The following is a 55793-nucleotide window of genomic DNA, read 5'->3' on the forward strand; positions in this document are numbered from 1 at the left end:
CGCCGCTCGAGCCGCAGAAATCGCGCTTCCAGAGCGCATGGTCGGGATGGCTCGGCAGCGCCGGATGCAGCACCTGCGCCACGCTCGGCTGCTCCTCCAGCCAGCGCGCGATTTCGAGCGCGCTCTTCTGGTGCTGCTCCAGCCTCACCCCCATGGTGCGCAGGCCGCGCAGCGTCTGATAGATGTCGTCCGGGCCCGAACAGCAGCCCAGCGTGCAGAACCCTTCATAGAGCTGCTTCCAGCAAGCCTCATTGGCCGAGACCAGGCCGAGCAGCACGTCCGAATGGCCGGCCGGGTATTTGGTTGCCGCATGGATCGAGATGTCGACGCCGTGGTCGAGCGGCTTGAAGTAGAGCGGCGTCGCCCAGGTGTTGTCCATCATGAGGATGGCATTTGCCGCATGCGCCGCCTGGGCGATGGCCGGAATGTCCTGCACCTCATAGGTGTTCGATCCCGGCGACTCGGTGAACACCACCTTGGTGTTGGGCTTGATCAGCGAAGCAATCCCGGCGCCGATGCGCGGATCGTAATATTCGACTTCGATGCCGAGCCGCTTCAGCATCGTATCGGCGAAATTCCGCGTCGGGTGATAGACCGAATCGACGATCAAAACATGATCGCCGGCCGAGACGAAGGTGAGCAGGGGAATCGTCACCGCAGCCAGTCCCGACGGCACGGCGATCGTGCCGGCCGACCCTTCCAGCGCATCGACGGCGAGCGTGAGCGCATCCATCGTCGGCGTGCCGCGCGTCCCGTAGGTGTATTTCTGGCTGCGCGAGGCCATCGAGGCGGCGTCGGGGTAAAGCACCGTCGAGGCATGCACGACCGGCGGATTGACGAAGCCGAAATAGTCGCGCGGGTTGTTGCCGGAATGGGCAAGCAGCGTGTTGATGCCGATGTTGCTGCCGTCTGTCGCCATAGTTCGTCGCTCGTCGCCCATAGTTCGTCGCTCGTCGCCCATAGTTCGTCGCTCGTCGCAGTGTGTCAGGGGCTCAGCCATAGAGCGATGGAACTGGTCGCGCAACCGCTGCGAACCCGCCAAGCGATGGTGTTTGGCTGGGCCAAATGAGAGGTCGCCGGCTCATCTTTCGTGCTCTTTGCAGGCTTCCGGCGACGATGCGCCGGAGGCAGCCCGGCGCGCCTTTCTTCGCTACGAATCACGCCAGTCCTTCCATTGGCGCCAACAAGTAGTAAGAGGCGGGAGTTCAGGTAACGGCCAAAATTTCGATGGCGCCGGACTTGCCGGTCCCGGCTGCAGCTCTTGACCAATTTGCGAGCGCTTTTGGCTGCAATTCGGTGATTTGCGGCAATCGGTTTTCAAACGTGTCGCAATTCGGTCATTTCCCTTGACCTCACAGGAATAATCGCCTTCGATGCGTTTCGTGAATGGGAGGCAGTGCATCGGCGAAACGATGCGGGTCCGGGAGCGGGCCCAAGTGGGAGCTGCATTCACAAACGAAAAAAGATCAAGCGTCGCCTGCAATTAGGGGCGCCTGTAACAGAAAAGGGTCTGTGGGTCATGAAACACATTGCATTGGGCATGCTTGGCGCCGCCGCGCTCGGGCTCATGGCGTCCGCCGCTTCGGCCGGCACGCTCGACACCGTCAAGCAGAAGGGCTTCATCCAGTGCGGCGTCTCGACCGGCCTCGCCGGCTTCTCGGCGCCGGACGACAAGGGCGACTGGAAGGGCATCGATGCGGATTTCTGCCGCGCCGTCGCGGCCGCCGTCTTCGGTGACGGCTCCAAGGTCAAGTTCACGCCGCTCAGCGCCAAGGAGCGTTTCACCGCCCTGCAGTCGGGCGAGATCGATATCCTCTCGCGCAACACCACCTGGACGAGCAACCGCGACAGCGCGCTCGGCCTCGATTTTGTCGGCGTCACCTATTATGACGGCCAGGGCTTCATGATCAACGCCAAGAAGCTGCCGGGTGTGAACTCCGCGCTGCAGCTTTCGGGCGCCGCGGTCTGCGTGCAGAGCGGCACCACCACGGAGCTCAACCTCGCCGACTACTTCAAGAAGAACAAGATGGAGTACAACCCCGTCGTGTTCGAGAAGCTGGAAGAGGTCAACGCCGCCTATGATTCCGGCCGCTGCGACGCCTACACCACCGACCAGTCCGGCCTTTACGGCATCCGCCTGACGCTCTCCTCGCCCGCCGACCACGTGGTGCTGCCCGAGATCATCTCCAAGGAACCGCTCGGTCCGGCCGTGCGCCAGGGCGACGATCAATGGGCCCATATCGCGCGGTGGACGTATTTTGCGCTGCTCAATGCCGAGGAAGCCGGCATCACGCAGGCCAATGTCGAGGAGATGAAGTCGTCGACCGATCCGAACATCCAGCGCCTCCTTGGCACTGAGCCCGATGGCAAGTACGGCGCCGATCTCGGCCTCTCCAACGACTGGGTTGTCAACATCATCAAGGCGGTCGGCAACTACGGCGAAATGTTCGAGCGCAATGTCGGCTCGGGCAGCCCGCTCAAGATCGCGCGCGGCATCAACGCTCTGTGGACGAAGGGCGGCCTGCAATATGGTCCGCCGGTTCGCTGATGGAAATGTGATCCGGGAGGCAGGTCGTCTGCCTCCCGGTTTCTCTTTTCAGGGGATCGTCTATGGCTTCGCAGGAAATCCTTCGGCAGGAGCCGGGTCGCGGCTCCTTCATCAATGACCCGAAAATACGCGCCCTGTTCTTTCAGACGCTGGTCGTAATTCTTCTGTTCGTCTCGATCTGGTGGATCGTCAACAACGTCATCGAGAACCTCCAGCGCCTTCACATCGCCTCAGGCTTCCAGTTCCTCAGGAACAGGGCCGGTTTCGATATCTCCGACACGCCGATTGCCTATACGTCGGACGCAACCTATGGCCGTGCGCTCATCGTCGGCCTGCTCAACACAATCATCGTTGCCGCCGCCGGCATTGTCCTCGCCACCATAGTCGGCTTCATCATTGGCATCGGCCGGCTATCGCAAAATTGGCTGATCCGTAAGATCTGCACGGTCTATGTCGAGATCTTCCGCAATATCCCGCCGCTGCTGGTCATCTTCTTCTGGTATTCGGGCGTGCTCGCGGTGCTGCCGCCGCCGCGCGAGAGCTATCACCTGCCGTTCGGCTCCTTCCTCAACCAGCGCGGCTTCTATTTTCCGCGCGGCATCTGGGGCGACGGCTCCTGGCTGATCCTGGTTGCATTTGTCGTAGCGCTGGCCATGGCATGGTTTGTCGCGCACCGGGCGCGCCAGCGGCAGATGGCCACCGGCCAGCAATTCCCGGTGTTCTGGACCTCGGTCGGCCTGATCGTCGGACTGCCCGTGCTCGCCTTCCTGCTCGCCGGCATGCCGCTTACCTTCGACTTCCCGAAGCAGTCGACCTTCAATTTGACGGGCGGATTTCAGATCAAGCCTGAGTTCCTGTCGCTCCTGCTGGCGCTTTCCTTCTACACGGCCGCCTTCATCGCCGAGATCGTGCGCGCCGGCATCAAGGGCGTGAGCAAAGGCCAGAGCGAAGCGGCGGCTGCACTCGGCCTGCGTTCCGGGCCGATCCTGCGCCTGGTGGTGATTCCGCAGGCGATGCGCATCGTCATCCCGCCGCTCACCAGCCAGTATCTGAACCTGACCAAGAACTCGTCGCTGGCGATCGCCATCGGCTACCCCGATCTCACGGCCACCGCCGGCACGGTGCTCAACCAGACCGGCCAGGCGGTCGAAGGCGTGTTCCTTATGATGATCGCTTATCTAGTGCTGAGCCTCGTCACCTCTGCAGTGATGAACGTGGTGAACGCCAGAATGGCGCTGGTGGAAAGGTAGGGCCATGCAGGAACATGGTATGTCCTGGGTGCGCACGGAGATGGCGCTGGCGCAGTCGGCGCCTCCTGGCGAGCGCGGCGCCTATGCCTGGGTGCGCAAGAACCTGACCGCCTCGGTTGGCGACACTATCCTGACCATCCTCGGCATCGCCATAGTCGCCTGGATCCTGCCGCAGGTCATCAACTGGGCCTTCATAAACGCAGTGTGGACCGGGCCGGACCGCACGGTCTGCGCCACCGTGTCGCAAGGCGGCATCCAGCCCGACGGCTGGACCGGCGCCTGCTGGGCCTTCGTCAACGCCAAGTTCGGTCAGTTCATGTTCGGCACCTATCACATCGAGGAACGCTGGCGGCCTATCCTGGTCGCCATCCTGTTCGTGGTGTTGCTGGTGCCTATGCTGATCCCGCGCGTGCCGCGCAAGGGGCTGAACGCCATCCTGCTCTTCCTCGTGCTGCCGGTCGTCGCCCACTTCCTTTTGGTCGGCGGCGTGTTCGGCCTGCCGCATGTCGAGACCTCGCGCTGGGGTGGGCTGCTGGTGACGCTCAGTCTCTCCTTCGTTGGTATGGCCGTGTCGCTGCCGCTCGGCATCGCTCTGGCGCTCGGCCGTCGCTCCCAGATGCCGATCGTCAAATGGCTTTGCGTCGTCTTCATCGAGACGGTGCGCGGCATTCCGCTGATCACCGTGCTGTTCTTCGCCAGCGTCATGCTGCCGCTTTTCCTTCCCGAGGGCGTTACCTTCGACAAGTACCTCAGGGCGCTGATCGGCGTGTCGCTGTTTGCCGCCGCCTATATGGCGGAAGTGGTGCGCGGCGGCCTCCAGGCGATCCCGAAGGGCCAGTATGAGGGCGCCGATTCGCTCGGCCTCGGCTATTGGCAGAAGATGGGCTTGATCGTGCTGCCGCAGGCGCTGAAGCTGGTCATTCCCGGCATCGTCAACACCTTCATCGGCATGTTCAAGGACACCAGCCTGGTGCTCATCATCTCGATGTTCGACCTGCTCGGCGTGGTGAAGCAGAATTTCTCCGATCCCAACTGGGCGACGCCGCAGACCCCGAAGTCCGGCTTGATCTTCGCCGCCTTCGTGTTCTGGCTGTTCTGCTTCGGCATGTCGCGCTATTCAATGTATACCGAGCGCCGGCTGGACACCGGCTACAAACGATAAAAAGGGGAATTGGCCATGGCCACCGAAAACGCCGTCAGCGCGGAAGACCTCAAGGTCGACGCCAAGAAGATGCACATCTCGACGACAGATGTCGCCATCGACATCGTCGGCATGCACAAATGGTATGGCGAGTTCCATGTGCTGAAGGACATCAACCTCAAGGTGATGCGCGGCGAGCGCATTGTCATCTGCGGCCCGTCCGGCTCCGGCAAGTCCACCATGATCCGCTGCATCAACCGCCTGGAAGAGCACCAGAAGGGCAAGATCATCGTCGACGGCAAGGAACTCACCAACGATCTGAAGAAGATCGACGAGGTGCGCCGCGAGGTCGGCATGGTGTTCCAGCACTTCAACCTGTTCCCGCATCTGACAATCCTGGAGAACTGCACGCTGGCGCCGATCTGGGTGCGCAAGACGCCGAAGAAGCAGGCCGAGGAAATCGCCATGCATTTCCTGAAGCGCGTCAAGATCCCGGAGCAGGCCAACAAATATCCTGGACAGCTCTCCGGGGGCCAGCAGCAGCGCGTGGCGATCGCCCGCTCGCTCTGCATGAACCCGCGCATCATGCTGTTCGACGAGCCGACCTCGGCGCTCGACCCTGAAATGATCAAGGAAGTGCTGGAGACGATGGTTGGCCTTGCCGAAGAAGGCATGACGATGCTTTGCGTCACCCACGAGATGGGCTTTGCCCGCAAGGTCGCCAACCGGGTGATCTTCATGGATCAGGGCCAGATCGTCGAGCAGAACACGCCGGCCGAGTTCTTCGATAATCCGCGCCATGAGCGGACGAAACTGTTCTTGTCGCAGATCCTGCACTGAGCTTCTGACGCCAATTCGAGAAGCCCGGCCGCCAACGGCCGGGCTTTTGAGCGACCGGTTGGTGAAGCGCGCTGCCGGTCTCGCCTTCCATAGTTGTCGAGGCGCGGTAGCATTGGCGGTCGTGCAGGACACCGCTGCAGCGAACGCCTCACCGCCTGTTCCGCTCCTCCCAGCCATAGAGCCAGTCCAAATCTCCCGCGAGCTTCTCCGCCGGGCGCGTCGCCAGCACCAGGTTGCGCGCGATCGCAACCGGGCCCCAGGCGTGCCAGGCCATGCGGTTGAGCGCGCCGCGTCTGAGCACCTTCTCGATGCGCGGCCGCCTGCGATTTTCCCATGTGGAGAGGTTCTGCCGCCGATCGCCGGCGAAGTCGGCGACCAGATCGGCGAGCGTCGCGGCATCCTCGATCGCCATCGCCGCGCCCTGCGCCGCGAACGGGGTCATGGCGTGCGCCGCGTCTCCGATCAGGGCTACGCCCTGCGGCATCGTCCAGCGCGTCTGCTCGACGGTGTGGATTGGAAACGCCGTCCATGGCCCGGCGAGCGCGGCGAGTCTCGCCAGCGCGGGCGCCGTGCCGCGCATGGCGCTGGCGAGAATGGCGGGATCGGCATGGCCGGACCAGCCTTCGGCGATGCGCTCGCCCTTGGTGAAGGCGGCGAGGTTGAAGGCGCTGCCCTTGCTCACCGGATAGGCGACCATATGGAAGCCGGGATGCAGGAAGGCGGTGATGCAGTCGCCGGCGGCGATTGCTGCAAAAGCCTGGCCGGCGGCGCTTGTCGCTGCAACCGTTGCGCGCCAGGCCAGCTCGCCCGAGAAGCGGTTCTTCCCGAAGGCCGGCTCTCGACCCGCAAGCAGCCTGCGAACCGACGACCAGACGCCGTCCGCGCCGATCAGCAGGCCGCCGGCGGCCTCGATGCTGCCGCCATCCGTTTCGGCGGCGACGGCGATGTCTTGCGGGTGAACAGCGACGTCCGTTACCCGCGCGCCGGTGACGAGTTGGATTTCAGGATGCTCCGCCATCCGCGCCGTCAGCGCCGCCTGCAGGTCGGCGCGGTGCGCCACCAGATAGGGCGCGCCCCAACGCTCTTCGCCGGCCTGGCCGAGCGGCACGCGCGCCAGTTCGCGCAAGGTGGCAGCGCCCTTCAGCACCACCGCTTCCGGGCGGATCGCGCTCAGCCGCAACCGGTCGAGCGCGCCGAGCCGACTGAGCATACGGGTGGCGTTGGGGGAAAGCTGGATGCCCGCGCCCACCGCTTCGAGCTGGCTGGCCTGTTCCAGCACCGTGACGGCATGGCCGTGTTCGGCAAAGGCAAGAGCTGCCGTCAGTCCGGCGATACCGGCCCCGGCGATGACGACCTGCCGGGACCGCGCCTCCTCCATGGTCTAGCGGTCACCCAGATCCGCGATCAGGCGGCCTGGTCGATATAGAGGCAGCCGGCAGGCTCGGTTTCCGTCGCCTTCAGCTTCGGCGAATAGCGGTAGAGCGTCGAGCAGTAAGGGCAGACCTTTTCATTGTCGTCGCCCATGTCGAGGAATACATGCGGGTGGTCGAAAGGCGGGTTGGCGCCGGTGCACATGAATTCCTTGACGCCGATATCGATCGCCGGATGGCCCGCGTCGTTCTGGAAATGGGGAATGGTACCGCCTGCCATCGTCGTCTCCTTCAGTTCGGCCCGTTTGCATCTGGATCATAACCGGCCGGTTTGCAAGATCGATGAAATGAAACTGTCGCAAAAGGCTGGCAGAGGATAAGTTGAGCCGGTTAAGCGCATGAGGCCGGAAACGAAGCGATTCCGTGACATCATGCGTCATAAAAGCGTGTTAGAGCGTGCATAGCGCGTCCGGCGGCGTATGGCGCTCAAAGAACGACGTTGTGGCCAAGAGCAGGAACCATGAACGAACTGAAGCCGGTGCAGAGCGAGTTCATCACCGTCGAGGCGGCGAGCCCGGACGGCGGCAATCCAGACCGTTTCGTCAACCGCGAGTTTTCCTGGCTGCAGTTCAACCGCCGGGTGCTCGAGGAATCGCTGAACGAGCATCACCCGCTGCTCGAGCGCGTCCGCTTCCTGTCGATCTCGGCCGCAAACCTCGACGAGTTCTTCATGGTGCGCGTCGCCGGCCTCGCCGGTCAGGTGCGCGAGGGCATCGCGTTGAAGAGCCCGGACGGCCGCACGCCTGAGCAGCAGTTGGAGCAATTGCTGCGCGAGGTCGAGCGCCTGCAGGAAGACCAGCAGAAGAGCCTGTCGGCCCTGATGGAGCTGCTCAACAAGGAAGGCATCGAAAGCATCCCCCGCGACGGCCTGACCAAGGACGAGAAGGCCTGGCTGGAGGAGCATTTCCAGGGTCAGGTTTTCCCGGTGCTCACGCCGCTGTCGATCGACCCGGCGCACCCGTTTCCGTTCATCCCCAATCTCGGTTTCTCAATGGCGCTGCAGCTGCGCCACCGCAAGAACGGCGAGGAGATGAGCGCGCTCTTGCGCTTGCCGGTGGCGCTGCGGCGGTTCATCCGTCTGCCCGACCGCAAGCATCATGTCCGCTTCATCCCGCTGGAGGAGGCGGTCGGCCTCTATATCGGCAAGCTCTTCCCTGGATATGAGGTCAAGGGCTCGGGCACGTTCCGCATCATCCGCGACAGCGATATCGAGGTGGAGGAGGAATCGGAAGACCTCGTTCGCCTGTTCGAGACGGCGCTGAAGCGCCGCCGCCGCGGCTCCGTCATCCGCATCGAATTCGACACGCTGATGCCGGCCGAGTTGCGCGACTTCGTCGCCGGCGAGCTCGGAGTGTCGTCGAGCCGCATCAGCGTGCTCACCGGGCCGCTGGCGCTCAACCAGATCTCCGAGATCGTCGCCATCCCGCGCGACGACCTCAAATTCACGCCCTATAACCCGCGCTTTCCCGAGCGCATCCGCGAGCATGGTGGCGACTGCCTGGCCGCCATCCGCGAGAAGGACATCATCGTCCACCACCCCTACGAATCCTTCGACGTCGTGGTGCAGTTCCTGCGCCAGGCGGCGGCCGATCCGGAAGTCGTCGCCATCAAGCAGACGCTCTACCGCACCTCGAACGACAGCCCGATCGTGCGGGCGTTGATCGACGCGGCGGAGGCCGGCAAGTCGGTGACGGCGCTCGTCGAGCTCAAGGCGCGCTTCGATGAAGAGGCCAATATCCGCTGGGCGCGCGACCTCGAGCGCGCCGGCGTCCAGGTCGTGTTCGGCTTCCTGGAGTTGAAGACCCACGCCAAGATGTCGCTGGTGGTCCGCCGCGAGGAGGGCCGGCTGCGCAATTACGTACATCTCGGCACCGGCAACTACCATCCGGTCACCGCCCGCATCTACACCGACCTGTCCTTCTTCACCACCGACCCGACGATCGCGCGCGATGTCGCGCAGATCTTCAACTTCATCACCGGCTACGCCGAGCCTGCCGAGGAGATGCGTCTTGCGGTGTCGCCGTTCACGCTGCGCGACCGCATCCTGAGGCACATCGCCGAGGAGATCGCCCATGCGCTCGAGGGCAGGCCGGCCCGTATCTGGATGAAGATGAACGCGCTCGTCGATCCGACCGTCATCGACGCTCTCTATGACGCCAGCCGCGCCGGCGTCGAGATAGATCTCGTCGTGCGCGGCATCTGCTGCCTGAGGCCGCAGGTGCCGGGTCTTTCCGAGAACATCCGGGTGAAGTCGATTGTCGGCCGCTTCCTTGAGCACAGCCGCATCTACTGCTTCGGCAACGGCCACGGTCTGCCGTCCGACGAAGCGGTCGTCTACATCTCCTCGGCCGATATCATGCCGCGCAATCTCGACCGCCGCGTCGAGACCCTGGTGCCGATCACCAATCCGACTGTGCATGAACAGGTGCTTGGCCAGATCATGCTCGGCAACATCATGGACAATCAGCAAAGTTTCGACGTATTGGCTGATGGCACCTCCCGGCGCGCTGCGCTCGAGGAGGGCGAGGAACCGTTCAACGCGCAGGAATATTTCATGACCAATCCGAGTCTTTCCGGACGGGGTGACGCGCTGAAATCGCATGCGCCCAGGCGCATTGCACAGTTCAAGCGCCGCAAGAAGAACGCCGCCGCGTGATTTCAGTCTCGCAGGGCCGGCTCCAGGACCGGCGGCCGCTGTCGATCATCGACATCGGATCGAACTCGATCCGCCTCGTCGTCTATGAAGGGCTGGCGCGCTCGCCGACGATGCTGTTCAACGAAAAGATGCTGGCCGGCCTCGGCCGCGGCATCGTTTCGACGGGCAAGCTCGATCCCGAGGCGGTGACGCGCTCGATGGAGGAGTTCCGCCGTTTTCGCGCGCTTTCGGATCAGGCCGGCGCCGAGCACATCTATGTGCTGGCGACCGCGGCCGCGCGCGAGGCGGTCAACGGCCCGGACTTCATCCACCGCGCCGAGGATGTGCTGAAGACCGAGATCCGCGTGCTTTCCGGCCGCCAGGAAGCGCATTATTCGGCGCTCGGCATCATTTCCGGTTTCTATCCGGCCAACGGCATCGCCGGCGACCTTGGCGGCGGCAGCCTGGAACTCGTCGACATCAATGGCGAGGCGATCGGCGACGGTATCACGCTGCCGCTCGGCGGCCTGCGCCTGCAGGACATGGCGAAGAACTCGCTCGTCCAGGCGCAGAAGATCGCGCGCCAGGAGCTGGCGCGGGCGAAGCTTTTGAAGGGTGGGCAGGGCAGGGTGTTCTACGCCGTCGGCGGAACCTGGCGAAACCTCGCCCGGCTGCATATGGAGATGACCAACTACCCGCTCGGCGTCATGCATCATTACGAGATCGCCGCCGACAGCGCCCTGAACTTCCTTAGGCAGGTGGCCAAGGGCGAGGTCGAAAAGGTCAAGGGCATCGAAGGCGTCTCCAAGAACCGCCGCTCGCTGCTGCCTTACGGTGCGGTCGTGCTGCAGGAAATCATGGCGGCAATGCAGCCCTCGAAGATCGTCGTCTCGGCGCAGGGCGTGCGCGAAGGCTTCCTCTATTCGCTGCTCGACGCCGCCGAGCAGAAGGCCGATCCGCTGATCTCCGCGGCGGAGGAACTGGCGCTGCTGCGCTCGCGCTCGGTCCATCACGCGCATGACCTCGTCGACTGGACGGACAAGGCTTTCAAGGCCTTCGGCATCGACGAGACGGTGGATGAGGCGCGCTACCGCCACGCCGCCTGCCTGCTTGCCGATATCGGCTGGCGGGCGCATCCCGAATATCGCGGCCGGCAGTCGCTCAACATCATCGCGCATGCGTCCTTTATCGGCGTCGACCATCCTGGCCGCGCCTATCTGGCCCTGACCAACGCCTATCGCCATGACGGCATCTTCAACGATGCGATCGCGCCCGAGATCAAGACCCTGGCGCCGCCGCGGATGCTCGAGCGCGCCCGCGCGCTGGCGGCGATGATGCGCGTCGTCTACCTGCTGACGGCGGCGATGCCCGGGGTCATGCCGCGGCTGAAATGGGAAAGCCGCGGCAACGGTGCGCTTGCGCTGGTGCTGCCGGCGTCGCTTGCCGACCTCTATGGCGAACGACCTGCCGGGCGACTGGCGCAGCTGGCGCGCATCACCAACCGCCGGCTGGTGCTGGCGGTCGAGGGCGGGCCGAGCATTTCCGTCAAGTGACGGATCAGGTGATCTCGGCACCGACGCCAAAAGGGCGGCCGTCGGCCGACCATGCGCCGGCGCCGGCCATGGCGAGCGCCAGGAAGCCCCCGGCAATGGCAATGTCCTTCATCAGCATCTGCCGGTGCATGAAGGCTAAGGTCGCATCCTCGCCGCCCTGGCCGAAATGGCCGATGAAGCCGGCCACGATAGTGAAGGCGGCAAGCAGCAGCGCCGCGATCCGCGTCTGAAAACCGACCAGGATCAAAAGTCCGGCGATCAGCTCGAACAGGCCGGTGCCCCAGGCCGCCAGGGTCGGTAGCGGCAGGCCGAGGCCGGCGAAATAATTGATCGTGCCGGATATATTGGTCAGCACCTGGAAGCCCGAGGGCACGAACAGCGCGGCAAGCAGGAGCCGCGAGGCGAGAAGCAACGCGTTGCGGTTCATGGCCCACCTCCCTTGCCGGTACCCGGGAATGCACCGGCTCTCGGTGCAGTGTACGCCTGCACTCGAGAAAACGAAAAAGCGGCGCGGAAAATTACGCGCCGCCAAAGTTTCAGCTTGGGAGGGGAAGGAGATCAGCCGCGCTTGGCGTCGATCGAATAGGCGCCGGCGCCGGAGGAGGCGAGCAGGATGAAGCCGCCGGTGATGGCGAGGTTCTTGAGAAACTGGATCATCTGCATCTGGTCGGCCCAGCCGGTGTGAGCAACCAGGCCGGTAGCGATCGTGAAGATGGCGAGCAACCAGGCGGCGATCCGCGTCTGGAACCCGACAAGAATGGCAAGGCCGCCGAGCAGCTCGATGAGGCCGACCACGACGGCCGTCACGGTCGGAAGCGGCAGGCCGAGGGCGCCGAAATAGCCGGCGGTGCCGGAAATGGCGGTAAGCTTGCCGAAGCCGGAAAGCAGGAAGATGACGGCGAGCAGGATACGGCCGAGCAGGATGGTGGTGGCACTGTTGGACGCGATGCTGGTACCGGCGGCGGAAGTGTTGATGGACATTGGCGAGTCTCCGAATCGTGTTGGATGCCCAGTCAGATAGACGACGAAGACTGTTCACCAAAGCCGCCGATGCGGCGACACATTGTTCACAGGCAGTATGTTTCGGTGACCGGCGGATGCGCGCGAAAATCGTGTCGGCGGACTGGGATTAACGAGTAAATTGTGCCCCCGCAAAATAGCCAAGCCATCGGTGGGGCTGCAGTCGCAGACCTCGGAGGCTAGCCGAAACGCCCGATCGGGTCGTCTTCGCCCTGAAATGGCGACCTCTTGGGTCAGTCCGCGCCGCGAGAATTAGCCCGGATGCGTCATGTCCTCGGGCCGCACCAGCCGGTCGTAGTCGGCCTCGCTGACCAGCCCGGTGGCAAGAGCTTCCTCACGCAGCGTGGTGCCGTTCTTGTGCGCGGTCTTGGCGATCTTGGCGGCGTTGTCGTAGCCGATGGTGGGGGCGAGCGCCGTCACCAGCATCAGCGAGCGCTCCAGCGCCGCCTTGATGTTGTCTTCCCGCGCCTCGATGCCGACGACGCAATTGTCGGTGAAGGAGACGGAACCGTCGGCAAGCAGCTGCACCGACTGCAGGAAATTATAGGCCATCAGCGGGTTGTAGACGTTGAGCTCGAAATGGCCCTGGCTGCCGGCGAAGGTTAGCGCGGCATTGTTGCCGAACACCTGCACGCAGACCTGCGTCAGCGCCTCGCACTGCGTCGGGTTGACCTTGCCCGGCATGATCGACGAGCCCGGCTCGTTCTCCGGCAGCGACAGCTCGCCGAGGCCCGAGCGCGGGCCTGAACCGAGCAGGCGGATGTCGTTGGCGATCTTGAACAGCGCGGCGGCCGCCGCGCTGATCGCGCCATGCGAGAACACCATGGAATCGTGTGCTGCGAGCGCCTCGAACTTGTTCGGCGCCGTGACGAAGGCGATGCCGGTGATGGCGGCGATCCGGTCCGCCACCTTTTCCGCAAAGCCAACCGGCGCGTTGAGCCCAGTGCCGACCGCGGTGCCGCCCTGCGCCAGTTCCTGCAGGCCGGGCAGCGTCTGCTCGATGCGCTTGATCGACGACGCGACCTGCGCGGCGTAGCCGGAGAATTCCTGGCCGAGCGTAAGGGGTGTGGCGTCCTGCGTGTGGGTGCGGCCGATCTTGATGATGTGGTTGAAGGCGCGGGCCTTAGCGTCGAGCGCTTTGTGCAGATGGTGGAGCGCTGGGATCAGGTGATGCGCGACCCGCTCGGCGCAGGCGACATGCATGGCCGTCGGATAGGTGTCGTTTGACGACTGGCTCATATTGACGTGGTCATTCGGGTGCACGGGCTTCTTGGAGCCCATCACGCCGCCGAGCATCTCGATGGCCCGGTTGGAGATCACTTCATTGGCATTCATGTTGGACTGCGTGCCCGAACCGGTCTGCCAGACCACGAGCGGGAAATGGTCGTCGAGCTTGCCGTCGATCACTTCCTGCGCGGCGTCCACGATTGCCTTGCCGATGGCTGGATCCAGCCGTTTCATCTCCATGTTCACTTCGGCCGCGGCGCGCTTGACGATGCCCAGCGCGCGCACGATCGAGGCCGGCTGCTTTTCCCAACCGATCTTGAAATTGCCGAGCGAACGCTGCGCCTGCGCGCCCCAGTAGCGGTCGGCCGCGACCTCGATGGGACCGAATGTATCGGTTTCGGTTCTGGTCTTCTCAGCGCTCACGGGAAATCTCCGGTCTGTCGATTTGCGCAAGGGCGTATCGCGTTGCACAAAACCCTTCAAGCGGAGATTGCGGGCGAGGAAGATGCAAATCGGTTGAAGGGGGTTGCCGATCTCCCCCCCTTGTGGGCCAGATCAGCCCTCCATCGGCGGTCCAACAATGTCGATGCCGTTCTCGGCGCAGAGTCTCGTCAGCGTCGCCATCATCTCGGGCGTCGGCGCCCCCGGCTGCGGCAGGTCCGGCCGTTCGGCGGGGCGGCTCGCCAAGCGCACCATCGTCTCGAAATCCGAGCCGCTCGTGACGGTGAGCGTATGCGCGCCTTGCGGAGATTCGACCCTGTATGTATGCGGTAGGCCCTTCGGCGCGATGACGGTTTCGCCCGCGCCCACGACCCGCTCATGGCCGTTGATCTGGAAACGCATTTGTCCTTCGAGGATGTGAAATACCTCGTCTTCGTTGCGGTGCATATGCAGCGGCGGGGAATCGCCATAGGGCAGGCGATGCTCGATGACGCAGATGCCGTCCTCTCCGTCGGCCGAAGAGACCTGGATGGCGACGAGCGTGTTGTTGAACCAAAGGAGTTCCTTGCCTGCGATGGTCCGGTTGATCATTGTCATGGTGTCTCTGCTTTGTGTTGGGCCGGCGAAGCGGCGTCGACGGCGAACTAATCAGGGACGCGTGGGCGATGGAAATCGAATGATCATATGGGCTGAATTGATGCGATGAATTTGAACGCGCTCGATCTCAACCTGGTGAGGGTGCTCGACGCGCTTTTGCGCGAGAAAAGCGTGACGCGCGCTGGCGAGCAGATCGGCCTCAGCCAGCCTGCGGTGAGCGCCGCGCTCAATCGCCTGCGGCATTCGCTCAACGACCAGCTCTTCGTGCGGCGCGGCAACGACATGGTGCCGACGCCCCGCGCCGAAAGCCTGGCCGAGCCTGTGCGTGCCGCGCTGCGCGAGATCGAGCGTGCTTTCCAGCCGGCGAAGGACTTCGATCCGGCAAGGCTGGAGCGGACCTTCACCTTCATGGGCGCGGATTTCTTTTCCATGCTCCTGATGCCGCCCTTTGCCGCGCGCATCGCGGCGGTGGCGCCATCAGTGTCGTTCCGCTTCCTCGACAGCGCCATCGGCGACGTCTCGAAACTGTTGCAGGAGGACCAAATCGACGTGGCGCTGGAGCGTCCCCTGGAAGTCGCCGAATGGGTTTCCAGCGTACCGCTGTTCGGCTCGCCCTTCGCCGTCATCGCGGCGAAGGGCAATGCAGCGCTCAATCGGGCCGGCATCGCCGAAGGCGAGCAGGTGCCGCTCGATCTCTTCTGCGAGCTGCCGCACGCGCTGCGCTCCATCGACGGCTCGATGTCGGGCTTCACCGATGACGCGCTGGGGAAGATGGGCCGGACGCGCCGGGTCACGCTTGCCTTGCCGCATTTCCAGGCGGTCGCGCTGGCCGTGGCGAGCGGACCCTATCTGGCGGCCGTTCCAATGCAGTTCGCGGCGGTGGCGGCGAAATCCTTGCCCCTCGGCATCTACCGGGCGCCGATCTCGATTCCCTCGCCGGCGGTCAGGATGTACTGGCACGCCCGCCATGACGACGAGGCGCCGCATCGCTGGATCCGCGAGCAGATCCTGGTGGAGGTCGAGGCGCTCGGTTTCCGCAACCTGGAGGATGAGGTCGGGGAGTAGATCTCACTCTGTTATCCGGCCGCCAGGCCGATGGTCCCGGGCTGGCGCAGCGCGAGCCGCCCCGCGACATAGTCCTTGACCTGGCGGACCGCCTGCGCGCGCGACACGCTGCCCGGCTGCAGGCCAAGCCTGAGCCACAGCCCGTCGATCAGTGCGGTGACGCCGAGTACGATCTCCGCGGCCAACTCCGGGGATGCGAGGCCGCGCAGGCCGGACAACAGGTTCGAGCGCATGCGCGCGTGGATCACTCGCTGGATGCGCGCCAGCTTCTCGTCGCGCGGCACCTCGGCGCAGAGCGACAGCCAGGCGTGACAGAGCGGCGGCAGGAACAAATGCTCCTCGAAATTGCCCTCGATCACCGCGTCCAGCCGCTCGATCGGCGTTCGCGCGCGCTTGAGCCGCGCCACCACCGCGTTGCACAGCACGGCATTGGCCTCGCGCATCGCGTGCTCGAACAATTCCTGCTTGTTGCGGAAATAGTGCAGCACGATGCCCTTCGAGGCGCCGGCCTGGGCCGCGACCTTTTCCAAGGTGGCGCCGGCAATGCCCTCGCGCTCGAGCACCGCAAAGGCCGCTTGCCGCAACTCCTTGCGGCGTATGTCGCTGAGACGTGTGAGCTTCACCGGATCGATCCATGTTTGCGAATCCATGTTGACATTTTCGCCCGCTCAGATCAATGATTGACCACTGGGACAATAACATGACCAAATGGTCAACAGAGGAGAACCGGAATGGTGCGCTTGCTTGCGAATGGCGTCTGTCTCGCTGCCTTGATGGTGGCCGCTCAAACCGTTCAGGCGGCCGAGGCGGAGGAATGTAAGGTGGTGCGAATGGCCGAGCCCGGCTGGAACGATCTCGCCTTCACGACGGGCGTGGCCAAGGTCCTGCTCCAGGTGCTCGGCTATGAGCCGCAGAGCGACGTGCTTGGCATCAACGTCATCTACGAAGGCATGAAGAACAAAGACCTCGACCTGTTCCTCGGCTACTGGGATCCGGCGATGGTCACTTATTACGAGCCTTACAGGAAGGACGGCTCGATCGAGAATGTGCGGGTCAATCTGGTCGGCGCCAAATACACCTTCGCCGTGCCGACCTATGTCTGGGAAGCCGGCGTCAAGGATCTCTCCGACCTGCACAAATTCGCCGACAACTTCGGGAAGAAGATGTACGGCATCGAGCCCGGCTCGAACCAGCTGATGATGGATGCCATCGCCGATCCTCAGTTCCAGCTCGACGGCTGGCAGGTGGTCGAATCGAGCGAAGCCGGCATGCTCTCGGAGGTCGGCTACGAGATCAAGGAGAAGCAGTTCATCGTCTTCCAGGGCTGGGCGCCCCATCCGATGAACACGATGTACGACTTCAAGTATCTGACCGGCGGCGACAAGTTCTTCGGCCCGAATTTCGGCGCCGCGACGGTGACGACCCAGGTGCGCAAGGGATTCCTGCAGGAGTGCCCGAACGTGGCGCAGTTCCTGAAGAACCTTGCCTTCGACATCGATCTGGAAAATGTCGGCATGGGCTACCTCATCAATGACGGCATGAAGCCGGAGGAAGCGGCGCTTAAGTCGATCACGCTCAACAAGGATCGTGTCGACGCCTGGCTTGCCGGCGTCACCACCTTCGACGGCAAGCCCGGCCTCGCCGCGGTCAAGGAAAAGCTTGGACTGTGAGGCCCGCGGCATTGGATCTGTCGGGACAGGGGGGCGAGCAGGACGCCTGGGCCGGCCGCAAGCGATTCGTCGATGTCGGTGGCCTCGACCTCGCCTATGTCGAGGTCGCCGGCTCGGAACCGCCGCTCGTCCTGGTGCACGGCTTCACCGACACCAGCCGCAGTTTCTCGTTGCTGGCGCCGCATCTTTCCGCGCGGCGGCTGGTCATGCCGGACCTGCGCGGCCATGGCGCCTCGCAGGCGGGCAGGGGCTTTGGCATCGCCGATTTCGCCGACGATGTCGCCGGGCTGATCCGCAACCTGCGGCTCGCCCGGCCGGTCGTTCTCGGCCATTCGCTGGGTGGCATGGTCGCCATGCAGGTGGCCGCGCGGCATCCGGAACTGGTCGGCGGGCTGGTCATCCTGGCCGGGGCGCTGAAGGCAGATTTCGCGCCGGACCATCCGTTGGTTGACGGCGTGGCGGAACTGCGCGACCCGATCTCGCCGACTGATCCGTTCTACGACTGGTGGCACGCCTGCGGGTCCGGCGTGCCGCGGGCCCTTCTTGCCGGCCTGGCGGCGGACGCTTCGGCGATGCCGGCGGCGCGCTGGCGCGCCATTCTCGAAGAAATCCGCCGGACGGATCTGACCGCGGCGGCGCGGGCCGTGCGGGTCCGGACGTTGATCATTGCCGGCGCCTGCGATCCGCTCTTCGGCCAAGCGCACCAGGAGGCTTTGGCCGAGGCGCTTGCCGGATCGCGTCTCGTCTGGGCGCAGGACTGCGGCCACAACCCGCATTGGGAAGACCCGGCCTTCGTCGCCAAGGCAATAGCCGACGTGCTGCCAGCCGAGTGACTACCGCAACAGCGATCGGGCCGTAGGCGTGAGGCGCAACATCTCTGCCGGCTTCGTCGAAGCAGCCTGCATGGTTTGGCGAACCGCCTGCCATGCCGGGGAAGCGCCAAGGTCGTTCCGATAGTTCGCATGGGCGTCGCCGAAACCAACGACGACGATGAAGACATTTTCGCCGGCTCGCACCGGCAGCCGCGAAAAAGTGTTTTCGGCATGCTCGCTGACGAAGGCGCCGAGCAGCCGGCCCCCGCTGGCCGTCAGTTGCGGAACCATTTCCGCCCGGAAACGCTCGGCAAAGCCGGTTTCCATGCCGTGGCGCAAATGATGAATCGAAATCTCAACAATACCGTCTAAGTGAGGCTCCGCACTTTTGTTTTCGCCTTCGCTCACGGTCGACCGCTCGCGCCTCGACAGGTCGAAGCCGGCGTCCGGCCACGCGGGCTTCAGCAACAGCACGTCGTCGGAATCGATCATCGTCGCATTGGCGGCGTTGCGATGCTCGGCCCACACCGGGCCGTCATAGAAAGCGGTGAGCGCTTTCCTCCTGGCCTCCATGTCGGCGAAGCCGCGCAGCCAGACGAACATGTCGGGACGGTCGAGGTCGCGGAACTGGCCGATGATGGTCATGCCCGCGGCTTCCTGTCTCTCGACGAACTCCCGGTCGAACAGCGCGATAAGCGTTTCGCGCTGGCCGGGTTTCAATGTGTATTGCCTGAGCTCCACGATCGGCGACGCAAGGCGGGAGGGTCTGTTCATGGCTAGACTCTCGAAAACAGGGTGTTCATCCTGTTTATAAACAGACCGGTTGTCCTGTTTTGTCAATATGCTACGTTCTTCCCCTTCTCTCCCACGGGGAAAGGTGGAGGTGGCGATGCGCAAGAAGCGCACCAACGATCCGCAGGGCATGCGGCGGCGCCTGCTCGACGTGGCGGAAGATTGCTTCCAGGCGCGCGGCTATCACGCCTCGAGCCTCGGCGACCTGATGGCGGCGGCCGGCGTCACCGGCGGCGCGCTGCACCATCATTTCCCGACCAAGAAGGCGCTGGCGCTGGCGGTGATCGAGGAGCGGGTGGCGGCCGCGGTTCAGGAGACCTGGATCGAGCCGGTGCGGGCGGCGCCTTCGGCGCGCAAGGGCGTGCGCGCGGTGTTCGCGTCGGTGGCTGCCGCGCTCGAGCAGCAGGGCTATGTGCGCGGCTGCCCGCTCAACAATCTGGCGCATGAGCTGTCGCTCGCCGATCCCGATTTCCGGATTGCGTTGGCCGATATCTTCGCCGGCTGGCGGCGGGCGATCGCCGACAAGGTGCGCGCCGATCAGGAGGCCGGCGGGGAAGGTGGGACCGATCCCGACCGCTTTGCCGCGCTGACGGTGGCGGCTTACTCCGGCGCCATGTCGATGGCCAAGACCGCACAGGATGCCGGTGTGTTGCGGCAGTGCCTGGAGGGTTTGGAGCGGGTCGAGCCCCCGCCATCACAGAACGGTTCGCCCGCCAGACGACGCCGCAGGGTGGTGCGGCAGCAGGCAATCCGCTGATGCCGGTATGAGGATCATCTTAAGTCCCTGACTGAAAGGCAGCCTTCACTCCCTCAGCGGCTTGATCGTCTCGAACCCCACTTCGCTCTGCGCGCTCGTCCCCTCGTCGTAGCGTCGCGCCAGCACCGCTTGCAGGTCGGGCGAATAGAGCGCGGTGAAGCTGTCGATCACCGCGCCGGAATCGCCGGTCAGCGTCTCTTTCACCGTCAGCACCGTGTATTTGCAGTCGCCCAGCTTGTAGGTGTCCTTGCCCTTGACGCTTAAAGCCAGTGTTTCGGTGCCCTTCGGCGCCTTCTTCGCCGAAAGCCGCACGAACTCGGTCTTGCTCTTGGCACCGGCCTTCAGCGGGAAGAGCTTTTTGAGGTCGCCGAGCGGGATCATTGACAGCCGGCCCGTGTCGCTATCGCGGAAAATCTCGATCAGCCCGGCGTAGAGATATTGCGTCTGCGGCGATTGCGACTGGTAGTTGTTGGCGACCGCGACCATGCCGCCCGGCGCCGGCCGGAACTCGCTGCGGATGCCGGGCTTCTCCAGCACGAAGCCGGCCTTGGCGGATTTGGCGTCCACGCAGTCGGCCGCCTCGGCGGTGCCGGTGAGGGCAAGCATGGAGAGGGCCACACAGGTCGTCACGGGTTTCATGCCTTCTCCCCTGGAAATGTGTTCTGGAAGGAATGACAGACCCTCTCTGCGCTGTCGACCCAAAGTGCCCTTCACGAATTCAACCAATGCTTGAAAAGAGCCGCCAATCTGGACGATCCGGCGCTGAAAATGTTCCAATGGCGCGATGATGAATCGCTTATCCTCAGCATTTTTGTCCCGGCGCGATTTCCTGGCCCGGGTGGCCGGCCTTGCCGCGACCTGCGCCCTGCCGGACACCACTTTCGCCCAGACCGGCCAGCCTATCCAGCCGATTGACGCCACCTTCCTGTTCATCGCCGATATCCATGCCTGCCGCATGGCGACCGGGCTCAGCCCGCATTGCGAGCAGGAGGGCAAGACCGACGCGGCATTGCTGCGCAATGTGGCCGTGCTCAACGCAATCGACGACAAAGAGTGGCCGGCCGAGATCAGCGGCGCTGCCACCGGCCTGCGCTCGGCCGGCACACGCATCGCCACGCCGCTCGGCCTCGTCACCGGCGGTGACATCACCGATGACGGCGGCGGCCAGATCACTGAGCCGAGCGAAGGCACGCAGCTTCTGCAGTTCAGCCAGCGCTACCAGCAAGGCATCGGCCCCGATCGCGTGCATGTTCCGGTCTATGTCGGGCTCGGCAATCACGACCTCGACCAGAATGGGCCGAAGCGCCATGTCGACTGGTACCGTCGCGAGATGCGCGACTATGTCGAGGTCAACCATCGCCCCGGCGTCTTCTTCAAGCCGCCGGTGCCGGCGACCAATTACGATGTCGACACCGACTGCTATTCCTGGGATTGGGGCGGCCTGCACCTCGTCCAGACGCATCGCTTCGCCGGCGACACCGGCCATGACGCGATAGGCAGCCTGCCATGGCTGAAGCAGGATCTGGCGACCTATGCCGGCGACGGCCGTCCGGTGATTCTCTTCCAGCACTATGGTTGGGACACCTTCTCGGTCGAGCGCTGGGATCCAGTGAAGCGCACCTATGGCGAAGACGGCGCCGGCCGTCCGCACTGGTGGGGCGACGCCGACCGCCAGGCGCTTCTCGCCACGCTGAAGGGTTATAATGTGATCGCCATTTTTCACGGCCATCAGCACGCAGTGCCGATGATCTACCGGCGCGACGGGCTCGACCTCGTCAAGCCGAAGGCGGCTTTCATGGGCGGCTTCGCGCTGGCGCGGGTGACCGATGACCACATGGACGTGGTCTTGGGTGAGGCGGCCGGCGACCATGGCGAGGTCGTCTTCACCAACGCCTTCGCCAAAAGCTGGGCCACCTGAACGGAGAAAGCGCGCCAGGTAAGTTGCGCCAGGCCCGTTGTTCGAGCTGTTCTGAGGTCTTGGCGCGGTCGACGCTCAGACGACGAACAGGCCGCGCGCGGGTCGGCCATTGCCCTCGCGGCTATGGGTCAGAGCGCCTTGCGAGCCTTGTCCTTCACGTCGCCATAGGCCTTGCGAACCCTGCCGGCAATTCTTTCGGACATGCCTTCCACCTGCAGGCGCCGGCTGCCGGTGGCCTTGCCGGCCGCCTGCTTCAGCCTGCCTTTTACCTGCTTGGCGATGCCGGCAACTTGATGCCTGTTCACCATATCCGCATCTCCTGGGCCTGGAATAGGGGCGGGACGCGCCAACCGCATCCGCCACGACAACGAACGGGCAATGTTTGAGTTCCGTGCGGCCTGCGCATCACGCCGCTGTCGGCATGACGGACAGCCCGTGCCGGGCGTTCGAGATCTGACCGCGGGGCCTGCTGGTCACATCGCCTTTTTGAGCATGGCTTTCATGTCGCCACAGGCCTTCTGCACCTGGCCTGCCGACTTGTCCGCCATGCCCCTGATTTCCATCGGCCGGTTGCCGGTGGCCTTGCCTACGGCTTGCCGGATCGAACCTTTGATCTGCTTCGCCAAGCCCACTATTTGGTCCATGTTCACCATCTCCGCATCTCCCGGAGATCCAATTCGCGAGGAGAAACGGGCCGGAGTGCTTCGCGGTTCCGTTGCGCCAAAGCACACCGGTCGAGGATAATTGACCGGCGACCGAATTCGGCATAATATGTAACCAAATGGATACGCATTATGCCGCAGGCTGAGCACGACCGTTCCGTCTTCCGCGCCATCGCCGATCCGACGCGGCGCGCCATCCTCGACCGGCTGCGGCAGGGCCCCGCGCCGGTCAAAGAACTGGCGTCCGCCTTCTCGCAGAGTCGGCCGGCCATTTCCAAGCATCTGAGGATACTGCGCGAGCTCAACGTCGTTTCCGAGCAGCGGCAGGGCCGCGAGCGAGTCTACCGGCTGGAGCCGGCGGAATTGAAGGATGTCGCCGACTGGATCCTGCCTTACCGAGACTTCTGGCAGCACAGCCTCGGCAATCTCAAATCCTACCTGGAGAATGAATGATGGCCATCCAAGACAAGCCGCGCGCGATCGCCGACATTTCCGCCGGTACCATCCTTGCCACGGTGACGATCGCCGTGCCGCCGGAGCGCGTCTTCCGCGCCATTACCGCTGAGGACCAGATCCCGCTCTGGTGGGGCGCCGACAACATGTACCGGACGACGAAGCACACGGCCGATGTCCGGCCGGGCGGCGCCTGGCGCTCGGAAGGCAAGGGCGCGGACGGGCAGGACTTCCATGTCGCCGGCGAGTATCTCGAGGTCGAGCCGCCGCATCGTCTGGTGATGACCTGGAAGGCGCCCTGGGACGGCGATAACCTCACCACCGTCACCTATACGCTCGAAGCCGTCGAGAACGGCACCCGGCTGACGCTGCGCCATGACGGCTTCGGGTCGCGACGGGACTCCTGCCGCGATCACGGTTCCGGTTGGGAGCGCGTGCTGGGCTGGTTGGACGAATTCCTTGCCAAGGAGACGGCTGCCAGGTCGCCTTCGGTCTTCCATTGCCGGCTGATTCCGCCGCGTCCGGATTTCGCCTTCACCCTGACGGAGGAGGAGGGGGCGCTGATGAATGCGCATGCCGACTATCTGCGCGGCCTGCTTCGTGAAGGCAGAATGATGATTGCCGGCCCAGTCGCCGATCCAGTCGGACCGTGGGGGCTTCTGATCCTGCAGGTCAGCACCGAAGCCGAGGCCAGGGCCGTGACCGAGGGCGACCCTGTGGCGCGTTCCGGCCGCGGCTTCCGCTATGAAATCCTGCCGATGATGGGCACAATCATGTAAGGCCACTAGAAAACGCCTCTCGCGCTTTTTCAGGGCGCGGGAGGCGTCTTTTGTCATCAGTTTTTCTCGATTGCTCATGAATTGCTGACGACAGGCCCAAAACTGCCAGGCAGGAAAAAGGTTCCCGGCAAAACAAAAATTTTTTGCTCGGCCGGATGCGGCGCATCTCCCGGCTCCGTGCTAAGGGCACTGGCAGCATGAGGATAGCCTTGCCGCACGACCGACCCTTCCTGACCCTGCTTGACGCATCAGCCGCCTTCGACTGCCAGAGCTGCGGCGCCTGCTGCGCCTATTCGGCGGACTGGCCGCGCTTTTCGACCGAAGAGGATGCCGAGCTCGACCGCATCCCCGATGAGCTGGTCGCGACCGACCTGTCAGGCATGCGCTGCGAGGACGGCCGCTGCACCGCGCTTCGCGGCGAGGTGGGCAAGCAGACGGCCTGCGCGATTTACGAAGCCCGCCCGCATGTCTGCCGCGCCTGCATGCCCGGCGGCGACGACTGCCTAATGGCAAGGGCCGCCCATGGGCTGGCGGCGGAGAGCGTGATCTCCCCCCTCGAGGGGGAGATGGCCGCGAAGCGGTCAGAGGGGGTCGTCTCACATAAATCGCCAACGTGATCGCGTCGCGGAAAAGGCCGCGCTCTACACGAGGCGACCCCCCCTCTGTCGCCTTCGGCGACATCTCCTCGCGAGGGGACCACAAGGGGGAGATTACTTTCTTCCCCGCTTGCCCACGCTCGGACCTCCCGATACCTTCCGCGCCGTGCAGGCCATGGAGGAAACCGTGAGCATCGAATTCCTGTTGACGTCGCTGATTATCGTCGCTTCGCCCGGCACTGGCGTTCTCTACACGCTGAGCGCCGGCCTCTCGCGCGGCGCTCGCGCCGCGATCATCGCCGCTTTCGGCTGCACGCTGGGCATCATCCCGCACATGGCGGCGGCCATCACCGGCCTTGCGGCGGTGCTGCACACAAGCGCCGTCGCCTTCGAGACTCTGAAATATCTGGGCGTCGCCTATCTGCTCTACATGGCCTGGAACACGCTGAAGGAGAAGGGCGGCCTTGCTCTCGATCAGAACGCCGCGCCACGCTCTGTCCGAAAGGTGATCACCTCCGGCATCCTGGTCAACATCTTGAACCCAAAACTGTCAATCTTCTTCTTCGCCTTCCTGCCGCAATTCGTCAGCACCACGGAGCCGCACGCTTTCGCCAGGATGCTGGAACTGTCCGGCGTCTTCATGCTGATGACCTTCCTTGTCTTCGTCGTCTACGGCGTGTTCGCGGCTTCGGTGCGCAGCCATGTCGTGTCGCGGCCGATGGTGCTGACCTGGATGCGCCGCACTTTCGCCGGCGCCTTCGTCATGCTGGGAGCCAAGCTGGCGCTGGCGGATCGGTAAGCGAACCGTGATATAGCCCATCGCCTCGACTATCGCCCGTCCGCGACGCGGATCAGATTGACGCAGGGATGGCCGAGCGCTGGCGCTGGCGCTGCTGATCTCCCCCTCAAGAGGGGAGATCGGCTGTTGCGCAGGCCTTCGCCAATCGCAACAGTATAGAAGCCCGCCTTTGGACCGGCTGCCCGCATGCCAAAACAAAAAGGGCGACATGTCTGCCGCCCTTTCCATATTCGCTATGGGACCGGACTTCTTAGAAGTCCATGCCGCCACTCAAGCCCGCTTGCGGGCTTGAGCAATGTTAAATGATGGGCGTGCTTTATGGACTTCTTAGAAGTCCATGCCGCCCATGCCGCCCATGCCGCCGCCAGGCATACCGCCCGGCATACCGCCGGCGGCTTCCTTCTTCGGAGCCTCGGCGATCATGGCTTCGGTGGTGACCAGCAGGCCGGCGACCGAGGCCGCGTCCTGGAGAGCGGTGCGAACGACCTTGACCGGGTCGACGATGCCCATGCCAATCATGTCGCCATACTCGCCGGTCTGGGCGTTGAAGCCGTAGGTCGCAGCCTTGTTCTCGAGGATCTTGCCGGCAACGATCGAAGCCTCGGCACCGGCGTTGGCCGCGATCTGGCGGGCCGGAGCCTGCAGCGCGCGACGAACGATGGCGATGCCCGCGGCCTGGTCAGCATTGACGCCGGTCGCCTTGACGGCGTGCGAAGCGCGCAGCAGCGCGACGCCGCCGCCGGGGACGATGCCTTCTTCAACGGCCGCGCGGGTCGCGTTCAGAGCGTCGTCAACGCGGTCCTTCTTTTCCTTGACCTCGACCTCGGTCGCGCCGCCGACGCGGATCACCGCGACGCCGCCCGCGAGCTTGGCCAGACGCTCCTGCAGCTTCTCCTTGTCGTAGTCCGAGGTGGTCTCCTCGATCTGCTGCTTGATCTGGGCAACGCGGCCCTGGATCTCGGCCTTCTTGCCGGCGCCGTCGACGATGGTGGTGTTCTCCTTGGAGATCGACACCTTCTTGGCGCGGCCGAGCATGTTGAGGCCGACATTCTCGAGCTTGATGCCGAGGTCTTCCGAGATGACCTGGCCACCGGTCAGGATGGCGATGTCTTCCAGCATGGCCTTGCGGCGGTCGCCGAAGCCCGGAGCCTTGACGGCGGCGATCTTCAGGCCGCCGCGCAGCTTGTTGACGACCAGCGTGGCCAGAGCCTCGCCTTCGACGTCTTCCGAGATGATGAGCAGCGGCTTCGAGGTCTGAACGACGGCTTCCAGGACCGGCAGCATGGCCTGCAGGTTGGAGAGCTTCTTCTCGTGCAGCAGGATGTAGGCGTCTTCCAGATCGGCGACCATCTTGTCGGCGTTGGTGACGAAGTAGGGCGAGAGATAGCCGCGGTCGAACTGCATGCCTTCGACGACTTCCAGCTCGGTCTCGGCGGTCTTGGCTTCCTCGACGGTGATGACGCCTTCGTTGCCGACCTTCTGCATCGCTTCCGCGATCATCTTGCCGACCGACTCGTCGCCATTGGCCGAGATCGTGCCGACCTGGGCGACTTCCTCGGAGGTCTTGATCTTCTTGGCAGCCTTGCCGAGAGCGGTAACGACTTCGGTGACGGCGAGGTCGATGCCGCGCTTCAGATCCATCGGGTTCATGCCGGCGGCAACGGCCTTGTTGCCTTCCTGGACGATGGCCTGGGCGAGAACGGTCGCGGTGGTCGTGCCGTCGCCGGCGATGTCGTTGGTCTTCGAAGCGACCTCACGCACCATCTGCGCGCCCATGTTCTCGAACTTGTCCTCGAGCTCGATCTCCTTGGCGACGGTGACGCCGTCCTTGGTGATGCGCGGGGCGCCGAACGACTTGTCGATGACGACGTTGCGGCCCTTCGGACCGAGGGTGACCTTCACCGCGTCGGCGAGGATGTTGACGCCGCGCAGCATGCGCTCGCGGGCATCACGGGAAAACTTTACGTCTTTTGCAGCCATTGTAAGCTCCTGGCAGGGGTTCGGGTCGAACCCGCAGATTCAAGATTCAGTTGACGGTGAGGCCGATGATCAGCCGATGATGCCCATGATGTCGGATTCCTTCATGATCAGAAGGTCCTCGCCATTGAGCTTGACTTCAGTGCCCGACCACTTGCCGAACAGCACACGGTCGCCGGCCTTGACGTCCAGCGGCACGAGCTTGCCGGCTTCGTCGCGAGCGCCGGAGCCGACGGCGATGATCTCGCCTTCCTGCGGCTTCTCCTTCGCCGTATCCGGGATGATAATCCCGCCGGCGGTCTTGGATTCGGATTCGACCCGGCGAACGACCACGCGGTCATGAAGCGGGCGGAACTTGGACTTTGCCATGTTGTCTTCCTCGAATGAGAACGGTGAGAACTGTTCCTCCATCCGGCGAGGCCGGATATAAGTTAGCACTCACCTAAGGCGAGTGCTAACGTGGCGCTGAGATAGGCTGGTGGCTTGCGAGAGTCAAGGCGCGCGGGGAGGGGCAATGGCGCAAAATTTTTTCCATGTACCGACGTGGTTCTGAAACACAGTGGTTGCCCCACGACTACTTGGCAGAAATTGCTCGTGAGTTCGATGGGACGGCCGAGCATCGGCTGCTTAATATCCAAGCCGCAAGCCGATCTCCTGAGTTTCAAGATCGACGAGCAAGCTGTTTCTTTCAAAATACCGGATACCGACGATATTACGTTCAAGGCCAGGGACAATTTCCACCTCAGGCTTGTAGGTGGTTGTAAAATTCCAATCGTCCTGGCCTTCGGTTTTCACCACCACCTTGGTGCCGACATTCAATGATGCATACGGTTTGGATGTATCGGTTGGGACCATTATGGTTGAGTTGCCGGTGTCGTACAGCGTCGGCCGACAAACCGGCTCAGAGCCCCATGAGAGACAGGAGTCAAGAGTGGGGAAATTGTATCGCGGGCTGGCCTGTTTCCATTTTTGTATCTTGAAATTCTTCTTCACGTCATCTGGGATGCCGACGTGGAGGGCTTCTACCTGTGGGCAGTTGCCGGCCTCATTTGTGCAGGCTTTCCACTTACTGCCGATCGCAGAAAGGTAGTAACCTCTATGCAGGCCGGGTCCCACGCTCACTGCGTCCATTGGCGATTTGATCATCTGATGTGGCCCGTCGCCCCCAATGGGCGAGATGCCAAAGATGCCTTTTGGCCAAAGCGGGCCGCCGACAACTTCACCTGTGTCGCGCCTGACTTTCTTGTAGCGGATTAGGAACGATATTCGCCTGTCCGTGGAGGCCAGCGCGCTTGACGAACCAAAAGTCACACGCGCCGAAGCGATATTTCCATACTCATCGTAGGTGCCATAGTGCATGACCACTTTTTGGGTCGTGACAATTATACCGTCCAATTCCAGGGTTTTCGCAACCTTGATACCGTTCTCGGAGCATAATCCGGCGGGGAGCGTCGAACGACAATCGATCGTCATTCCGCTTGAGCCGGTATCCAGCAAAAGAGGCTGATTGATTTTCCGGTTTCCGAGAGAGAGAATTCTCACATAGAGCATACGAATATTCTTAGGGCTCCCCGGATACTCAAGTTTTATCAAGGGAATGGTTGCGGGAGTGCCATCGGCTCCGGCAGGAGAGGACGGATAGAGGAGTGCGCACAACAGGATCGACAGCAATGCCGCAAGTATCTTCATGCCCGAGCCCATCTTTTTGGCCGATAGATTTCGACGTGGCGAAGATGAATTATTGCAGGGCGCTTTGCAATTTTTGCGTCACAGCTCTGCCTGTAGATTTCAGCGGTTAGGTGGCCCCAGCACCAGCAGCGGACACCGCTCGGCGAGCCCGTAGCTTCCGGTCGAGGCCAATCGGACGGCTTTGAAGAAGACCTCGGCTTCCTCGATCAAGACGGCCGCCGGCGCAAAACTATAGACGGCGGACGAGTTCCGGTAGACGTCTATGGTTCCGATGACCGGTAGTTCCCATCCGGTTCGGGCCGACAGCTCCTCGCGGTCGGGAAACACCCTTTCGAAGTGTTCGAGGATGGCTTTGACCGGGATCGTGTAATCCGGCGCGTCGCCGATCGCGGTCATGGCCACGCGCCATCTGAGCTCATGGAAAGTCGAGACGCCGCCGCTTAGTGCCAGAGCGCGGACATCCTTCGGGTCGTCCGGCGTTGCGGGAGAGGCGTAAAGCCTGATGCCGGCGCGGCCGTCGGACTTGAGCGCGCGCGCGATCGACGCAAATAGGGTGCGCCTGAGGCCGGCGGCGCCGATGACCGAGAGACATCCGTCGCCGATCAGCGCCTCGACGCTTGCATCGGCGAACGGCAGATCGAACCAGTCGCCCTGCACCGCCTTGCGCGTATCGGTGTCGCCTGGCCAAATGCCGGCAATCATGTCCGAAGACTCGTCGACCGCCGTCATCGTGGCGCCGAGCCGGCGAGCTCGGGTGTCACGCCGAGCATCACGACATCCGACGGGGCAAGGCCGAGCTCGCGATCGTAGGTTTCGATAACCTCCGCCGGCCGCCGCAGGGGTGAGCCAAGCAACTGCCAATGTTTGCGAATTGCATTCCAATGCTCGGTCATGCAAACCCCAGCCCGGTAGCGCGTTGTATCCGCTCGAATAGTGGACGACGCTTGATAGGCCAAGTGGGGAACAATGGCACGCATCGCCGTTATCACGCATGAGTTCGACCGCTTCCAAAGCCGGCGCGGGCTGCTATGGCGCCGGGACAGCCCGTACATGCTCTTCGATCTGCTGGAGGAACTGAAGCGCCGCGGCCATTCGGTGCAGGTCCTCAGCGGCACGTCGGCGAAGCCGGCCGCCGATATCGCGGTGCTGCATGTCGATGCGACCGTAACGTCGCCCGATTATGTCGAGTATGCCCGCGCCTTTCCCTTCTGCCTCAATCTCGGCGCCGCCGATATTTCCAAGCGCCGCATCAGCGGCGCCGTCGTCGGCAAGGACGACGGCTGGAAGGGGCAGGTTATCGTCAAGAGCAGCCTCAACCATCGGGGAACGCCGGAACAGCAACTGAATCGGCGCGCGCGGCGCGCCGGCAAGCCGATGCCGTTTCCCGGCGTCCAGTCTTTCGACAAATACGAGATCCATGCCTCGCTCGCCGACGTTCCGGCGGAGCTGTTCGGACGCGAGGACCTCATTGTGGAAAGATTCATTCCCGAGCCTGAGCCGGATGGCTTTGCCGCCCGTTTCTGGCTGTTCTGCGGTGAGCGCGAGCGCTGTACACGCCATGTCTCGCCGCAGAGCCTGGTCAAGGGCGACGACACGATCCGTCGCGAGGCGGTTCCGGTGCCGGACGAGCTTCGCGCGCTAAGGCGCAAGCTCGGCTTCGACTACGGAAAGTTCGATTTCGTCATGCATGAGGGCAGGGCGGTGCTGCTCGATGCCAACAAAACGCCTGGACGCGCCCGCAATCTGTCGAGCTTCATCGCCGCCGGCAATGCCAATCTTGCCGACGGCTTCGAAGGGTTGATCCGCCAACACGCTTAGATATTCATGCCGCCCGAGACCTCGATGCGCTGGGCGTTGACCCAGCGATTGTCCTCCGACAGCAGCGAGGCGATCATCGGCCCGATATCGTCGGCGACGCCGGCGCGGCCGAGCGCCGTCATGCCAGCCACGACGCGGTTGATCTCGGCGTCGTCGCGCACATGGCCGCCGTTGAAGTCGGTGGCGATGGCGCCGGGCGCCACGGTGTTGGCGGTGATCCGGCGCTGGCTGAGCTCCTTGGCGAGGTAGCGCGTGAACACCTCGATGCCGCCCTTCATCATCGCATAGGCGGCCGAGCCCGGAACCGAGAAGCGCGCCAGCCCGCTCGACACGTTGACGATGCGGCCGCCATCGTTGATCAGCGGCAGCAGCGCCTGGGTTAGGAAGAACACGCCTTTGAGATGGATGTTCATCAGCGTGTCGAATTCCTCTTCCGTGGTCTCGGCGATCGGCTTGCGCAGGCCGGTCCCGGCATTGTTGACGAGATAATCGAAGCGGTCGCGCTGCCAGGTTCCCTGAAGCGTCTTTCTCAATGCCGCGACGAAAGCCGGGAAGGTGGCAACGTCGCCGGCGTCGAGCTCGAGCGCGGCGGCGCGGCCGCCTGCGGCCTCGATCTCGGCGATCGCCGCCTTCGCCTCGTCGGCGCGCGAGCGGTAGGTGAGGATGACGTCGACGCCCTTGCGGGCGAGGTTGAGCGCTGTGTTGCGGCCGAGGCCGCGGCTGCCGCCGGTGATGAGGGCAATGGCGCGAGTGGTCATGGTGAAAATCTCCGTCTTGGCGATGGTGATCCATATACTCGCGCGAATGACCGATATAATCTGGCATGGATTGCCAGCTCTATTCAAGATTTGCGAACAATCAGCGATGGACAGGTTCGACAGCATGCGGCTCTTCACCCGCGTCGTGGAACGGCGCAGCTTCACGGCGGCGGCTGCCGATCTCGGCCTGCCGCGCTCCAGCGCCACCGCCGCGATCAAGCAGTTGGAGGAGCGGTTGGGCGTGCAGTTGCTGCGTCGCACCACGCGCCACGTCACCACCACGCTCGACGGTGAAGCCTATTACCAGCGTTGCATCGGCATCCTCGCCGACATCGAGGATGCCGAGGGCGGCTTCGGCGCGCATGAGGTGCGTGGGCGCCTCAGCGTCGACGTCAACGGCCATATGGCGCGCACCTTCCTGCTGCCGGAACTGCCGGCGCTGCTCGCCCGATATCCGGGCCTGACCGTGCATATCGGCGAAGGCGACCGCCTCGTCGACCTCGTGCGTGAAGGCGTCGATTGCGTCATCCGGGCCGGCACGCTTCCCGACAGCGACATGATCGTGCGGCGTCTCGGCATCGCGCGCGAAATCACCGTGGCCAGCCCCGCCTATCTCGAACGCCACGGCGTGCCGCGCACGCCGGACGACTTGGCTGGGCACATGATGATCGGCTTCGTGTCGTCGCGCACGAGGCAGGTGATGCCGCTGGAATTCACCGTCGACGGCATGGTTCGCGAGATCGTCCTGCCGTCGCGGGTCACGGTCGCCAATTCGGACACGAGTGCTGCGCTGGTCCGGCTGGGCTTCGGGCTGTTCCAGGCGCCAAGGCTCCGATATGCGGACGACCTCGAGGCAGGCCGGCTGGTCGAAGTGCTTCCCGATTTTCCGCCGACGCCCACGCCGATCTCGGTGCTCTATCCGCCGAGCCGGCAGTTGTCGCCACGGGTCAGGGTGTTTGTCGATTGGCTGGTGGAGATCCTGGGGCCGAAGCTGGATGCGGGGTAAGTTGGCAATCGCGGAGGAGATCGTATCCAGCGGTCGTCATCCTAGGGCGGAGCAAGGAGCGAAGCGACGCGCGCAGACCCTAGGATCCATGCCGTGACGCTAAGGCGTTGCAAGGATTGCAGAATTCTCCGCCGTTGCGCTCTATGACGGAGTCGCCGCATGGATCCTCGGGTCAAGCCCGAGGATGACCACCGTTAGGCATGCCTACAAAAACAGCCGCAACTGCGCGTGGATGATCGACCGGTAATCCTCGATCGTGCGCCGGCCTTCCGCCTCGTCCTGCGTCAGCGCCAGCCGCACGACGCCGCCGGCGAGCTGAAAGATCAGGAACACCACGCGCCCGAACGCCTCGCGCTGCTTAGGCTTCAGCATCGGCGCCACACGGTCGCAGAACATCTTCGCCTGATGCCGCGTCTCGGCGATGTCGAGATGCTGCAGCGCCTTGTCGGCCTGGATCGCGTTCTGCAGATCCTGGATCGCCGGATCCGCCGCGACACGGCCGTAGTAATCGTCGAGCAGCCGATCGGCTGCAGCGGTCACGTCATCCACTCCCCGGATATCGGCGATGATCGCGCCGAAGCGAGCCCGGCTCTCCTCCGAGAAACGCTCGTAGAGCATCGCCAAGATCGCCGACTTGCTTGGAAAATAATGATAGACCGTGGCGATCGGCCCGCCCGCCAGCGCGCCGACTTCCTTCATCGTGACCGCGTCTATGCCCTTCTCGCCGATCAGCCGCATGGTCGTAGCGAGGATCGCGTCGATGCGCTCGCGGCTGCGCTCCTGCTTGGGCCTGCGTCTGGGTTCCGTCGCCGTTTGCCTAGTTTGCCTCATCTCGCGCGGGCAGTCGTTGATTCTCGGTTGACAGGAAACTGATCAAGTATCAGTTTCGTGAATGCTGACAACTTGTCAGCTTTTTCACCGGGCTGCAAGGGAGGGCGCCTCGTGACTGCAACCGATGCCGCGCATGCGGAAAATGGCGACTGGCTGGTCGGCAACCCGACCGGCCTGCAACTCGCCGCGGCGCTCTGGATCGGCTCGGTCGGCCTGCTCATCCTGGGCTTGCAGCCGGTGCTGCCCGGCGCGCTCTACAGCGAAGGTCATGTCACCGGTGACGAGCTGGCACTGGTCGCCACCGCCGAGATGATCGCGATCGCCATCGGCTCGGCGATCGTGGCGATGCTCCTCCCGGCGCGCAACATGCGCCGGAAGAGCGCCGCGCTTTTGGTGCTGCTGGCGCTCGCCAATTTCTGGACCGCCTATGCGATGAGTTCCAATACGCTGATCGGGGCGCGCACGCTCGCCGGGCTTGCTGAGGGTGGCTTGGTCGCCGTGGCGACCGAATTGATCGCCCGCTCGCGCCGGGCCGAGCGCATCGGCGGCTATTTCGTCACGCTGCAGACCTTGGCGCAATGCGCGCTGGCGCTGCTGCTCGCGCTTTATGCGGTGCCTGCCGCGGGCGCGGCCGGCGGCTTCGTCGCGCTTGGCGTTGTCTGCCTGTTGTCGCTCGTCGTCGCGTGGATCGTGCCGGACGACTACGCCGACCTGCCGAAGGACGAGCATTTTGCCAATGTGCTCACCTTGCCGGCGATCACGGCGCTGCTGTCGATCTTCTGCTACTTCATGTTCTTCGGCGCCGTCTGGGCATTTCTGGAGCCGCTCGGCGCCGAGTTCGGCATAGACGGCCGCACCGTCGGCCTGATGGTCTCGGCAAGCCTCGCCGCGCAGGTCATGGGCGCCATGACCGCCACCGTCTTCGAAGCGCGCATCGACTACCGCTTCGCCATCACCGTCATCGGCGCCATCGCGACGATCAGCTCGGTGCTGCTCGCTTCCGGCCCTGGGCTTTTGGTCTTCTGGTCGGTGGCGATGGTGATGGGCTTCATCCTGCTCTTCATCGTGCCCTACCAGATCCGGCTGGCGATCACCGCCGACGAGACGCGCAACGCGGTACTGCTTGTGCCGGCGGCGCAGCTCTTCGGCCTCGCCATCGGCCCGGTGGCCGCCTCGCTGCTGATCGACGGCCAAAATTTCCGGCCGGTGCCGGAATTCGCCGCGGCAAGCGCGTTGGCCAGCGTGGCGCTGCTCGGCGTCTTCGTGTTGGTTGCGCGCCCCCGCGTTCCAGCCTGAGCGGGAGGTGACGATGGCAAACGCCTGGAGCAACTGGTCGGGTTTCGTGAACGCCGCGCCGAAGCTGATCGCCACGCCAGCCGATGTCGGCGAACTGGCCGATCTGGTGCGTTCCGCGCCCGGTCCGCTGCGCGTCGCCGGCGCCGGCCATTCCTTCACGCCGCTGGTGCAGTCCGACGGCACCATCATCTCGCTGGCGAAGATCGAGGGGCTGGTTTCGCATGACGCCGCAGCCAATCGGGCACGCCTGAGGGCGGGGACAAGGCTTGGCGCGCTGATGCACATCCTGCAGGACATCGGCCAGGGCCTGCCCAATATGGGCGACATCGACAAGCAAGCGATCGGCGGCGCGCTGGGCACCGCGACGCATGGTTCCGGCCCGACGCTCGGCGCCTATCATACGCAGCTCGAGACGGTGCAGTTCGTCGACGGGCAAGGCAAGCTGCGCGAATACAGCCGGGCGGGCGACCAGGATATGGTCCATGCCACCGGCGTCGCGCTCGGCGCTTTCGGCGTGCTCACCGAAGTGACGATGAACAACATCCCGACCTACTGGCTGCGGCGCCGCAAATGGGTGTTACCGATCGGCGAAATGCTGCGCGACTTCGAGACGATGATGGGCGCACACCGTTCGGCAGAGTTCTATTACATCCCGTTTTCCGGCTATGCGCAGTTCATCGCCAGCGATCTCAGCGACGCAACGCCGGCGTCGCGGCCGACCGAGGATGACGAGGAGGGCCTGGCGACGTTGCGCAAGCTGCGCACCGTGCTGCGCCGGCTGCCGGCGCTCCGCCGGGCGCTGATCAAGGGTGCGGTCAAGAAGGTGCCGGCCGAGGATTATGTGCAGGACTGGCTCAACGTCTACGCCAGCGACCGTCGCACCAAATTCAACGAGATGGAGTACCACCTGCCTTACGAGGACGGTCCCCGGGCGCTGGCCGAGATCATCGCGCTGACCGAAAAGCATTTCCCGGAAGTCTATTTCCCGATGGAGGTGCGTTCGGTCGCCCCGGACGAATTCTGGCTCTCGCCCTTCCACAGGAGGCTGACCTGCTCGATCGCCATCCATCACGACGCGGCGAACGATCCGCTGCCCTTCATGCGCGCGGCCGAGCCGATCTTCCGCAAATATGGCGGGCGGCCGCATTGGGGGAAGATGCACAGCTTGACGGCCGCGGATTTCAAGAAACTCTATCCGCGCTGGGATGACGCAATGGCGGTGCGCCGCGACATCGATCCTGGGAACCGCTTCGTGTCGCCCTATATGGCCGGCCTGTTCGGCATCCAACAATGAGCGCCTATTTCGCCGAGCTGTCGAAGGCGCTCAAGGCCGCCGAAATCTTTCGGCCCTGCCTGGTGCTCGACCGCGACCGGCTGGACGCCAACATCGCGCTGGTGAAGCAGAGGCTGGCGCCGGGTCTTGCCGTGCGCCTCGTCGACAAGTCGCTGCCTTGCCTGCCGCTGCTTTCGCATATCTCCAAGTCGCTCGAAACCGACCGCTTCATGACCTTCCATCCGCCGGTGACGCAGGCGGTGCTCGACGCCTTTCCCGGGGGCGATCTCCTCTATGGGAAGCCGATGCCGGTAGGTGCGGCGAAAGCGGCGCTGGCTAGAGGCGACGCCGGCGGGTGGTCGCGCGTCTGCTGGCTGATCGACACGCCGGAGCGCCTGTCCGAATACGGTGCGCTCGCCGCAGCGTTCGGCACCCAACTGCGCTTCGCTTTCGAGGTCGATGTCGGTCTGCATCGCGGCGGCTTTTCCGGTCCTACCGAGATCGGGGCGCTGGCCATACCGAAGGGCCTGCGCTGCGAAGGCATCATGGCCTATGAAGCGCATGCGCCGGAAATTCCCGGGCTGTTCGGCGGCGCGGCCGGCGCGCTGAAAAAGGCCGCGGCGAAGGCTGCCGAGTTCGTCGCGACCCTCGATGCGGACCAGCGCCGCATCCTCAACATCGGCGGTTCCAAGACGGCGCTGCTGCATGGCGGCGGCGTGGCCAACGAAGTGTCGATCGGCTCGGCCTTCGTGCTGCCCAGCGATTTCGATACGCCCGGCCTCGACGGCTTCCGGCCGGCCGCTCTCATTGCGACGCCGATTCTGAAGGCGCTCGATCCGGTGCTCCCCGGCCCGGCGGCTATCTCCCGCACGCTGCAGGCGCTCGGCCTCTTCCCGAAGAAGGCCTGCTATCTCTATGGCGGCAAGTGGATGGCCGAACCGGTGTTCCCCGAAGGCATGAAGCCGAACGGCCTGATCGGGCTGTCTTCCAACCAGCAATTCATGGGGCTGCCGGCGGGCGCGGAGGTGAAGCCCGGTGACTACGCCTTCCTGCGGCCGACGCAGAGCGAGGCGGTGCTGCAGCATTTCGGCTCGCTCGCGGTGTTTGCCGGTGGGCGCATTGTCGAGTCCTGGCCGGTACTGCCGATGGGGTAACGGGCGCCCCAACTGTCTTCGTCGCGATCCTTCGCGCCCCCTCTGTCCCGTCGGCCTAAATTTATTTGACTAAGTCAACTAATTGGTGGATCCTGTCCGCGACAGGAGGAACTCCCCATGACCATCCACGATCACCCCGGCAACAAGCGCATCGATGCCGTCCGCGCCTTCAACCGCTTCTACACCCGCCAGATCGGCCTGCTCGACGAGGGCCTCCTAAAGAGCCCGTTCTCGCTGACCGAGGCTCGCGTGCTTTACGAGCTTGCCCATCGCGACGGGCTGGTCGCCAGCGACCTGGTGCGCGACCTCGATCTCGACCCCGGCTATGTCAGCCGGCTGCTGAAAAAATTCGAGGAGCGCGGCCTGGTCGAACGCGCCGCCACGGAGGCCGACGCGCGGCGGTCCTCGATCGCGCTGACGCCCGCGGGCAGGGAGGCCTTCGCGCCGCTCAACCAGGATTCGCACGACCAGGTGCGCGCGCTGCTCGATCGCCTGGCGCCGACCGACCAGGAGCGGCTGGTCAAGGCGATGCGCACGGTGCAGGACCTGCTCGGCGACAAACCCCAACCCAAAGTGCCTTATATCCTGCGGCCGCTGCAGGTCGGCGACATCGGCTGGATCACGCATCGCCAGGGCCTCATCTACGCGCAGGACTATGGCTGGGACGAAACCTATGAGGCGCTGGTTGCCGAGATCCTCGGCGAGTTCGTCAAGAACTTCGTTCCGCAATGGGAGCGCAGCTGGATCGCCGAGCGCGAAGGCGAGGTGGTCGGCTCGGTTTTCGTCATGCGCAAGTCGCCCAAGGTGGCGAAGCTCAGGCTGCTCTATGTCGAGCCGTCGGCGCGCGGCCTCGGCATCGGCCGGCGGCTGGTCGACGAGTGCATCGCCTTCTCGCGCGCCAAGGGCTACAAGACGCTGACGCTGTGGACCAACGACATTCTTGGCTCGGCCCGCCGCATCTACCAGGCGGCGGGCTTCAAGCTGGCCGAGGAAGAGCGCCACCATTCCTTCGGCAAGGATCTTGTCGGCCAGACCTGGAACTTGGAGCTGTAGCGCCTTTTCCTTCTCCCCTTGTGGGAGAAGGTGGATCGGCGCGCAGCGCCGAGACGGATGAGGGGTGTTCCAGGGAACGCCGGCGTTTCACTCCGCTGGAACACTCCTCATCCATCGCCTTCGGCGAGACCTTCTCCCGCAAGGGGAGAAGGAGGAAGGCGTCTCAACCTTTGATCGGCACCCAGATCTCCAGCCCGCCATTGCCGCTGCGCGGATGGAATTCGGGGCCGTAACGCTCGAAGTCCGGGGCGTCGGCGATCTCATGCCCGGATGCAGGCAGCCACCTGTTCCAGATGGTATTGACCGTGCGTCGCATGGTCGAGATGTGCTCGCGATGCGCAAACACGGCGTATTTCTGCGCCGGCACTCGAACCCGGCAAAAATCCTTCGGCAGATCGGAGAAATCCGACACCTCGACGCCGGCGACATAGTCGAAATTGCCGGCATCGTCGGCATTGGTGCAAACGCCGTAGGCGACGCCGGGCACCTCGCCGGGAATGTTGCCGATATAGGGTCCGAAGCGCTGCCACAGCATTGGGATGCCGGCGCTGGTCGCGCAGCTGTAGCGCTCGCCGAGCCCGGCGATGAGAAACGCCCGGCTGGTCTCGAAGCGCGGCGGCTCGAGCGCGGTGAGAACCGAACTGTCCATGAGGATGGGCTCCACGAGGTCGAGGTTTTGGGTCGAGCCTCCAGCGCGCACCAGTTCCGGCGTGGTGCCGAACTGGTCGCGGAAGGCCCGTGTGAAAGCCTCATGCGAGCCGTAGCCGGCATCGAGCGCGACCGCCAGGATGTCGCTCGCGCCGCCCGCGAGCTTGCGCGCCGCTTCGCTGAGCCGCCGCGCCCGCATATAGCCCATGACCGACCGGCCGGTGGCGGCGCTGAAGGCGCGCGTCACATGGAAGCGCGACACGCCGCTGCTTGCCGCGACATTGTCGAGCGAAATCGCATCCGGCAGATGGCTTTCGACAAACCACAGCGCTTTCTCGGTCGGGTTCATACGGCTCCTCGCATTTGGCGCGGCCACACTAGTCGGCGCTCCGACAGGCAGTTTGATCGAAATTGCGCAGTGAGCAATAATAGCCACGCGCATGCCGGGTCGAGTGGGATCGACTTAGCATTAACGGCACGCGCGAAGGGGTGTCCCGATGACGACGGCGACGGCCGATCAGGTGTTCCGATTTGGCGGGTTCACGCTCGACCTCGCCAAGGGAACGCTGCGCGGCATCAACGAGCCGCTGTTCCTGCGGCCGAAAGCCTACGCGCTGCTTTCGCATCTCGCCCGCAATATGGGTCGCGTCGTGCCGAAGTCGGAGCTGATGGATGTCGTCTGGCCCGGCGTCTATGTCACCGAGGATTCGCTCACCCAGTCGGTGCGCGAGATCCGCAAGGTGCTGGGCGAGGACATGGTGCGCACCGTCTCCAAGCGCGGCTATATGCTTGCCGCGGAAGCCGAAGCGGCGCCCGAGATCAGCAGCCAACCGATCGTGGCGGTGGTGCGCTTCCGCAACGAGAGCGGCGATCCGGCCGATGAGGCGATGGTCGACGGCTTTGCCGAGGATATCATCAACGGCGTGGCGCGCTTTGGCACCGTGACGGTGCTGGCGCGCAATTCGAGTTTTTCCTTCGCCTCTTTCGGCCGCGCCGAATGGCCGCAGATCCGCGCCCGCATCGGCGCAGACTATCTGGTCGAAGGATCGCTGCGCCGCCAGGGCGAGCATGTCGTGGTGGCCGTCAGCCTCGTCGACATCGCGAGCGCCAGCCAGCTCTGGGGCGACCGCTACCAGTCGCAGGGCGCCGGCCTGTTCGAGATCGAGCGCGACATAGTCGAGCAGATCGTCAGCCGCCTGGTCACGCGGGTCACCAACGCCGGCCTCGAGCAGGCCTCGCGCAAGCCGGTGACCAGCCTTGCCGCCTACGAGCTCCTGCTGCGCGGCTTCGCGCTGCTGCGCGATCCCGCTCAGACCGACCAGCGCGGCGCCGAGGCCTTGTTCGAGGCGGCGATCGCAAAGGATCCGAATTACGGGCTTGCCTATTCCTATCTCGCTTTGGCGCGCTCGCTTGACGGGGAGTTCGGGCGCGCCAGCGATGCTGTCCTGGAAAATGCGCGCGACCTTGCCGACAAAGGGCTGGCCCTGTCGCCCGACCAACCGACCGGCCACCGCGTGCAGTCGCTGATCCGCCTCTATATGCGCGATCACGAGGCGGCCGAGCATCACATGCGCATCGCCTTGCAGCTCAACCCGTACGACGCCGACAGCATCGAGCAGATGGGCATGCTGCTCACCATGCGCGGCCGGCCGCTCGAAGCGCTGACCTGGCTGGCGCGCGGCATTCGCATCGATCCGCTGCATCCGCACTGGTACCAGTTCGACCGCGCCCTGGCGCTCTACATGATGGGCGAATATCGGCAGGCGGCGGAAGCGCTGGAGCTCGCGACGCGGCCGGCGCCCTGGATCAGGACGAGGCTGGCCGCCTGCTATGCCCAGATGGGCGACAGGGAAAAGGCGCGGCGGCAGATCGCCCTCATCGAGGACGGCCCGTCCTTCTCGCCGCTCGACTATGCGCTGCACGGCGTGCCGTTCGAAAATCCGGCCGATGCCGAGCATCTCTGCGAAGGCGTCAGGCTTGCCCTCGGCTAAATGCATGTCGCCCCGGAAGTGTGCAGCGGTTCTGGGATATCAAAACAAAAACTTAAAGCGCGTCGCCCGAATCCGTTTCAGCGCGACGCGCTTTGGGCTGTGCCCGAGCCGCCTCAATCGACGACGACCACGATGTAGCGGCCTTGATAGGGCCGGTAGTAGGTCCGGCCGCAGCGCCAGACGTCGAAGCCGTTGACCTTGGTGCGAACGCAGCCTGCCGGCAGCGTGGCGACCCAGGCGGTGGTGTGCCTCAGCACACGCCATGTCGTGGCGCGCCGAGCGACGCCCGCGGCGCTGTGCGGTGTCCAGGGCGCCCCGATGCGGGCTTCGGCGGTACCGACCAGCGACAGGGCCGGCACGGCCATGCCGACAATCTCGACGGCGGCGAGGCCGATGGCGAGCAACGCAGCGGCCGAGCGCATTTTCCTGAAAGATTTCACAGGCATTTTCGTTTCTCCTGAGGTTGGTGTTCAGTTCTAGTGGGAGGATGAAGCGGCCAGCCGGGTCGAACCCGTCAGCGCCGCCAGGTGAGCAACCACGAACAGCCAGTGCGCCGCGGTTGTTACGTAGCCGACGACAAGCACGTCGGCGGCGATGAAGAACTGCCAGAACAGAAGGTTGGCCGTTCCGAGCAGCACATGCATGGCAGCCAGCACGGCGTGCCAGTTGCGGGAGTAGGCGATGCGCCAGAGCGTCACGCCGATGATCAGGGCCAGCCCGTGCGCCTCGATGAAGCCGATGCCGGTGCCGGGTGCGTTGTTGAGCAGCACGGCTTCAGCCCCGCGCCCGAAGAACGAGCCGGCAATGTCGGTGGCGAGCCCGCCTGCGGAAGCAAGGACCAGGAAGCCGGCATTCACGCGAACGAGAAGATTTCCAAAGAAGGGTGTCATGATCGTTCCTTTCCGTTTTGGGTGATAAAGGTCGCCACCGCGGCGTTGGCCGCCGTGGCTGCTGGGAGGGCGCCGCTCAGGCCACCAGCGGCTGGGGCTCGGCTGCGGCCGCGGTCGGTTCGGCCGCGGGGGTGCTCTCAGCCGGCGCCTTGATGCCGAACCAGGTGACGTAGAGCGTCGGCAGGAAAACCAGCGTCAGCACGGTCGCCACCAAGAGGCCGCCCATCACCGCATAGGCCATCGGCCCCCAGAACACCGTCGGCGCGATCGGGATCATGCCGAGGATGGCGGCCGCCGCCGTGAGCAGGATCGGCCGCAACCGATGCGTGGTGGCGCTGATCACCGCTGCCCATGGTTCCTCGCCGGCGGCGATGTGCTGGTCGATCTGCGCGATCAGGATCACCGAGTTGCGGATCACCATGCCGATCAGCGACATCACGCCGAGGATCGCGACGAAGCCCATCGGAGCGCCCGAGAGGAGCAGCGCGCCGGCGACGCCGATGATCGCAAGCGGAGCGGTGAGCAGCACCAGCACCAGGCGCTGGAAGCTCATCAGCTGCACCATCAGGACGGTGGCCATGATGAACAGCATCAGCGGGAACACCACGAAGATGCTGGCCTGCGCCTTGGCGCTGTCCTCGATCACGCCACCCTGCTCGACGCTGTAGCGCGCCGGCAGTTCCGCCTTGAAGGCGGCGATGGCGCTCTCCAGCCGCCGCGTGACCAGCGTGGCATTTTCGCCCGGCGCGACATCGGCCTGCACGGTCACGGTCGGCAGCCGGCCGCGGCGCCAGATCAGCGGCGGCTCGGTCTGGTAGGTGAGCTTCGCCACCTGCTCGAGCGGCACCCGCCGTCCGCCGGAGGCGCTGATCGTCAGGCCGCGCAGCGTGTCGATGCTGGCGCGTTCGGTTTCCACCGCGCGGGCAACGATGTCGACGAGGTAGATGTCGTCGCGCATCTGGGTGATCTTCGAACCGGAGAGCACCGCGTTGATCGTCTCCGACAGCTGCTGCGAGGAGATGCCCAGCGCGCGCGCCCGGTCCTGGTCGACATCGACCTTGATGACCTTGGCCGGCTCGTTCCAGTCGTAGTTGATGTTGCGCACCGAGGCGTCGCTGCCCAGCACCTGCGCGAACTGCTGCGCGAGACCGCGCGTCTTGTCCGGATCCGGACCGCTGACGCGGAACTTCAGCGGCCAGCCGACCGGCGGGCCGAGCTCCAGCGGCGTGACGCGGACCATGACGTCGTCGAAGCCGGTCGACAGCTGCTTCTCCAGCCGGTCGATCACCGCCTGGCGCACGGCGTGGCCCTTGGTAACGACCACCGCCTGGGCGAAGAAGTCGTTGGCGAGCTGTGCGTCGAGCGGCAGGTAGAAGCGCACCGCGCCCTGGCCGACATAGAAGCTCCAGTGGTCGATATCTGGATCGGCGGCGAGCAGCTTCTCGACGCGCTCGACCACGGCATCCGTCGACTTGATCGAAGCGGTGCGCGGCAAGGTGAGGTCGAGCATCACCTCGGGCCGGTCGGACTTCGGGAAGAACTCCTGGCCGACGAAGCCCATCGCCACGACGGAGAGCGCGAACAGTCCGGCCGTCGCCGACAGCACCAGCCACTTCGCCCGCATCGCCATCTCGAGCAGCGCCTGGAAACCGCGGCCGATGCGCGAGGGCTGATGGCTGCCACCATGACCCTTGATGCGATCGGGCAGCAGGAAGACGCCGGTGAGCGGCGTGAACAGCACCGCGACCACCCACGAGACGACGAGCGCGATCGCCACGACAGCGAACAGCGAGAAGCAGTATTCGCCGGCGCCGCTCTTGGCGAAGCCGACCGGCACGAAGCCGGCGATCGTCACCAGCGTCCCGGTGAGCATTGGGAAGGCGGTCGAGGTGTAGGCATAGGTGGCGGCCGAGATCTTGTCGTAGCCTTCCTCCATGCGCGAGATCATCATCTCGACCGCGATCATGGCATCGTCGACCAGCAGGCCGAGCGCGATGATCAGCGCGCCGAGCGAGATGCGCTGCAGCGAGATGCCGAAATACTCCATGGTGACGAAGGTGATCGCCAGCACCAGCGGGATGGCGACCGCCACGACGACGCCGGGACGCCAGCCGAGCGCCAGCAGCGAGACGGCGAGCACGATGGCGATCGCCTCGCCGAGGCTCTTGGTGAACTCGCCGACGGATTCTTCCACCACATGCGACTGGTCGGCGACCAGGCCGAGCTCGGCGCCGAGCGGCAGCTCGGCCTGCATCTCATGCATCTTCTCCTTGACGGTCTCGCCCAGCGCCAGCGCGTCGCCGCCCGAAGTCATCGAGATGGCGATGCCGACCGCAGGCTTGCCGTTGAAGCGGAACATCGGCTGCGGCGGGTCGGAATAGGCGCGCTTGACCTCGGCGACGTCGCCCAGCCGGAAGTAATGGCCGTTGGCGTAGAAGTTGATCGCCTTGAGGCTTTCCTCGGAGGTGAAGCTGCCGGACACGCGGATGGCGATGCGCTCGGGGCCGGCATCGACCGTGCCGCTCGGCGTCAGCGCGTTTTGCGCCTGCAGCGCCTGCGACAGCGTGCCGACATCGAGGCCGAGCGCCGCCACCTTCTGCGTCGAGAATTCGAGATAGATCTTCTCGTCCTGCTGGCCGATGAGGTCGACCTTGGCGACGTCCTTCACCGTCAGCAGCCCGGCGCGCAGGCTGGTGCCGAGATCCTTCAACTCGCGATGGCTGAGGCTGTCGGAGGTGAGCGCGTAGATCAGCGAATAGGTGTCGCCGAACTCGTCATTGTAGAACGGGCCCTGCACGCCGGACGGCAGCGTCGGCTTGATGTCGTCGAGCTTCTTGCGCACCTGGTACCAGAGCGGCTGCACCTGGTCGGCGGCCACCGTGTCCTTGAGGTTGACGAAGACGACGGATTCGCCGGGCTTGGTGTAGCTCTTGACGTAGTCGAGGTCCGGCAGCTCTTCGAGCTTCTTCTCGATGCGATCGGTGATCTGCTCCACCGTGTCGCTGGTGCTGGCGCCCGGCCACATCGTCTTCACCACCATGGTCTTGATGGTGAAGGGCGGGTCCTCTTCGCGGCCGAGGCCGCCATAGGCGTAGAGGCCGGCAAGGGCGGCCGCGATCATCAGGTAGACGATGAAGCTGCGGTGCCGCAGCGCCCATTCGGAAAGATTGAAGCTGGTCATGATGCGGTTCCTTTTCAGGGCGCGCGCAAGCGCGCTCCGCCGGCGCCTGCCGGCTGGCCAAAACAAATGACGGTTTGGGTTCGGTCAGCGCCCGCCGCTTGGCGGGCACTGTCGCAATTCAGGCCAGGCTGTGCATGGTGCCCGGCACACGGTAAGGCGCGCGCTCGGCGGTTCTCGGCCTGATGGCGAGGCCCGCGAGATAGCGCTGAAAGGCGGCTGCCTCCTGGACCGGCGAGGCGAGCGCGACATGGCCGTCCGGCCTCACCAGATAGGCTGCGTCTCGCTGCAGGCCGGCCTTCCCGGCTGCGTCTGTCCAGGCGAAGCCATGCACTGCAATTCCTGTCGGTGCGAGCATCGCCCGAAAATCGCAATTGACCTCGCCATAGACATGGACCTGCCAGTCGAGCGAGCGCAGCGGCTCGAAATTGTCGCCGCCCGCGCCCATGACGTTGCCGGCGACATAGGGCAGGCGGTCGCCGCCGCTGACCCTGCCCGCCATGCCCGAGCTGATCGGCCCGGCGCGGTACTCGATCGCCGTCTGCGAGATCACGCCGAAGAATGCGCGAGACCCGAACGATGTGTGGAGCCCGATGTTCATGACCTTCGGCATCACGTAACGCCGGAACAGGCCGACCAGTCGCGAGCGGTTGGTGATGAAGCGGAACACCTTGTCGGTGCTTTCGATCAGCTTGTGGGCAAAGGCGATGCGCTCCGGCTCGTAGCTGTCGAGCAGGCGCGGATCGGCACGGCCCTGCACCACGGCGCCTAGCTTCCAGGCGAGGTTCACAGCATCGCCCATGCCGGTGTTCATGCCCTGGCCGCCGGCCGGGCTATGGATGTGTCCGGCATCGCCGACGAGGAACACGCGGCCGGCGCGGAAGCGCTCGGCGACGCGATGATGGACGCGATAGGTCGAGAACCAGTTGACCTCCTCGACCGTGACGCCGGTGTCGCGCTCGACATCGGCGCGGATCGCCTCGAAGCTGATCGTCTCGTCGGCCTCATGCGCCTTCGGCACGATGCCAATGAGGCGCAGCGAGCCCGACTGCCGGACCGGCATCACGATAGCGAAGCCATAGGTGCTGATGGTCGTGTCCATGCCATTGCGGGTGACGTTGCCCGTGCCCTTCACGTCGGCGACGTAGAAGGCCTGCTCGTAGGTACCGCCCGGAAAGCCGATGTTCAGCCCATGGCGAACCGTGCTGCGGGCGCCGTCGCAACCGGCAAGATAGGCTGCGCTGACGGTCTCGGTCTTGCCGTTCCGCGAAAGCGTCGCGATGACCGCGTCACCCTTGTCCTGGAAGGCAACGAGCTCCGTACCGCGCTCGACCTCGACGCCGGCGCGTTCCAGATGCGTGATCAGCACGCGTTCATGGATATCCTGCGGCAGCGCGAAGGCGAAGGAGTAGGGGCTGATGCCGCGGCCGAAATCGGAAAGCGGCAGCCGCGCTGCGACGCCGGCCGGCGTATGCAACGTAAGCCGTTCCAGCCGGATGCCCTCGGCAAGGATGTCCTCGACGATGCCGATCTGGCGATGGAACTCCAGCGTGCGCGCCTGGACGGCGAGCGCGCGCGAGGTTTCGCCCGGACCGGTGGCCTTGTCGAAGATGCGGACCGGGACGCCGAGCCTGGTCAGCCAGAGAGCGAGCGTCAGCCCGGTCGGGCCGGCGCCGGCGATCAGGACCTTTGTCTTGGACATGGTCATTTTTCCTCTCCTTCAACGATACGCACTTTTTCGCGTTCCCGCAGCCGGTTCACGCCGGCGGTGACGACCAGATCGCCCTTGGCGAGGCCGCCGCTGACCGCGACACGGTCGGTCTCGTAGCGGGCAACCGTGACCGGCTTGAGCTCCACCGCCGACGAGGCGGACACGACCCACACGGCCGGCTTGCCGTCCTTGTCGAACAGCGCGCTGCCCGGCAGCACCATGACCGGCGCGCCGCCCATCTCGGCGCGGCCGGAAACACTTGCGCCGAAGCGCATCTCGTTGGGCGCATTCTCGATCGAGACCTTTACCTGGAAGGTGCGGGTCGCGGCGTCGGCCATAGGTGCGATTTCGCGGATGGTGCCGACCGCGGTGATTGCCGGATTGCTGAGCAGCGAGACAGTCACTTTTGGCGGGTGCTTCGTATCGGGCGCGTTGGCGAAGACAGCTTCGGCGATCGAGAACACCGCGTCGCGGCTCTCGGGATCGGCAACCCGCACCACCATCTGTCCGACATTGACGGACTGGCCGGCTTCGGCACCGGTGGCGGTGACGATGCCGTCGAATTCCGCATGCAGCTCGGTATAGCCGAGTTGGTCCTTGGCCATCTCGAAGGCGATGTTCGCCGACTTGAGCTTGGCCTGCGCCGAACGCAGATTCTTCAGTGTCGCGTCATAATTGGCTCGGGTGGTAAAACCCTTGCCGAGCAGCGCACCGATCCGGGCCTCCGCAGCTTTTGCTTCGACAAGCACGGCCTGTGCCGCCGCGACATCGGCCTCGGCGCTGGCGAGCCGGTTGCGATAGTCCTGGTCTTCGATGCGGGCCAGCACCTCGCCTTTCTTCACCGTCGAACCGATCTCGGCGACGCGTTCGAGCAGCTTGCCCGACACGCGGAAGCCGAGGTCGCTTTCTAGCCTCGGCCGGATCTCGCCGATGGCGATGCGGGTATCGGCGCTGAGCATCGGGACGGCCGCGATGGCCTTGACAAGCTTTGTCTCGGCTGCGGCGGGCTTCACGTTCGAGGCCTCGCTTCTGGCGCCGTGCCAGACCATGGCGCCGCCGCAGGCAAGAACGGCGATCGATCCGGCGACAAGGCGGCGCCGCAGCGGCCTGTTATGAAAAAGTGCAATCATGTTGTCTCCATGACCAAGGTTGCGGCCGCGCTGGGAGGATGCGGCGACCGGGAAATCAGTTGGCTGGAGAGGGAGATCGGGCTTTGCGGCCTGTCTTTTCGCCAGCCCGATCTTCTTGGCGCTTCAGGCTCCGGAAATCCCGAACGGTTTCTGAAAATTTTCCGATGTTTGGGTGAGGCGGCCTTGGAATTGCGCAGGGAGACGCCGATGCCGACGCTCAAACCGTCCAGAAATAGCGCACCAGGTGGAAGAAGATCGGCGCGGCGAAGACCAGGCTGTCGGTGCGGTCGAGCATGCCGCCATGGCCCTCGATCAGATGCCCCCAATCCTTGACGCCCTGGTCGCGCTTGATGGCGGAAGCGACCAGCCCGCCGAGGAACCCCATCGTGCAGGCGACGAAGGCGACGGCCGAGGCCTGCAATGGCGAGAAGGGCGTGATGAAGGCGAGCAGCGCGCCGAGCAGGCTCGAGGCGACGAGCCCGCCGATCAGCCCCTCCCAGGTCTTCGACGGCGAGACCTTTGGCGAGAAGCGGTGCTTTCCGAACAGCTTGCCGAAGATGTACTGCAGCACGTCGCTGCCCTGCACGACGATGATCAGGAAGGCGACGAGCAGCAGGTTGCGGCCCTCGAAGCCGGGCACGTTCAGCGTCAGCAGAGCAGGGACGTGGCTGACGCAATAGACCGCGATCATGATAGCCCATTGCTGCGCCGACACGCGCTCCAGGAAGCGCTCGGTATCGCCGTGCAGCGCCGTGATCGCCGGCATCAGCAGGAAGCAGTAGACCGGGATGAAGATCACGAACAGCCCGTACCAGGCCGTCCACACCAGCCAGTACTGGAACGGAATGACGATGCCGAACATGCCGAGCAGAACCCAATGGTCGCTGCGGCGGCTGTGCGTCAAGGTCACGAACTCGCGCAGCGCCGCGAACGAGATCAGCGCGAACAGGATAGTCATGCCGTAGCGGCCGAAGAAGAAGGCGACCGTCATCAGCGCCACCATCACCCACCAGGCATTGATGCGCTGGGTGAGGTTGGTGAGCGTCGCGCTGAGCGGCTTCGGCGCGCGCGCCGACAGCACGGCGGCGGTGGCGCTGGCGGTGGTCAGCACCACGAAAAGGCCGATGATCAGGATGCTGATTTCGTGGCGCATCATTCGTCTCGATCAGGTCGGGGATTGAGCGCCAGAAGTTCGGCCCGGGCGCGTTCTAGGAAGGCGCGGCGTTCCTCGCCCGGCGCTACCGCCACCGGCGCGCCGAAGACCACGCGGCAAAGCAGCGGCACCGGCAGGAACTGGCCCTTGGGCAACACGCGCGACATGTTCTCGATCCAGCACGGGATCAGCTCCACTTCCGGCCGCGCCATCGACAGATTGTAGAGCCCGGAGCGGAACGGCAGCAGCTCGTCGCTCATGTTGCGCGTGCCTTCCGGGAAGATGATCAACGAATGACCCCGGTCGAGGACGGAAAGCATGACGGAGATCGGGTTCTCTTCCGGGCTCGTCCATTGCCGGCTGATCAGCACGGAGGACAGCATGTCCTCGGCGATGAAGCGGCGCAGCCGCGACTTTCGCCAATATTCGGCGGCGGCGATCGCATGTGTGGTGGCGCGTTCTCTTTCGCTGAGGCAGGCCGACAAAAGGATGAAATCGCCATGGCTGGTGTGGTTGGCGAAATAGATGCGCTGCCGGTCCGATGGCTGGCAGCCGCTCCAGATCGGACGCACGCCGGTCACCGCCCGGGCCAGCGCCGACAGGCCGACCGAAGTCGCCGTCTGCAGCAGCGTGAAGGTCCGGAGCGACAGCTTGTTCATCCCGGCATCCAGAATCCGGCTGTCAGGAACGCGATGACGAAGATCGCGAAGGCGATGCGCTGCCGGGCAAGCAGGCGGCGCGTTCCGGCGATGCGGTCCTCGAGCGGGCGCGGAGACGAGGAGACAGGCTTGAGCCGCATGCGCGCCAGCACGTCGTCGACCGCGGCGCATCCCGAACGCTCATTGTCATGGCTCGCCATCAGCCGGAACAACAGCGCGTCGAAGGCGAGAAGCGCCGAAAACCCAAGCACCACGACGGCGCTTACCGCGGCGACCAGCAGCGCCAGCACCGCGATCGGCGCCTGGAGCGCGCCGCGCGCCGAAGCCACCAAAGGCGCGAAGCCGTCGCAGACGAGCACGATCGCGGCCGGCCATGCGGCGTGCTTGATCAGCATCGCGGCAAAGGCGGCTGTCCGCTGCTGATAGGCTTCGTCCGTCATGCCGGCTCGTCCAGTCCGATCTGAAGATGCACTGGTCGTCCGGACGCGGCGAGCTGCTTGCGCGCGTGGGACGGCGTTTGCGAGCGGCCGGTCGCGACGAGCCATCCGGCGATGACGGTGGCGCTGCGCTGGAAGCCGAGCGCGCAGCAGACCAGCACCGTGCCTTGCCGGCGCGCCGGCTCGATCGCCGCCACCGCTTGGTCGAGCGTGTCCGCCGGCGGCGGCAGCAGATCGAGCACGCCGAAGCTTTGCCAGCGGCCCGGCGCGTCGCGCGGCCGCTCAAGCTCGGCGGCGAGATCGATCACCGTGCCGAAGCCGTCAGCCTCGGCGGCGTTCGGGAACCGCCCAAGGAAGATGCCGTCGCTGACCGGCACGACCGGCGGCAGCTTGCGCGTCCAGGTCCAGACATTGACCCTGGCGCCTAGACGATAAGGCCAAAGCAGGATGCGGCTCGCCAGCGACACACGGCCATCCGCCGCCTTCTGGAACACTTTCGCGCCGGCCCCGGCATAGGCCAAGGCGACGATGGCCAGCGCCAGCGAAGGCCATAGAAGCAACAAGGCGAGGGCGGAGAAGAAGGCGCCGACCACAGCGCCCGTTAGCGCCAGAGCGGCGCCCAGCGCGTAGCATAGCGCAAGCCGCCATGCCCTGCCGTCGGCAGCCGGGCGGAAACCGGCGAACGGCAGCTCGCCCCGTGCCGGAAAGAGCCACAGGGCAAAGAAGCCGAGCAGCGCGCCGGTCGGGATGTCGATGAAATGATGCTGCCAGGTGGTCAGCACCGAGGCGCCGATCAGAAAGCACCAGCCGTGCCAGAGCCCCAGCAAAGGACCGGCGAGGCGCTGGCGCCAATGATCCCAGATGATCACCAACAGCGCGATATGCAGCGACGGCGCCTGGTTGAACGGCTTGTCGAAGCCGCCGAGGACCGCAAACAGGAAACCCGGCAGGCCGCTCGTTTCCGGCCGCACGAATGTGGCGGTCAGCGGAAACAGGATGAAGCAGGCGACGGCGACGATCTGCGCGGTGAGGTATCGGCCGGCCAGCCGGTCGACGCCCTGGCGGCTGTCGTTGAGCAGGAGCGACAGTCCGTAGAACAGGTTGATCGACCAGTAGGGCACGATTGTCCAGGCGACGAACGGAACATGGTGTTCCCAGGAGAACACGATGCTACCGACATGGTCGCGCGTCGAGGCGAGCCAATTGGCGAAGCCGTAGGTCGAATAGAAGAAAGGCGCGAGGAAAGCGAGCCACAGCGCTGCGCGCAGGACGACACGCCCATAGGGCTCGGCGCTGGGTGAAAGTGGCGGGGGCTCGGCACTGGAAGGCATGCGGCGGTGGTCCTAAAGCCGCCTTGCCAGCGAGACGGTGAAGATGCCCCATTGGTCGATGCGCTGGTCGAGCTTCTCGAAGCCTGCCGCCTCGACCAGCTGATCCATCTCGCCTTGCGTGCGCCGCCGCATCACCCAGGCTTGGCCGCCGCGATGCGAGGTCAGGCTGCGCGCGATCATTTCGAGCTGCGGGTGCCAGGGCTGGTTGGTGTAAACGAGCAGGCTGCCCGGCTGCATGGCGCGGGCAAGGCCGCCGAGCGAGCGCGCAATCAGCGCATTGTCGGAGAAGAGCTCGTAAAGGCCGGAGACGATGGCGAGGTCCGGCGCCGGATCGAGCGCGGCGAGCCCATCGCCGTCGAAGGCGTCGGCGCGCTGGAACGACACGCTGGCCGGCAATTGCCGCTCGGCGATCAGCTTGCGGCCGAGCTCGACATTGAGGTCGGAATAGTCGCGCAGCCGAACGCTGGTCGGTTGCTCCCGGCTCATGTCGATCGCATCGAGGACGTAGCGGCCGTGACCAGACGCAATGTCCAGGATGTTGGTCGGCCGCCCAGCGGCCTTCAGCATTGCCAGCGCCGAGCCGATCAGCTCTTCGATGTGAAGCTTGCGCTGGCGGATGCCGCGCCAACCGATGGCGTCGAGGAAGGTCCGGTCGACCATGCGGCCGATCGGCCCCAGGCCGCGCGGCTCGTTCTCATAGACATAGTCGAGCGTCGAACCGGAATCGAAGCCGGTGGTAACGCCGACCTTCATGCCTTGCGAGAACCAGCTGCCGATGCGGATGCAGGCGCGGCTCATAGCCCAGTAGAGGCCCCTGGGCGAAAGCAGATCGAGCGGCGAGGCGAGGCGGTCGGCCTCGTCGCGCGTGTAGCCGGCGATGTCCGCCTGCTTCAGGTCTACAGCTTCCGCGGGTGCCGCGAACTGCGCTTCGAGGAACGGCCGGATCAGGTCGAGCGCCTTGGCGCGGTCGCGCTCGCCCAGCGTATCGTGGAAGAAGCCCGGCAGCACGTGGCGCTCCTTCGCGCGGCTGCCGAGATTGATGAAGAACTCGTGCTGCGGCGCGTGCCGCACCACCCAGTCGCTGCCCGACAGAAGAAGCTGCGTCGGCACGGTGATGGCGCGCGCATCGGCAACGATGCGCGCCGCGTGCTGATAGAGCTCGACCAGGATGTTCGAGGCGATCGGCCTTGTGATCAGCTTGTCGTTTTCGAAGGAAGCAATGCGCACAGGGTCATGAGTGAGAAGGTTCGCCTTGACGTAGGAATTGACGAAGAAGCGCCCCTTGATCTTTTGCCACAGCGCGATGCCTTCCTTGGCGAAAGGGACATAGAGTTTCACCGAGAAGGCGGGCGAGGCGAGCACCATGGCGCGCAGCCTGGGCGCATAGTCGTGCACCCACGCGGCCGCCAGCACCGCGCCGAAGGACTGCGCGATCAACGCGATGTCCTGCGCGGCAAAACCGTCCCTGGCGGCGATCTCGCGCATGAAACAGTCGATATCGCGCACCAGCGCGGCGAAAGACGGAGCGTAGCCGCGCTCGCCGGCAGAGCGGCCGTTGCCGCGCGCATCCCAGGCATAGAAGGCGTAGTCGGGCAGGCTGAGTTCGTCGACGAGATGCGCCATGCGGCCGCCATGCTCGTGTCCGCGATGGAAGAGCACGACCGCGCCCTTGGCCGTGGCCTGCATCGCCGGCCAGTAGCGGTAAAAGATCTGCGTGCCGTCATGGCTTCGGAAGGTGCGTTCCTGCGCCTGCCGCGCAAGGCTTTCCGCCGGCGCGCTGGCAACCTGTTCGTGAAGCATGGTGGTTCCCCCGGACGGCATGGCGAGTCTCGGTGCTCAGCCGGTGCTGCCAATAAGACCGGCGCGTATCCGGTTTATGGCGGTCAGCAGCGAAAGCGTAGCCATGGCCGGAAACACAAATGGCGCGATTGCCTCAGGCCAGAGCCCGGCGGCGGCGAGCACGGCGACCACGCCGAGCGCCAGCGCCCTGTCGCTCTTGCCGAACGGCCCGGCATAGTTTCGCCCGATCCCGGCGGCGATGCCGAGCACGCCGGCGAACTCGGTGAGCGCCGCGGCGATGGCAAAGGCGACGACACCCCAGGCGCCGAATTGGGGAAGGGCGGCAAACGGCAGGATCAGCGCAAGGTCGGAGACGACATCGCAGATCTCGTTGAGGTACATGCCGAGCGTCGAGGCCTGGCCATGTTCCCGCGCCAGCATGCCGTCAATCGCGTTGAGCGCCATGCGAAGGAAAAGCACCAGGGGGATGAGGAAGAGCAGCGGGCTCCAATCGGGGAGGATCGCGATCGCCGATCCAGCCGCGATGGACAGCAGCGCAGCCGCGACCGTTATGCCGTTGGCCATCACACCCATCGCCGCCAGCCTGTTGACCAGCGGCCGCAGCCTGTCCTGGAAAGCCGGCTTCAGCGCATAGAGCGTCGGCATTGCGATGATCCCCCGATCCTCGCCGCCAGATGTATCACAAACATGCCGAACGGCACCAGCACAGCTGCTAAAACACTGTGAATCCTAGACAGTTGGCACCATGCCATGCACCCATTGCCTGAAGACGACGCCGGAGCCGGCGCTCTGTGGCGCTCTCATGCCCGCCTTGGCGAGCTTCGACCATGCAGCCCTGGCATGGCCGCATGCGGTTGCCGGCTTCTGGAACAACGCAGCCACTTGAATAGTAAGCACGCTTATTATATATGCCGCTCATGGTTTCAGATGGCATCGACAGATTGGGATTTTTGATCCACGACGTGCAGCGCCTCATGCGCAAGCGCTTTGAGGCGCGCGCCAGCGGGTTGGGCCTTTCCTCGGCGCAATGGCGGCTTCTCGTCCGCGTCGCCAAGGAGGCCGGTGTCGCGCAGGCGCGGCTTGCCGAGCTGCTCGAGATCGAGCCGATCAGCGTCTCGCGCCTCGTGGACCGGATGGAGGAGGGCGGCTGGATCGAGCGTCGCGCCGATGCGGCCGACCGGCGTGTGCGCATGATCTTCCCGACCGAAAAGGCCAACGCGGCCTACGCCGATGTCAAAAGCCTCGCCGGCGAGGTCTATGAGGAATCGCTCACCGGCGTATCGCTGGAGGACCGTCGCATCCTGATCCGGGTGCTCGACACCATCGTGCAGAATTTGACCGACGGCGAGACGTCGTCGCTCGAAAAGATCAAGAATACGGAAGGGCGGGCAGCATGAACGCGGCAGCCAAGAAAGCAGACGACAACGTCACCAAGCTCGAGATCGAGGCGCCGGCGAAGCCGGAGGCTGCGCCAGTCTCCGCGGCAGCGGAGCCGCAGCCCGCACCGGCAGCACCGAGGAAGATGCGCCGCACCGGCCGCTTCCTTTTGATGGTCGCCCTGCCGCTGGCGCTGCTCGCCGGCGGCGCCTATGTATGGGTCACCGGCGGACGGTACCAGGAGACCGAGAACGCCAACCTGCAGCAGGCCCGGATTTCGATCGCCTCCGATACGGCCGGCCGCATCGTCCAGGTCGGCATTGCCGACAACCAGACGGTCAAGGCGGGCGACCTTCTCTTCGTCATCGACCCCGAGCCTTACAAGATCGCGCTGGCCCAGGCCGACGCGGCTGTCGCCGCCGCGCGGCTCAATGTCGAGCAGCTGCGCGCCGCCTACAGCCAGGCGATGGCGCAGCAGAAGTCGGCCAAGAGCGAGGTCGACTATGCGCAGTCGCAATATGACCGCGCCGCCGATCTCGCTGAGAAGGGCATCAATGCCAAGTCGTCGCTGGACGAGGCCCGCAACGACCTCGACAAGGCCAAGCAGCAGCTCGCGGTCGCCGAGCAGGGCATCATCAGCGCCAAGGCCGCGCTTGGCGGCAACCCCGACATCGAGACCGACAAGCATCCAAGCGTGATGTCGGCGCTCGCCGCGCGCGACAAGGCCGCCTACAACCTCTCGCAGACCACGGTGAAGGCGCCGTCGGACGGCATCGTCTATCAGGCCTCGTCCTTCAAGATCGGCCAGTATGTCTCCGTGGGCACGCCGCTGTTCGCGCTGGTCGAGACCGACGACACCTGGATCGACGCCAACTTCAAGGAGACGCAGCTCACCAATATGAAGCCGGGCCAGAAGGCCGAGATCGTGGTCGACACCTATCCGGGCCGGACCTTCGAGGCGACCGTCAAGGCGATCGGCGCCGGCACCGGCGCCGAGTTCTCGCTGCTGCCCGCCCAGAACGCCACCGGCAACTGGGTCAAGGTCACCCAGCGCATTCCCGTGCGCCTGGAACTGACCGACCCCGACGCCAAGATGGCGCTGCGGACCGGCATGAGCGCGACGGTCACCGTCGATACCGGCGTCGCGCGCGGATTGCCGTCGATCTTTGGTCACGCCACGGCCGGCGAGCACGCGCAATAAAGCAAAGTGAAGCCCGAGGCATGAGCCTCCGCAAGGGAATGGTCTGAAGGGATGGAGGGAAAGCCAAGCGTTTGAGGCGAGCCGCGTCGCGGCTTTGATCGAAGTTGAAGCTTTCGACACCGACCTGTCGGTCCTCAGGTTTCCGGGCGGCAGGCATCCGCTCCAACAGAGACTTCCGGTCGATGTAACCCCCACATCGATCCTCGCGTCCCACCGCGACGAGGGTCTCACAGGAAGGCCTCGCCGCCGGGCAACCCAATGTACCCGTTTTTATTACCTGCTGGAAGTTCAGCACCATGAGCACGCCCGAACCCTTCAAGGAAGTACCGCACCGCGGCCTGATCACGGTCGCGCTGATGCTGGCGACGGTCATGCAGGCGCTCGACACCACGATCGCCAATGTCGCGCTGCCGACCATGACCGGCGACCTCGGCGCCTCGCCCGACA

General features: G+C 64.7%; 55 protein-coding genes and 1 pseudogene (2 of these 56 running past the window's edge). 25 read left to right on the forward strand and 31 right to left on the reverse strand.

The window, feature by feature from the left end:
* Nucleotides 1-919 carry the 5' portion of a cystathionine beta-lyase gene (locus P9228_RS25425; RefSeq protein ID WP_278056149.1) on the reverse strand. It extends 251 nt beyond the left edge of the window, so the window shows 919 of its 1170 coding nt (coding positions 1-919); the start codon lies at nt 917-919; the stop codon falls past the left edge of the window.
* A gap of 600 nt (nt 920-1519) precedes the next feature.
* On the opposite strand from P9228_RS25425, the gene P9228_RS25430 reads away from it, so the two are divergent.
* The 4 genes from P9228_RS25430 to P9228_RS25445 all read left to right on the forward strand — a co-directional run bounded on the left by P9228_RS25430 (nt 1520) and on the right by P9228_RS25445 (nt 5779).
* Entirely contained in the window at nt 1520-2548 is a 1029-nt protein-coding gene (locus P9228_RS25430; protein ID WP_066997146.1) for an amino acid ABC transporter substrate-binding protein, read from the forward strand.
* 62 nt (nt 2549-2610) lie between these two features.
* On the forward strand, nt 2611-3798 hold the full coding sequence (locus tag P9228_RS25435; protein ID WP_127241988.1) for an amino acid ABC transporter permease: 1188 nt from the start codon (nt 2611-2613) through the stop codon (nt 3796-3798).
* A 4-nt stretch (nt 3799-3802) separates the two neighbouring features.
* Nucleotides 3803-4960, forward strand: coding sequence for an amino acid ABC transporter permease (locus P9228_RS25440; RefSeq protein ID WP_127241989.1), 1158 nt, complete (start codon nt 3803-3805; stop codon nt 4958-4960).
* A 15-nt stretch (nt 4961-4975) separates the two neighbouring features.
* On the forward strand, nt 4976-5779 hold the full coding sequence (locus tag P9228_RS25445) for an amino acid ABC transporter ATP-binding protein (RefSeq protein WP_066997155.1): 804 nt from the start codon (nt 4976-4978) through the stop codon (nt 5777-5779).
* Nucleotides 5780-5927: 148 nt separating this feature from the next.
* On the opposite strand, the gene P9228_RS25450 is transcribed toward P9228_RS25445, so the two are convergent.
* A complete protein-coding gene (locus tag P9228_RS25450) occupies nt 5928-7157 on the reverse strand; it encodes an FAD-dependent monooxygenase (protein ID WP_278056155.1) in 1230 nt (409 codons plus the stop codon).
* A 26-nt stretch (nt 7158-7183) separates the two neighbouring features.
* The gene (locus tag P9228_RS25455; RefSeq protein WP_066997164.1) at nt 7184-7429 is read right to left on the reverse strand and encodes a zinc-finger domain-containing protein; all 246 of its coding nucleotides are present in this window, start codon (nt 7427-7429) and stop codon (nt 7184-7186) included.
* Between the two features lie 240 nt (nt 7430-7669).
* On the opposite strand from P9228_RS25455, the gene P9228_RS25460 reads away from it, so the two are divergent.
* Together P9228_RS25460 and ppx are read left to right on the forward strand one after the other, a co-directional pair.
* On the forward strand, nt 7670-9865 hold the full coding sequence (locus P9228_RS25460; protein WP_278056158.1) for an RNA degradosome polyphosphate kinase: 2196 nt from the start codon (nt 7670-7672) through the stop codon (nt 9863-9865).
* Nucleotides 9862-11397 (forward strand): exopolyphosphatase, encoded by a 1536-nt coding sequence (ppx, locus tag P9228_RS25465; protein WP_278056160.1) that lies wholly within the window; start codon nt 9862-9864, stop codon nt 11395-11397. The genes P9228_RS25460 and ppx overlap by 4 nt, the downstream gene beginning before the upstream one ends.
* A 4-nt stretch (nt 11398-11401) precedes the next feature.
* Here the strand turns inward: ppx and P9228_RS25470 are convergent, their stop codons facing one another.
* The 4 genes from P9228_RS25470 to P9228_RS25485 all read right to left on the reverse strand — a co-directional run bounded on the left by P9228_RS25470 (nt 11402) and on the right by P9228_RS25485 (nt 14682).
* Complete coding sequence (locus P9228_RS25470) at nt 11402-11824, reverse strand: DoxX family protein (protein WP_278056162.1); 423 nt, start codon at nt 11822-11824, stop codon at nt 11402-11404.
* A 131-nt stretch (nt 11825-11955) separates the two neighbouring features.
* Nucleotides 11956-12378, reverse strand: coding sequence for a DoxX family protein (locus P9228_RS25475; RefSeq protein ID WP_067001137.1), 423 nt, complete (start codon nt 12376-12378; stop codon nt 11956-11958).
* A 291-nt stretch (nt 12379-12669) separates the two neighbouring features.
* On the reverse strand, nt 12670-14067 hold the full coding sequence (fumC, locus tag P9228_RS25480) for a class II fumarate hydratase (RefSeq protein ID WP_278056164.1): 1398 nt from the start codon (nt 14065-14067) through the stop codon (nt 12670-12672).
* Between the two features lie 132 nt (nt 14068-14199).
* On the reverse strand, nt 14200-14682 hold the full coding sequence (locus tag P9228_RS25485) for a cupin domain-containing protein (RefSeq protein WP_127216666.1): 483 nt from the start codon (nt 14680-14682) through the stop codon (nt 14200-14202).
* Nucleotides 14683-14787: 105 nt separating this feature from the next.
* Between P9228_RS25485 and P9228_RS25490 the strand changes: the two genes are divergently transcribed.
* Nucleotides 14788-15747: a LysR family transcriptional regulator gene (locus P9228_RS25490; protein ID WP_278056168.1), complete on the forward strand. Its 960-nt coding sequence runs from the start codon at nt 14788-14790 to the stop codon at nt 15745-15747.
* A gap of 11 nt (nt 15748-15758) precedes the next feature.
* Here the strand turns inward: P9228_RS25490 and betI are convergent, their stop codons facing one another.
* Complete coding sequence (gene betI / locus P9228_RS25495) at nt 15759-16370, reverse strand: transcriptional regulator BetI (RefSeq protein WP_278056261.1); 612 nt, start codon at nt 16368-16370, stop codon at nt 15759-15761.
* Nucleotides 16371-16478: 108 nt separating this feature from the next.
* Between betI and choX the strand changes: the two genes are divergently transcribed.
* Nucleotides 16479-17417, forward strand: a complete 939-nt coding sequence (choX, locus tag P9228_RS25500; protein WP_278056170.1) for a choline ABC transporter substrate-binding protein — start codon at nt 16479-16481, stop codon at nt 17415-17417.
* Entirely contained in the window at nt 17414-18250 is an 837-nt protein-coding gene (locus tag P9228_RS25505) for an alpha/beta hydrolase (RefSeq protein ID WP_067324826.1), read from the forward strand. Before choX ends, P9228_RS25505 begins: the two co-directional genes overlap by 4 nt.
* On the opposite strand, the gene P9228_RS25510 is transcribed toward P9228_RS25505, so the two are convergent.
* The gene (locus P9228_RS25510) at nt 18251-19126 is read right to left on the reverse strand and encodes an NIPSNAP family protein (RefSeq protein WP_347404323.1); all 876 of its coding nucleotides are present in this window, start codon (nt 19124-19126) and stop codon (nt 18251-18253) included.
* Here P9228_RS25510 and P9228_RS25515 point away from each other — a divergent pair.
* The gene (locus P9228_RS25515; RefSeq protein WP_278056173.1) at nt 19119-19778 is read left to right on the forward strand and encodes a TetR/AcrR family transcriptional regulator; all 660 of its coding nucleotides are present in this window, start codon (nt 19119-19121) and stop codon (nt 19776-19778) included. The two genes, P9228_RS25510 and P9228_RS25515, sit on opposite strands and share 8 nt — an antisense overlap.
* 45 nt (nt 19779-19823) lie before the next feature.
* Here the strand turns inward: P9228_RS25515 and P9228_RS25520 are convergent, their stop codons facing one another.
* On the reverse strand, nt 19824-20417 hold the full coding sequence (locus P9228_RS25520; protein ID WP_127241490.1) for a hypothetical protein: 594 nt from the start codon (nt 20415-20417) through the stop codon (nt 19824-19826).
* A 145-nt stretch (nt 20418-20562) separates the two neighbouring features.
* On the opposite strand from P9228_RS25520, the gene P9228_RS25525 reads away from it, so the two are divergent.
* Entirely contained in the window at nt 20563-21696 is a 1134-nt protein-coding gene (locus P9228_RS25525; protein ID WP_278056176.1) for a metallophosphoesterase, read from the forward strand.
* Nucleotides 21697-21824: 128 nt separating this feature from the next.
* On the opposite strand, the gene P9228_RS25530 is transcribed toward P9228_RS25525, so the two are convergent.
* Both P9228_RS25530 and P9228_RS25535 read right to left on the reverse strand, forming a co-directional pair.
* Complete coding sequence (locus tag P9228_RS25530) at nt 21825-22004, reverse strand: CsbD family protein (RefSeq protein WP_095784086.1); 180 nt, start codon at nt 22002-22004, stop codon at nt 21825-21827.
* A gap of 165 nt (nt 22005-22169) precedes the next feature.
* A complete protein-coding gene (locus P9228_RS25535) occupies nt 22170-22349 on the reverse strand; it encodes a CsbD family protein (RefSeq protein WP_278056179.1) in 180 nt (59 codons plus the stop codon).
* 141 nt (nt 22350-22490) lie between these two features.
* Between P9228_RS25535 and P9228_RS25540 the strand changes: the two genes are divergently transcribed.
* From P9228_RS25540 to P9228_RS25555, 4 genes and pseudogenes are all read left to right on the forward strand, one after another.
* The gene (locus tag P9228_RS25540; RefSeq protein ID WP_278056181.1) at nt 22491-22811 is read left to right on the forward strand and encodes a metalloregulator ArsR/SmtB family transcription factor; all 321 of its coding nucleotides are present in this window, start codon (nt 22491-22493) and stop codon (nt 22809-22811) included.
* Complete coding sequence (locus tag P9228_RS25545) at nt 22811-23590, forward strand: SRPBCC domain-containing protein (RefSeq protein WP_278056183.1); 780 nt, start codon at nt 22811-22813, stop codon at nt 23588-23590. The genes P9228_RS25540 and P9228_RS25545 overlap by 1 nt, the downstream gene beginning before the upstream one ends.
* A 197-nt stretch (nt 23591-23787) precedes the next feature.
* A pseudogene (locus P9228_RS25550) lies at nt 23788-24105 on the forward strand (YkgJ family cysteine cluster protein); the annotation flags it as partial.
* A 268-nt stretch (nt 24106-24373) separates the two neighbouring features.
* Nucleotides 24374-24985, forward strand: coding sequence for a LysE family translocator (locus tag P9228_RS25555; protein ID WP_095824659.1), 612 nt, complete (start codon nt 24374-24376; stop codon nt 24983-24985).
* A 327-nt stretch (nt 24986-25312) separates the two neighbouring features.
* Here P9228_RS25555 and groL read toward each other — a convergent pair whose 3' ends face one another.
* The 5 genes from groL to P9228_RS25580 form a co-directional block, all read right to left on the reverse strand.
* Nucleotides 25313-26965, reverse strand: a complete 1653-nt coding sequence (gene groL / locus P9228_RS25560; protein WP_067324836.1) for a chaperonin GroEL — start codon at nt 26963-26965, stop codon at nt 25313-25315.
* Between the two features lie 69 nt (nt 26966-27034).
* The gene (gene groES, locus P9228_RS25565; RefSeq protein ID WP_095801333.1) at nt 27035-27331 is read right to left on the reverse strand and encodes a co-chaperone GroES; all 297 of its coding nucleotides are present in this window, start codon (nt 27329-27331) and stop codon (nt 27035-27037) included.
* A 258-nt stretch (nt 27332-27589) separates the two neighbouring features.
* Entirely contained in the window at nt 27590-28651 is a 1062-nt protein-coding gene (locus P9228_RS25570; RefSeq protein WP_127216890.1) for a hypothetical protein, read from the reverse strand.
* 99 nt (nt 28652-28750) lie between these two features.
* Nucleotides 28751-29380 (reverse strand): class I SAM-dependent methyltransferase, encoded by a 630-nt coding sequence (locus tag P9228_RS25575; RefSeq protein ID WP_278056189.1) that lies wholly within the window; start codon nt 29378-29380, stop codon nt 28751-28753.
* A complete protein-coding gene (locus tag P9228_RS25580) occupies nt 29377-29544 on the reverse strand; it encodes a hypothetical protein (RefSeq protein WP_278056191.1) in 168 nt (55 codons plus the stop codon). The genes P9228_RS25575 and P9228_RS25580 overlap by 4 nt, the downstream gene beginning before the upstream one ends.
* Before the next feature lie 73 nt (nt 29545-29617).
* On the opposite strand from P9228_RS25580, the gene P9228_RS25585 reads away from it, so the two are divergent.
* Complete coding sequence (locus P9228_RS25585) at nt 29618-30469, forward strand: hypothetical protein (RefSeq protein WP_278056192.1); 852 nt, start codon at nt 29618-29620, stop codon at nt 30467-30469.
* On the opposite strand, the gene P9228_RS25590 is transcribed toward P9228_RS25585, so the two are convergent.
* Nucleotides 30466-31227 carry an SDR family oxidoreductase gene (locus P9228_RS25590; RefSeq protein WP_067324842.1) on the reverse strand — a complete coding sequence of 254 codons (762 nt, stop codon included), beginning with the start codon at nt 31225-31227 and terminating at the stop codon, nt 30466-30468. The genes P9228_RS25585 and P9228_RS25590 overlap by 4 nt on opposite strands.
* Before the next feature lie 106 nt (nt 31228-31333).
* Here P9228_RS25590 and P9228_RS25595 point away from each other — a divergent pair, with 106 nt between their 5' ends.
* Nucleotides 31334-32233 carry a LysR family transcriptional regulator gene (locus P9228_RS25595; protein WP_067324844.1) on the forward strand — a complete coding sequence of 300 codons (900 nt, stop codon included), beginning with the start codon at nt 31334-31336 and terminating at the stop codon, nt 32231-32233.
* Between the two features lie 204 nt (nt 32234-32437).
* Here P9228_RS25595 and P9228_RS25600 read toward each other — a convergent pair whose 3' ends face one another.
* The gene (locus tag P9228_RS25600) at nt 32438-33064 is read right to left on the reverse strand and encodes a TetR/AcrR family transcriptional regulator (RefSeq protein ID WP_095824850.1); all 627 of its coding nucleotides are present in this window, start codon (nt 33062-33064) and stop codon (nt 32438-32440) included.
* Between the two features lie 111 nt (nt 33065-33175).
* Here P9228_RS25600 and P9228_RS25605 point away from each other — a divergent pair, with 111 nt between their 5' ends.
* From P9228_RS25605 to P9228_RS25620, 4 genes are all read left to right on the forward strand, one after another.
* On the forward strand, nt 33176-34360 hold the full coding sequence (locus tag P9228_RS25605) for an MFS transporter (RefSeq protein ID WP_278056196.1): 1185 nt from the start codon (nt 33176-33178) through the stop codon (nt 34358-34360).
* 13 nt (nt 34361-34373) lie between these two features.
* Complete coding sequence (locus P9228_RS25610) at nt 34374-35654, forward strand: D-arabinono-1,4-lactone oxidase (RefSeq protein ID WP_278056198.1); 1281 nt, start codon at nt 34374-34376, stop codon at nt 35652-35654.
* Nucleotides 35651-36787: an alanine racemase gene (locus tag P9228_RS25615; RefSeq protein ID WP_278056199.1), complete on the forward strand. Its 1137-nt coding sequence runs from the start codon at nt 35651-35653 to the stop codon at nt 36785-36787. Before P9228_RS25610 ends, P9228_RS25615 begins: the two co-directional genes overlap by 4 nt.
* Before the next feature lie 117 nt (nt 36788-36904).
* The gene (locus P9228_RS25620) at nt 36905-37840 is read left to right on the forward strand and encodes a bifunctional helix-turn-helix transcriptional regulator/GNAT family N-acetyltransferase (RefSeq protein WP_278056201.1); all 936 of its coding nucleotides are present in this window, start codon (nt 36905-36907) and stop codon (nt 37838-37840) included.
* Nucleotides 37841-38003: 163 nt separating this feature from the next.
* On the opposite strand, the gene P9228_RS25625 is transcribed toward P9228_RS25620, so the two are convergent.
* Entirely contained in the window at nt 38004-38837 is an 834-nt protein-coding gene (locus tag P9228_RS25625; protein WP_278056203.1) for an AraC family transcriptional regulator, read from the reverse strand.
* A gap of 148 nt (nt 38838-38985) precedes the next feature.
* Here P9228_RS25625 and P9228_RS25630 point away from each other — a divergent pair, with 148 nt between their 5' ends.
* Complete coding sequence (locus P9228_RS25630; protein ID WP_278056205.1) at nt 38986-40479, forward strand: winged helix-turn-helix domain-containing protein; 1494 nt, start codon at nt 38986-38988, stop codon at nt 40477-40479.
* A 113-nt stretch (nt 40480-40592) separates the two neighbouring features.
* Here P9228_RS25630 and P9228_RS25635 read toward each other — a convergent pair whose 3' ends face one another.
* The 11 genes from P9228_RS25635 to P9228_RS25685 all read right to left on the reverse strand — a co-directional run bounded on the left by P9228_RS25635 (nt 40593) and on the right by P9228_RS25685 (nt 53413).
* Nucleotides 40593-40925, reverse strand: a complete 333-nt coding sequence (locus tag P9228_RS25635) for a hypothetical protein (protein ID WP_066996527.1) — start codon at nt 40923-40925, stop codon at nt 40593-40595.
* Nucleotides 40926-40955: 30 nt separating this feature from the next.
* Nucleotides 40956-41369: a hypothetical protein gene (locus P9228_RS25640; protein ID WP_278056209.1), complete on the reverse strand. Its 414-nt coding sequence runs from the start codon at nt 41367-41369 to the stop codon at nt 40956-40958.
* A gap of 76 nt (nt 41370-41445) precedes the next feature.
* Complete coding sequence (locus tag P9228_RS25645; RefSeq protein ID WP_278056211.1) at nt 41446-44550, reverse strand: efflux RND transporter permease subunit; 3105 nt, start codon at nt 44548-44550, stop codon at nt 41446-41448.
* Between the two features lie 118 nt (nt 44551-44668).
* Nucleotides 44669-46249 carry an FAD-dependent monooxygenase gene (locus P9228_RS25650; protein WP_278056213.1) on the reverse strand — a complete coding sequence of 527 codons (1581 nt, stop codon included), beginning with the start codon at nt 46247-46249 and terminating at the stop codon, nt 44669-44671.
* Between the two features lie 2 nt (nt 46250-46251).
* Nucleotides 46252-47388: an efflux RND transporter periplasmic adaptor subunit gene (locus P9228_RS25655; RefSeq protein WP_278056215.1), complete on the reverse strand. Its 1137-nt coding sequence runs from the start codon at nt 47386-47388 to the stop codon at nt 46252-46254.
* Nucleotides 47389-47605: 217 nt separating this feature from the next.
* Nucleotides 47606-48541, reverse strand: coding sequence for a phosphatidate cytidylyltransferase (locus P9228_RS25660; protein ID WP_066996678.1), 936 nt, complete (start codon nt 48539-48541; stop codon nt 47606-47608).
* Nucleotides 48541-49200, reverse strand: coding sequence for a lysophospholipid acyltransferase family protein (locus P9228_RS25665; protein ID WP_067324862.1), 660 nt, complete (start codon nt 49198-49200; stop codon nt 48541-48543). Before P9228_RS25665 ends, P9228_RS25660 begins: the two co-directional genes overlap by 1 nt.
* Nucleotides 49197-49640 (reverse strand): hypothetical protein, encoded by a 444-nt coding sequence (locus P9228_RS25670; RefSeq protein WP_067324864.1) that lies wholly within the window; start codon nt 49638-49640, stop codon nt 49197-49199. Before P9228_RS25670 ends, P9228_RS25665 begins: the two co-directional genes overlap by 4 nt.
* On the reverse strand, nt 49637-50968 hold the full coding sequence (locus P9228_RS25675; RefSeq protein WP_067324865.1) for a phosphatase PAP2/dual specificity phosphatase family protein: 1332 nt from the start codon (nt 50966-50968) through the stop codon (nt 49637-49639). Before P9228_RS25675 ends, P9228_RS25670 begins: the two co-directional genes overlap by 4 nt.
* 12 nt (nt 50969-50980) lie before the next feature.
* Nucleotides 50981-52768, reverse strand: coding sequence for a bifunctional alpha/beta hydrolase/class I SAM-dependent methyltransferase (locus tag P9228_RS25680; protein ID WP_278056220.1), 1788 nt, complete (start codon nt 52766-52768; stop codon nt 50981-50983).
* A 36-nt stretch (nt 52769-52804) separates the two neighbouring features.
* Complete coding sequence (locus tag P9228_RS25685) at nt 52805-53413, reverse strand: CDP-alcohol phosphatidyltransferase family protein (RefSeq protein WP_278056221.1); 609 nt, start codon at nt 53411-53413, stop codon at nt 52805-52807.
* Between the two features lie 272 nt (nt 53414-53685).
* On the opposite strand from P9228_RS25685, the gene P9228_RS25690 reads away from it, so the two are divergent.
* The 3 genes from P9228_RS25690 to P9228_RS25700 form a co-directional block, all read left to right on the forward strand.
* Nucleotides 53686-54165, forward strand: coding sequence for a MarR family transcriptional regulator (locus tag P9228_RS25690; RefSeq protein ID WP_095801336.1), 480 nt, complete (start codon nt 53686-53688; stop codon nt 54163-54165).
* Nucleotides 54162-55346, forward strand: coding sequence for an HlyD family secretion protein (locus P9228_RS25695; RefSeq protein WP_278056222.1), 1185 nt, complete (start codon nt 54162-54164; stop codon nt 55344-55346). The genes P9228_RS25690 and P9228_RS25695 overlap by 4 nt, the downstream gene beginning before the upstream one ends.
* Before the next feature lie 296 nt (nt 55347-55642).
* Nucleotides 55643-55793 carry the beginning of a DHA2 family efflux MFS transporter permease subunit gene (locus P9228_RS25700; RefSeq protein ID WP_278056224.1) on the forward strand. The gene runs 1382 nt beyond the window's last position, so only the first 151 of its 1533 coding nucleotides appear in the window; the start codon lies at nt 55643-55645; its stop codon lies beyond the right edge, outside the window.

It is taken from the genome of Mesorhizobium sp. WSM4898 (assembly GCF_029625845.1).
Taxonomy (GTDB): domain Bacteria; phylum Pseudomonadota; class Alphaproteobacteria; order Rhizobiales; family Rhizobiaceae; genus Mesorhizobium.

Bases quoted from the DNA above. Each gene is read 5' to 3' on its own strand.
- P9228_RS25430 (WP_066997146.1), top strand. From the start codon at position 1,520: ATGAAACACATTGCATTGGGCATGCTTGGCGCCGCCGCGCTCGGGCTC.
- P9228_RS25435 (WP_127241988.1), top strand. From the start codon at position 2,611: ATGGCTTCGCAGGAAATCCTTCGGCAGGAGCCGGGTCGCGGCTCCTTC.
- P9228_RS25440 (WP_127241989.1), top strand. From the start codon at position 3,803: ATGCAGGAACATGGTATGTCCTGGGTGCGCACGGAGATGGCGCTGGCG.
- P9228_RS25445 (WP_066997155.1), top strand. From the start codon at position 4,976: ATGGCCACCGAAAACGCCGTCAGCGCGGAAGACCTCAAGGTCGACGCC.
- P9228_RS25450 (WP_278056155.1), bottom strand. From the start codon at position 7,157: ATGGAGGAGGCGCGGTCCCGGCAGGTCGTCATCGCCGGGGCCGGTATC.
- P9228_RS25455 (WP_066997164.1), bottom strand. From the start codon at position 7,429: ATGGCAGGCGGTACCATTCCCCATTTCCAGAACGACGCGGGCCATCCG.
- P9228_RS25460 (WP_278056158.1), top strand. From the start codon at position 7,670: ATGAACGAACTGAAGCCGGTGCAGAGCGAGTTCATCACCGTCGAGGCG.
- P9228_RS25470 (WP_278056162.1), bottom strand. From the start codon at position 11,824: ATGAACCGCAACGCGTTGCTTCTCGCCTCGCGGCTCCTGCTTGCCGCG.
- P9228_RS25475 (WP_067001137.1), bottom strand. From the start codon at position 12,378: ATGTCCATCAACACTTCCGCCGCCGGTACCAGCATCGCGTCCAACAGT.
- P9228_RS25485 (WP_127216666.1), bottom strand. From the start codon at position 14,682: ATGACAATGATCAACCGGACCATCGCAGGCAAGGAACTCCTTTGGTTC.
- P9228_RS25490 (WP_278056168.1), top strand. From the start codon at position 14,788: ATGAATTTGAACGCGCTCGATCTCAACCTGGTGAGGGTGCTCGACGCG.
- choX (WP_278056170.1), top strand. From the start codon at position 16,479: ATGGTGCGCTTGCTTGCGAATGGCGTCTGTCTCGCTGCCTTGATGGTG.
- P9228_RS25515 (WP_278056173.1), top strand. From the start codon at position 19,119: ATGCGCAAGAAGCGCACCAACGATCCGCAGGGCATGCGGCGGCGCCTG.
- P9228_RS25520 (WP_127241490.1), bottom strand. From the start codon at position 20,417: ATGAAACCCGTGACGACCTGTGTGGCCCTCTCCATGCTTGCCCTCACC.
- P9228_RS25525 (WP_278056176.1), top strand. From the start codon at position 20,563: ATGATGAATCGCTTATCCTCAGCATTTTTGTCCCGGCGCGATTTCCTG.
- P9228_RS25530 (WP_095784086.1), bottom strand. From the start codon at position 22,004: ATGGTGAACAGGCATCAAGTTGCCGGCATCGCCAAGCAGGTAAAAGGC.
- P9228_RS25535 (WP_278056179.1), bottom strand. From the start codon at position 22,349: ATGGTGAACATGGACCAAATAGTGGGCTTGGCGAAGCAGATCAAAGGT.
- P9228_RS25540 (WP_278056181.1), top strand. From the start codon at position 22,491: ATGCCGCAGGCTGAGCACGACCGTTCCGTCTTCCGCGCCATCGCCGAT.
- P9228_RS25545 (WP_278056183.1), top strand. From the start codon at position 22,811: ATGGCCATCCAAGACAAGCCGCGCGCGATCGCCGACATTTCCGCCGGT.
- groL (WP_067324836.1), bottom strand. From the start codon at position 26,965: ATGGCTGCAAAAGACGTAAAGTTTTCCCGTGATGCCCGCGAGCGCATG.
- groES (WP_095801333.1), bottom strand. From the start codon at position 27,331: ATGGCAAAGTCCAAGTTCCGCCCGCTTCATGACCGCGTGGTCGTTCGC.
- P9228_RS25570 (WP_127216890.1), bottom strand. From the start codon at position 28,651: ATGAAGATACTTGCGGCATTGCTGTCGATCCTGTTGTGCGCACTCCTC.
- P9228_RS25575 (WP_278056189.1), bottom strand. From the start codon at position 29,380: ATGACGGCGGTCGACGAGTCTTCGGACATGATTGCCGGCATTTGGCCA.
- P9228_RS25580 (WP_278056191.1), bottom strand. From the start codon at position 29,544: ATGACCGAGCATTGGAATGCAATTCGCAAACATTGGCAGTTGCTTGGC.
- P9228_RS25585 (WP_278056192.1), top strand. From the start codon at position 29,618: ATGGCACGCATCGCCGTTATCACGCATGAGTTCGACCGCTTCCAAAGC.
- P9228_RS25590 (WP_067324842.1), bottom strand. From the start codon at position 31,227: ATGACCACTCGCGCCATTGCCCTCATCACCGGCGGCAGCCGCGGCCTC.
- P9228_RS25595 (WP_067324844.1), top strand. From the start codon at position 31,334: ATGGACAGGTTCGACAGCATGCGGCTCTTCACCCGCGTCGTGGAACGG.
- P9228_RS25600 (WP_095824850.1), bottom strand. From the start codon at position 33,064: ATGAGGCAAACTAGGCAAACGGCGACGGAACCCAGACGCAGGCCCAAG.
- P9228_RS25610 (WP_278056198.1), top strand. From the start codon at position 34,374: ATGGCAAACGCCTGGAGCAACTGGTCGGGTTTCGTGAACGCCGCGCCG.
- P9228_RS25615 (WP_278056199.1), top strand. From the start codon at position 35,651: ATGAGCGCCTATTTCGCCGAGCTGTCGAAGGCGCTCAAGGCCGCCGAA.
- P9228_RS25620 (WP_278056201.1), top strand. From the start codon at position 36,905: ATGACCATCCACGATCACCCCGGCAACAAGCGCATCGATGCCGTCCGC.
- P9228_RS25625 (WP_278056203.1), bottom strand. From the start codon at position 38,837: ATGAACCCGACCGAGAAAGCGCTGTGGTTTGTCGAAAGCCATCTGCCG.
- P9228_RS25630 (WP_278056205.1), top strand. From the start codon at position 38,986: ATGACGACGGCGACGGCCGATCAGGTGTTCCGATTTGGCGGGTTCACG.
- P9228_RS25635 (WP_066996527.1), bottom strand. From the start codon at position 40,925: ATGCCTGTGAAATCTTTCAGGAAAATGCGCTCGGCCGCTGCGTTGCTC.
- P9228_RS25640 (WP_278056209.1), bottom strand. From the start codon at position 41,369: ATGACACCCTTCTTTGGAAATCTTCTCGTTCGCGTGAATGCCGGCTTC.
- P9228_RS25645 (WP_278056211.1), bottom strand. From the start codon at position 44,550: ATGACCAGCTTCAATCTTTCCGAATGGGCGCTGCGGCACCGCAGCTTC.
- P9228_RS25650 (WP_278056213.1), bottom strand. From the start codon at position 46,249: ATGTCCAAGACAAAGGTCCTGATCGCCGGCGCCGGCCCGACCGGGCTG.
- P9228_RS25655 (WP_278056215.1), bottom strand. From the start codon at position 47,388: ATGATTGCACTTTTTCATAACAGGCCGCTGCGGCGCCGCCTTGTCGCC.
- P9228_RS25660 (WP_066996678.1), bottom strand. From the start codon at position 48,541: ATGCGCCACGAAATCAGCATCCTGATCATCGGCCTTTTCGTGGTGCTG.
- P9228_RS25665 (WP_067324862.1), bottom strand. From the start codon at position 49,200: ATGAACAAGCTGTCGCTCCGGACCTTCACGCTGCTGCAGACGGCGACT.
- P9228_RS25670 (WP_067324864.1), bottom strand. From the start codon at position 49,640: ATGACGGACGAAGCCTATCAGCAGCGGACAGCCGCCTTTGCCGCGATG.
- P9228_RS25675 (WP_067324865.1), bottom strand. From the start codon at position 50,968: ATGCCTTCCAGTGCCGAGCCCCCGCCACTTTCACCCAGCGCCGAGCCC.
- P9228_RS25680 (WP_278056220.1), bottom strand. From the start codon at position 52,768: ATGCTTCACGAACAGGTTGCCAGCGCGCCGGCGGAAAGCCTTGCGCGG.
- P9228_RS25685 (WP_278056221.1), bottom strand. From the start codon at position 53,413: ATGCCGACGCTCTATGCGCTGAAGCCGGCTTTCCAGGACAGGCTGCGG.
- P9228_RS25690 (WP_095801336.1), top strand. From the start codon at position 53,686: ATGGTTTCAGATGGCATCGACAGATTGGGATTTTTGATCCACGACGTG.
- P9228_RS25695 (WP_278056222.1), top strand. From the start codon at position 54,162: ATGAACGCGGCAGCCAAGAAAGCAGACGACAACGTCACCAAGCTCGAG.